The sequence below is a fragment of the Kushneria indalinina DSM 14324 genome, from assembly GCF_003385845.1.
GTDB classification, from domain to species: Bacteria; Pseudomonadota; Gammaproteobacteria; order Pseudomonadales; family Halomonadaceae; genus Kushneria; species Kushneria indalinina.
In genome coordinates this window covers 1-57,671 of record NZ_QRDJ01000007.1, presented here as the reverse complement: position 1 = coordinate 57,671, position 57,671 = coordinate 1, and the positions used below count along the sequence as shown (strand labels likewise).

The following is a 57,671-nucleotide window of genomic DNA, read 5'->3' as shown; positions in this document are numbered from 1 at the left end:
TGTAAAAGCCAGTGGCTGCCGCCGACCAGGCAGCATGCCCACAGGGAAGATCCCAGCGTGGTGTAGAGCAGATAGGGCAGCAGCGGCATGCGGTGAAAGCCCGCCGGGATCGATACCAGCGACCGCATGCCCGGTACCAGGCGTCCGAACAGTACGACTAGGTAGCCATAGCGTCCGAACTGCCTGCCCGAACGCTCGATATCGCTCGGCGTCAGCGCCAGCCAGTGGCCATGGCGGGCCAGAAAGCGCATGCACTGACGCTCGTCGAGCCACCGTCCCAGCAGATAGAGCGGCAGCGTGCCCAGCACCAGCCCCAGGGTGGCCGCCAAGACGGCCGGCGCCAGGGCCATGTTGGCAGAGGACATCATGTGTGCCAGAACGGGTAGCGTCGATTCGGCCGGCAGTGGCGGGAAGGCGTTGATGATGACTGTCAGCAGCGTGATGGCCGTATAGCCGTGCGTATCCAGAAGCTGCTGAAGCCATGCCTGCATGTGTTTCGAAATCCGTAAGTCAGGGGTTGGCGCCAGGCGGTGCCAATAATAGTTCCTTCAGTATTGTTAAATGTTGCCATGTTCGCCAACTCCACGCCGGTCCACTCCACGCAGGCAGGCCTGCATCCCGATCTTGCCCATCATGTCCAGCGCGCGCTCGACAGTCAGTGGCAGCGTCCGATTGCCGACCATACCTGCGCCGCCTTTGAGACGGCGCAGCAGTTCTATCAGGCGCACGGTGGTCCGCTGATTCTGGATGCCGGCTGTGGCACGGGGCGCTCGACCCGTCAGCTGGCTCGATATCATCCGGAGGCCTGTGTGCTGGGGATCGATCGCAGTGCCGATCGCCTCTCTCGGGATTATACCCGGGAACTGGGGGCTTTCCCCGACAATGCCCTGCTGGTGCGTGCCGATCTGGTCGATTTCTGGCGACTGGCGTACTCGGCCGGCTGGCAGCCGGTACGCCATTTTTTGCTCTATCCCAACCCCTACCCCAAGGCGTCCCAGCTCAAAAGGCGTTGGCATGCCCATCCCGTATTCCCGGTGGTGATGGCACTGGGCGGGGTGCTGACACTGCGCAGCAACTGGCAGGTCTACGTCGATGAGTTCGCCTGCGCCATCAATCTGGCCACGGGTCGACGGTCGCATGTGGAGGCGCTGTCGCTGACGCCGGAAAGCGATTTCATCAGCGCCTTCGAGCGCAAGTACTTCGACAGCGGACATACCCTGTGGCAGCTCGAGTGTGCGTTGACTTCCATCGATATCGACTACGCTTGATCCGCGCCGCGACCCACCATGGAAGGAAAACGTCATGCCCTGGCTGACCTATCTCTATTTGATACTGGCCATTTGTGCCGAAGTTATTGCCACCAACGCACTCAAGGCCTCCAACACCTTTACCCGACCGGGCCCCAGCCTGATCACGGTTGTAGGCTATGCGCTGGCGTTTTATCTGCTGTCGATGGTGCTCAAGAGTATGCCGGTGGGCGTGGCCTACGCCATCTGGGCCGGTCTTGGCATGGTACTAACGCTGCTGGTGGCCATGGTCGTCTTTGGCGAGCGACCCGATGCGCCGGCGCTTCTGGGCATCGCGCTCATCGTGGCGGGTGTGGTGGTTCTGCAGTTCTTTTCGAAGATGAACGCGCAATAAATATTTAAAGGCACCGTGGATGCTGATGTAGTGCATTGCCACGGCACAGGCATGCCCATTACTCTGAGGATTAAATAATCTGCCCGTTAAACAGGGAAATCCTTCATGCCTGTAAGGTCTACCGTCGTAGGCGATAAGCGCTTAACTGTATTACGTCTTTTGTCCTGTCTGTTGTGTTCTCCAGTGATATTGATGGTCGGACTGGCGCTGCCTGTCGAGGCGCGCGCCGACGGCTTTCCTGCCACGGCAGCGCTGGCGGACAAGGGGTTTGTGGTCGGTGCCCAGGCCCGGCTTCTGGATAGCGGTGAGTCACTGGGCAGCATCGCCCCCGATCAGCAGATGACGCCGGCATCGGTGTCAAAACTCTATACGGCAGCGGCGGCCTTGAAACAGTGGGGACCGCAAAAGCGGTTTACCACCGAGCTTCGCAGTGATGGTGTCATCGTGGACGGTGTCCTCAAGGGGGATCTGTTCCTGGATGGCGGTGGCGACCCGGGCATGACCAGCGAGGACTACTGGCTTTTGGTGCAGGGGCTGGCAAGCCGCGGCATCCGTCGTATCGATGGCCGAGTGTTGGCCAGCCAGTGGCGCTTTGGGCCGGTGAACTGTATTACCACGGATCGGTGCGATGCCCGCACACGTACCCGCCATGCCTTCGATGCTCAGCTCACCTCCACGGCGGTGGACTTTGCCACCTGGTGCATGCGCGTGATGCCGGGCGCTGCTGAAGGCGTGCCGGCCCGGATCAGCAGCTGCGCAGGGCCTGCGACGCTGACGCGGGTCGACAATCGCGTCACCACCGTATCGCAGGGCAGTACCGGCATCAGCGCCGAGCGCACCACCGTCAATGATGAAGACACCATGGTGCTCTCCGGTCAGATCCAGCTTGGCAGTGCGCCCACAAGTGTCTATCGCTCCAGCGCCGATCCGGCGGCACAGACGCTCAAGACACTCGAGTCGCTCATGAGTGATGCCGGCATTGCGGTCACGGGCGGTTTCGCCGCCACCTCGAGTCGTCCCGCCGAAACGACGCAGGTGCTCTCGGCGGTCGAGGGCAAGCCGCTGCAGGAGCAGCTGCTGCGGATGCTCAACTACTCCAACAATTTCATGGCCGATGTACTGGCACTGGATCTGGCAAGCGGTACCCCCTCCATGGCCAGTGCCGGTGCGGCGCTGGATGCCTTTGCCACCGGTATTCCTGGTCATGGTCCGGTCGATATGCGCTCGGGTAGCGGTCTGACGCCTGAAAGTCAGACCAGCGCCCGCGGTGTCACCGCGCTGCTTGATCACATGTACCATCAGCCCGCGCTCTTTCCGGTCTTCGTGGCGGGCATGCAGACCCCGGTCAACGGGCCGATGAACTTCATCCGTCGCGGAAGCCAGCGTTTTCAGCAAAGTGTCATGCTCAAGACCGGCACCCTCAACGAGCCGGTACCGGTACGCGCCGTGGCGGGCTATTTTCGAACGCAGTCCGGGCGCTGGGGGGCCTTTACGGTCATGGTTAATGGTCGGGCACCCACACCCTATATCAACTGGACGACCACCCTTGAGGCAGTCGCCAGTGATATCGATGTCATGATCGCCAGTCATTGATGCCATGCCCGACCGGTTTATCGGTCGGGCATGGCCTTTTCCTCGAAGTTGTTGAGCAGACAGCGCAGTCCGTCCCGCAGTGCCTCTCCCGACATGGCCTGACCATGACCGGTCATGGCCACCTGCGGCGCCAGTTCGGCCAGGGTCTGGACCGAGCGATGCGCCGCTTCCCAGTCCGGCGTGAAATAGCGCGGCGGCCCGCTGATCTCGCAGTGCTGAGTGAACACCTGATAGAGCGACTCCTGTTTGACGGTGACGAAGGCGTCGCCGGTCAGCAGGGCGCTGTCCTCATCGCGGAAAAGCGAGACATGCCCCGGCGTGTGGCCCGGCGTATGCAGCCATCGCCAGTCGGCAAGACAGGGAATGCTGCCGTCCTCAGGCAGTGGCCGAATGCGTTCACCAAGATCGACCGGCTCACGGGGGAAAACGCCGGCAAGAGAGGGGATGACGCCTCCGCCGGCATCCGTGTCGGGCGGGGCATAGCGGGCCTGACCGGTGAGGTAGGGCAGTTCAAGCGAATGCGCGTAAACCGGGACATCCCAGTGCTCGGCCAGCTCTACCACGGCGCCCACGTGATCAAAGTGACCGTGGGTCAGGATGATGGCGCGAGGGGGGACGTCCCTGCCAAAGCGTTCGGCGGCTTCCTTGATGATGTCGTCTTCACAGCGTGGCATGCCGGCATCAACGAGTACCCAGTTTCCCTGGTCCGGATGTCCCACAAGATACACATTCACGATCTGGACCGGATAACAGTACACATCCGGCAGGACTTCCTCCCCCTTGCCGCTGCTGACGGAGGTCAGCGGTAGATGCTTGTCATGCAGTGGGTTGTCGACCATGGTGGCGCCTCCCTTTGATGGGCTTGCCAACAGCCTGGCGGGTCAGGCGGGATGGATGCCATAACATTCGCCAGGTTTAACGGTATCTTTTGGTGTCCGGGCCGGTGCTGGTCGTGGCCCCCCGGCACACTGCTTTGGTAGGATGCTTCCTTCCCCTTAAAGATGGCAGGTTGCCTGCGACACCTGTGATCCATGGACAGGAACCCTCTGCATGAAGCCCGCGCATACCGGTATCAAGCGGCTATTTCATTCCACACGCTACTCCTGGAAGGGGCTGTCGGCGGCCTGGCACAATGAGGCAGCCTTTCGCCAGGAGCTGATTGTGACCGTGGTGCTTTTGCCGGCCACCTTCTGGCTGGGTCAGTCGCTGGTGGAGTGGCTCTTGCTGATGGGTAGTGCGGTGCTGGTCATGGCGGTGGAGCTGCTCAATTCCGCTGTCGAAACCGTGGTGGACCGCATTGGCGTCGAGCACCACGAACTCTCCGGGCGCGCCAAGGATCTGGGCTCGGCCGCCGTCTTTCTCTGCGTTTTATTTGCCTTTCTGGTCTGGGGCAGCCTGCTGGTGGTGCGACTGGTTTGACCTGTGGCTTTCCCGCTTTCCCTTTCAGAATGACGGCCCGAAGCAGTGCGCTTCGGGCCGTTTTTCATGAGCGGTTTCTGGTGGAAAAACGACCTGCCATGCACTCAGATCATGACCTTATGTTCATTTATCGATTGCAAGGCCTGTCCCAAAGGCTTTGGATAGAAAGGGTATTCCGGTGTGGCATGGCGATCATATCGCGTCAGCGATGACGCAAAATGCCTTCCGGAATATTTCGGTCATGCAGGACACATAACGATAAATTACGGGAAAACCGCGATGACACACTCCATTCGAACATGGGTTTTCTGGCCCGTATTTCTGGTGCTGCTGGCCGCCGTTGTCACCAGCTTCATTAATCTGGACGGCTTTGTCAGCGTTGCCGGCTCGCTCAACACGTTCGTGCTGAGTCACTTTTCATGGCTGTTCAGCCTGGGCAGTTTCTACCTGCTGGTGCTGGGTATCATCATCTATGCTTCCCCGCTGGGGCGTATCCGAATCGGCGGTGAAAGTGCCACGCCGCTGCTGTCAAGACTGCGCTGGTTTTCGATCACGCTGTGCACCACGATTGCCGTCGGCATTATCTTCTGGACAACCTCCGAGCCGCTGTATCACTTCCACGGTCCGGCACCGGGGCTTGGCATCGCACCCGAGTCCTCCGAGGCCGCGCGCTTTGCCATCTCCAGCATGTTTCTGCACTGGACGTTCACTCCGTATGCGATCTATGCCGTACCGGCACTGGTCTTTGCGCTGGTGTTTTATAACCGCCGCCAGCGCTTTTCGATCGCCAGCTTTTTCGAGCCGCTGTTTGGTCGTGCGAGGGTTCGCCGGGTCGGTGGACTGATCGATGCCGTAGCACTTTATGCACTGGTGGCCGGCATGGCCTCGTCGCTGGGCACCGGTACGTTGACCATCACCGGCGGACTCAACGGCTATGTCGGCGGAGAGACCAATCCCTGGAAGCTGGGCATTGTGACGGCACTGATCGTGACCACCTTCGTGATCTCGGCGGCCACCGGTCTGCAGCGCGGTATCGCCAGACTTTCCTCGCTTAATGCGTTCTTGTTGCTGGTGGTTGCCGTTTTTGTCCTGATCACGGGGCCAACGCTCTACATGCTGGGTCTGGGGGTCGAGTCGATCGGCACCTATCTTGACGACTTCTTCGTGAAAAGCCTCTATACCGGCACGGCGGCCGAGGACAGCTGGGCGCAGTCGTGGAGCATCTTTTACTGGGCGGTGTGGTTTGCCTGGGCGCCGGTGACCTCGCTGTTTCTGGGCCGCATCTCGCGCGGCTATACGGTGCGCGAATTTCTCAATATCAATCTGATCTTCCCGGCCCTGTGCTCGATGGTCTGGATCATCATCTTCTCGACCAGCGCGCTGCATCTGGACATGGCCGAAAACTCGAAGCTCTATGCCCTGCTCAACGACAGCGGTATCGAACAGGTGCTCTACAGCTTCTTTGGCGAGCTGCCGCTGGCCGTCATTACCGTGCCGCTTTTGCTGTTTATCGCCTTTATCTCCTATGTCACGGCGGCGGACTCCAATACCGATGCCATCGGCAATCTGTGTACCCGCGGACTGACGGCAGATTCCGACATGAGCAGTTCGCTGCTCATGAAGGTGGTGTGGGGCCTGATCATCGGCACGGTCTCCTGGGTGATGACCAGCTTTGTCGGCATTGAGGGGGTGAAAATGCTCTCCAATCTGGGCGGGCTGCCGGCGATGCTGATGATTCTGCTGGCCAGTGTCTCGGTCTGGCGCTGGATCGGTGATCCCTCCCGCATCAATGAGCCACCGCTTTTCGAGCAGACGGCCGACTATTTGTCGGAAAACGTTCTGTCGGAAAACGTGCTCTCGGATAACGGGCCGTCGGAAAATGCGTCGTCGGACAGCACGGAAGAGGAGACCACGGGGCGCCACGCCACGACGACTGAACCCACCTCCACGACCGAACGGGGCGCGAAACCATGAAGATCAGGGATGACTTCCCTCATCGCGTGCGTCATATCGACAACGCCTGGATCACGCTTTCTGACGGCACCCGGCTGGCCGCGCGCATCTGGCTGCCGGAAGACGCCGAGCAGCATCCGGTACCGGCGATCCTTGAGTATCTGCCCTATCGCAAGCGTGACGGCACGGCGGTACGCGATGAGCTGACCCATCCGTATCTGGCCGGGCACGGCTACGCCTGTGTGCGGGTCGATATGCGCGGCAACGGCGAATCCGATGGGCTGATGCATGACGAGTACGCCCCGCAGGAACAGGCTGACGGGCTTGAGGTGATCGACTGGATTGCCGCGCAGCCCTGGTGTACCGGCAAGCTCGGCATGATGGGCATCTCGTGGGGCGGCTTTAACGGTCTGCAGCTGGCCGCGCTGCGCCCCGAGCCGCTCAAGGCGATCATCACGCTGTGCGCCACCGATGACCGCTACGCCGATGATATCCACTACAAGGGCGGCAACATGCTGCTGGAAAATCTCGGCTGGGCGGCGACCATGCTGAGCTTTTCAGCCGCCGTACCGGACCCGCAGCTGGTAGGGGAGCGCTGGCGCGAGATGTGGCTCAACCGACTCGAGAACATGCCGCTGCTGGCGGAAACCTGGCTGTCTCACCAGCATCGTGATGACTACTGGCGACACGGCTCGGTGTGCGAAAACTACGGCGATATCGAGGCGGCGGTCTATGCCATCAGCGGCTGGGGCGATGCCTACATGAACGCGATCCCGCGCATGATGAAGCAGCTCACCTGCCCCAAAAAGGCGCTGGTGGGCCCGTGGATTCACAAGTACCCGCACTTTGCGATTCCCGACCCGGCCATCGGCTTTCTTCAGGAAGCGCTGCGCTGGTGGGACTACTGGTTGAAGGATATCGACACCGGAATCATGGCCGAGCCCGAGTGCACCTTTTATCTGCAGGACGGCCTGAAACCGGCGCCGAAATATGACGTGCGCCCGGGGCAGTGGGTGCGCACGCATGGCTGGCCGGCACCCGATGATGAGATCGAGACGACCACCCTGGTGCTGGGCGATCATGGGCTGATGGCGCACGGGGAACTGAGCGAATCACGGCGAATTACCTCGCCGCTGACGGCCGGGTCGCTGCAGGGCGAATACATCGGGCTCTGGTACGGCGCCGATTTCCCGCCCGACCAGCGCCGCGATGACGGCCTGGCGCTGACCTTTGACTCCGAGCCGTGGGCGGCGGGGCTTGAACTGCTGGGCCAACCGACCATTGAGGTGTCATTGGCCAGTGACACCGATGGCGGCCAGCTCAATGTGCGCCTTTGTGACGTCTCACCCGACGGCGAAAGCGCGCTGATCACCTATGGCACGCTCAACCTGAACCTGCGTAACGATCCGGGCGTGATCGAACCGCCCGTGCCGGGAGCGCCCCTGCAGATTCGCCTGGCGATGGATCTGATCGGCTATCGCCTGCCGAAAGGCCATCGACTGCGCGTGGCGCTATCGAGTGCCAGCTTTCCGCTGGTCTGGTCGCCGAAAAAACGCTCGGATCTGACCCTGCTGGCCGGTACGCCGCGTCTGGAACTGCCGGTCTCCAGGGCGGCCCATATCGACATGCCGTTTGAACCGCCCGAGGCGGCAACGCCGTGTCGGCTGGAGACGCTGCGCCCAGGGGCGCCAAAACGCACCATTAGCGAGGATGTGGGCAGCGGCGAAGTCACCGTGACCGTGGAAGATGACATGGGCGACGTGCGCTTTCTCGATCACGGATTGAGAGTCGATCAGCGCGCGCGTGAGGTCTATACCAGCCACCCCGAGGATGCCACGAAAACCCGCGCCGAGATCCAGTGGACCTACCGGGCGAGTCGCGACGAGGGGGACGGTCAGTTCTCGGTCGTGGTCGAAAGCGGCTATCGGCTTCGCTGCGACGAGGCGAACTTCTATCTCAGCGCCACGCAGGTGGCGCGTGAGGGGGATCGGATCGTCAGCGATCGTCAGTGGGCAAGCACCATCGCACGCCGGGCGATCTGAGGCGGTTCATCTGTCGACCGGGGCGGGCATGCTATGCTGGCCCGCCCCGGCCGGCAGGAGTGTTTTCATGTCTGCACGTCATGCGTTGCCGCCCCTGAACTGTCTGCGTGCCTTCGAGGCGGCGGCACGCCTTGCCAGTATCACCCGGGCCAGTCACGAGCTGGCCCTGACCCAGAGCGCCGTCAGCCGTCAGATCCAGCGGCTGGAAAGTGATCTGGGGAAGCCGTTGTTTGAGCGAGCGCTGACCGGACTGGTGCTGACCGAGGCCGGCGAGCGCTACTATCGAGTTGTCCAGCGCATCCTGCGGGAGCTGAGCGAGGCGAGCGCCGAGATTCGCCGCCGTCCGAACGAGCAGAGCCTGACCATCGCCTCGTCACCCACCATTGCCTCCTTCTGGCTGTCGCGTCAGCTGAGCGGCTTTCAGGCCCGCCATCCGGACATCAGCATCCGCATGCTGATCATCGAGGACCCCAATCGGCTGGAGCCGGGCGAGTGCGACCTGGGCATCTACTACCACCTGCCCGACGAAATCGACCCGCCCGGCATGACGGCGCAGGCGATTTTCGATCACGAGGCGGTCGCCGTGCTCTGCTCGCCGACCTATCTGGCCCGCGAGGGCCGACCTGACAGCGTCGAGGCGCTGCTGGCACGTCACGTGCTGATGGTGGTCGAGGATCACTACCATGACTGGCTGACCTGGCAGCGCTGGTGCGAGACGCTGGGGGAGATATGGCGGGAGCCTGCGCGCACGCTCTCTGCCAACAGCTACCAGCTTTTGATGAATGCAGCACTTGCCGGCCAGGGCGTGACGCTGGGCTGGACGCGGCTTCTGGAACACGAACTGCAGCGGGGGTTTCTGGTGGAGGCTCTCGATACCCGCATTGAAAGTCGCGGGCGATTGTCGCTGTTGAGGCCCGGACAGTCGCAGGAAACGCGCGCGGCCGGCCTGTTTAGACAATGGCTGATGTCACGGGGCGACGACACGCCCCCGGGCAGACACTGACCACGCCGAACTCATCGACGCGGCCTGAACCAAAAAGCGATTACCAGCTCTTGTAGGGCAAAAACTTGCCATTCATGGTGATCCTGACCCGATCACCCTTCGGGTCTTCCTCGCGTTCGACGTCCATCGAAAAGTCGATAGCGCTCATGATGCCATCCCCGAACTTTTCCTGAATGACGTCCTTGAGCGTCGGCCCGTAAACCCCGACCACCTCGTAAAGGCGATAGATCAGCGGATCCTGCGGGATGGCGCCATCCCAGGTCTTGGTCGGGTAGGCCTTCAGCGCTTCGATGAACGCGTCATCGTCAAGGCTCAGGGCGTCGGCGATTGCTTTGGCCATCTCGGGCGGGGCGCTGTTCATGCCGTAGCAGACAGACGCCACCCAGACCGGAGACCGGCCCACGGCCTCGCCCAGATCGTCCCAGCTCATCTTCTGACGCGCCCGGGCGGCCATCAGGGTGTGGTGCATTTCAATCTTGTCCATGACATGACCCTTTTGTCGATTGTTGGAAGTCACGTCACAGCTATAACACTGCATGCCGGTCAGGGCCAGCGGTGTGTCAGCGCGAGGTGGGCGCTTGCGGGTCGATCAAAAGCGCCAGCGCCGGCATGACCTGCAGCTCGATGGCCGGGTCGATCATGTTGTCGGGCGGCGGCGACAAAAGCGGCGCCCAGGCGCGCTCGAAGTCGACATCCGGATGCAGCCGGGCCTCGCCCAGCCGGGCCAGGTAGACTTCCAGCATGTCGAGCCGGCCATTTTCATCGGGGGCGGCGAAGCGCCCCAGCCAGGCGCTTTCCGGCATCGTTGAACCCTCGGCGAGCACGGCGGCCTGAAGCGCTGCCACGGCGTGTGTCAGGGTGTCGTCGTCCGCATCACGGTCGACGGTGCTTTCGGGCAGGCCGTAGCGGCTCTGAGGCGCCTGGCGTATCAGCAGCACCTCGTCGCGGACGCTGAGCAGGGCGAGTGCCACATGGCGCTGCGGCGCGCGGCGTTCGACGGTGTCAGAGGAGTCGATATCGCCCATGTCAGCCAAACCGTTTGCGCAGTGCCGGCAGAACGTCATCGCCGAGCAGGGGCGAAAGCGAGAGCGTGTCGTCATCGAGTGCCATCCAGTGCAGCGTCTCGATCTCGCCGCCCGGGGTTGCGTCGCCCTCGAAATCCTCGATCACAAAGACGTCGGCATCGGTCTGTGTGTCCCCCTCCTGGCTGCGAAAGCGCCCCAGCATGATGCATTTTTCATCCTCGAGCCCCTGTCCCAGGTAGGGTTTACAGCAGCGCGACAGGGTCGCCAGCGGTGTTTCGCCGTGCTGGGCGGAAGGCGCGCCACCGGGTAGCGTGAACAGGGACTGGTGAGTGGGTTTGACCACCAGCAGCCGCCGGGCGGTATCCAGCAGACAGCCGGCCACAATATGCGTTGAGGTCATGGAAAGGCTCCAGTATCGATGTAAGAGAGAGTGCTCGCGTTGGCCCTTTATGGCGGGCCATTTAGAGAATAGAGCACTCAGCCTGGATGACTGGACGGCTCACGGGCAAAGCGGGCAATAAAGCGTGCCATGGACGGGCCGATGAGCACCACGGTAAAGAGTCGCAGGGCCTGCAGGGCGGCCACGATCGCCACATCGGCATGAGTGTCGAGTGCGATGATGGTCATCGAGTCCAGCCCGCCGGGGCTGGTGGCCAGATAGAGCGTCAGAAAGTCGCTGTGCATCATCGGCACCAGCATCAGCGCCGACAGCGCACAGAAGGCAATCAGCATGATGGAGGCCAGCAGCATCCACTTGAAGGCATGCATGACGCTGCGCACGGCCTGGCGGTCAAAACGCAGCCCGACGTAAATGCCGATGCAGGCGTAGGCCGCCTCCAGCAGTGGCAGCGGCAGCTCGATATCGATGACGCCCGAGACCTGTACCACGGTGCCCAGCAGCATCGGCCCCAGCAGGGCGCCGGCCGGCAGCAGGCGATCACAGACGACGATGCCCACGGCAATCAGCGCGATCGAGACCGCAAGCGACAGCAGACCGTGAATATCCCACGTCATGGTGTGAGAGGGTGTGTGCTCGGCCTCCGACACGCCCAGAAAGTGACTGACCAGCGCGCCGGCCATGATCACGCACAGCACGCGCACATACTGCATGGTGGCAACGATTCTGGGGTCAGCGTTGGCCTGTTCCGACATCGCCACCATCGCCGCTGCCGCCCCCGGTGTGGTGCCCCAGGCCGCGGTGGTGCCGGGAAGGCCGCCGTAGCGCACCAGCAAAATGCCCACCACGGTGCTCAGCACCAGCGTGACCACAGTGGCCAGCACCATCGCCGGCCAGCTTTCGGCGATGGTGGAGAGGACCGTCAGCGTCATCGCCTGGGCAATCAATAGCCCGATGACCCCCTGACCCGACTTGAACAGCACCCGCGGCAGTTTTAGCCCGCCGACGGTGACGCCAAAGACCACCGAGACCGCCATGGGGCCGATCAGGGCGCCGGCCGGCATGTGCACCAGCTGCAGCAGAAAGCTTGCCAGGGCACAGGCGCTTAACAGCAGGATCCAGCGAAGCAGCAGGGAAGCAGGCAGGCGATCGGCGAGCAAGGTGGTCAGGCTCCAGCAGCGAACAAAGGGGTCATCAACGGTGTCGCAATGATACCGTATCAGGCCACGCTGTTGCTGCCGCGCGGTCGGTACAGGGCGACAGCATTGTCATGCAGGGCCAGCATGGCGTGGGTATCGCCCAGGGTGTTGTGTAAAAGCTCGATATCGCCTTCGCTGAAGGGGCGCGGCGCGCGCGTGCCCGGCAAATCGGTGCCAAACAGCAGCGCATGCGGGTTGATATCGGCAATGGCGGCAAGCGTTGCCGGCACGTCCAGCGAGACGCGTCCGAAGCCTGTGGCCTTGACGCGGGCGCCTGCCTCCACCAGTGCCAGCAGGGTCGGCAGGCCTTCCTGCGACAGCCCCAGATGGTCGATGACGATGGAAGGCAGCGTGCGCAACAGCGCCAGATGCGGTGTGAGATCACTGGCATCGGCGTAGATCTCGCAGTGCCAGCCGACCACATTGAAGACACGCTGTGCCTGACGGGCCATGGCGTCAATGTCCGTTTCAACGCCCCGCCTGAGGTTGAACCGGATGGCCCGCACGCCGGCCTCATCGAGCTCGAGCAGGCGCTCGTCACTCACCTCATCGGGCAGCTGGGTCACGCCGACGAAATCTCCGCCCAGCGTGTCCAGCGCCGCGAGCAGATAGTTCTGGTCCGCGCCCTGAAAGGAGCCGGAGACAATGGCACCGCCCCGGATATCCAGCCCGCGGGTGGCCTTGCGGTAATTCTCGACGGTGAAGGGTTCGGGGCGATAGCCCTGATTGTCGATCAGCGCAAAGCGGGGGTCGATGATATGCAGGTGCGCATCGAAGCAGCCGTGCGGCTCACGATGGTCGTGTCGGTAATGTCCGTTGAAGGGAATAACCTCAGCCATGGCAACTCCTTGATCATCCAGTGATCGCGAGACAGCGCGTTTCGTGTCCCGGACAGACCCGACAAGCATGCGGGGTGATGGCTCGGACTGCAATCTTCGTTATGCTGACAGACAACGGATCAAAGAGAGGCCCTTCCATGTCACTGCAAGCCGCCCTGACGGGCCTGCCCGAAGCACTGCAGTCCCAGGCACGTTGTATCCTCGAGACGTTTGATGAGGCGCTGCTGGCGCGTCTGGGCGAAGAGCGCCTGCGTGAACTGGTCACGACCGTTACCGCCAGCGATTTTGTCGCCCGGGCCCTTTCCCATGACGGCGTCATGCTTGATCGACTGCTCTCGCATGAAGAGCTGGTCGCCGCCCCGGGACGAGAGACGCTCGAGCACTGGCTCGACAGCGCGCTTGAAGGGGCGGCCACCGAGGCGGACATGCAGCAGGTGCTGCGCCGGTTTCGCCGTGAACGCATGGTGGCGATCATCTGGCGTGACCGTAACGATCACGCCGATGCCTGGGCGATCGCGGCGGCCGTGTCACGACTGGCCGAGGTCTGCATGGAGGCGGCCCTGCGCTGGCATGAAAAAGCGATGGCCGCGCGCTACGGTGCGCCGTCACCGGACAGCGAAGGACGCCCTCAGCGCATGGTGGTGCTGGGCATGGGCAAGCTGGGGGCTGGCGAGCTCAATCTCTCCTCCGACATCGATCTGATCTTCGCCTACTCCGAAAAGGGTCAGACCCAGGGCGGCGAGCGCACCCTGGAGCATCAGGAGTACTTCACCCGGCTGGGTCAGAAGGTCATCTCTGCTCTCGATGCCATCACGGCAGACGGCTTTGTCTTTCGCGTGGACATGCGCCTGCGACCCCTGGGGGATGGCGGGCCGCTGACCGGCAGCTTTGCCAGCCTTCTGTCCTATTACCAGAGCCAGGGGCGCGAGTGGGAGCGCTACGCCATGCTCAAGGCGCGTCCGGTGGCCGGTGATCTTGAGGCGGGCCAGCGTCTTCTGGGGGATCTCAGACCCTTCGTCTATCGCAAGTACATCGACTTTGGCGCGATCGAATCGCTGCGCGAGATGAAGGCGTTGATCAACCGTGAGGTCAGGCGTCGCGGGCGCGAGGACGATATCAAGCTGGGTGCCGGCGGCATCCGGGAAGTGGAGTTCGTGGTGCAGGCCTTTCAGCTGATTCGCGGCGGGCGCGTGACCGAGCTGCAAACGCCGTCGCTCAAGCGGGCGCTGGCCGAGCTTGAGCGCCTTGAGATCATGTCGCGCCATGACGTGCGTGCCCTGCAGGCCGACTATGTGTTTCTGCGCGACCTTGAGCATGCCCTGCAGGGGCTGGAAGATCGCCAGACCCAGTCGCTGCCCGAGGAGGATCTTCCTCGGGCCCGGATCGCCTTTGCCATGGGCCATGAGCACTGGGAAGGGCTGGTGGCGAATCTCGACGAGGTACGGCGCCGGGTGCGCGAGCGTTTCGATGAGGTCATCGCCCCGCCGGAAGAGGAAGATCATGAGTTGATCGAGGCCGGCGCGCTGGAGGAGTGGCGGGCGCTCTGGCAGGAGGCCTTTGATGACGAGGCCGCGATTGCCCTGCTGTCCGAGGCCGGCTTTCGTGACCCGCCCCGGGCCCGCGAGCGTCTGCTCAAGCTGCGCCACGGACGCGCCGTGACCGGCATGCAGCGCATCGGCTTCGAGCGTCTGGAGGCGCTGATGCCGGTGCTGTTGTCCAATGTGGCCACCACGGAGATGCCGGATATCACGCTGGAGCGTGTGCTGGCACTGGTGGAGGCCGTGCTGCGCCGCACGGCCTATCTGTCGCTGCTCAAGGAAAATCCCGACGCGCTGACGCAGTTCGTGCGTCTGTGCAGTGCCAGCGCCTGGATCAGTGAGCAGCTGGCGCGCTATCCGGTGCTGCTCGACGAGCTGCTCGACCCGCGCAATCTCTACACGCCCCCCGAGCGCAGCGAGCTGGAAGACGAGCTGCGCCAGACCCTGTCGCGTTTGCCGCCCGGTGACGAGGAGAGCCAGCTCGAGGCGCTGCGACTGTTTCGTCATGCCCGCGTGCTTAACGTGGCCGCGGCCGATATCGCCGGTGCGCGCCCGCTGATGGTGGTCAGCGATCATCTGACCATGATTGCCGAGGTGGTGCTGGAAGCTGTGGTCCATCTGGCCTGGCAGGGGCTGACGGCGCGCTATGGTTACCCTCGCCGGCGTGATGGCAGTCATGCCGGTGCCGAGGATGTCGATTTTCTGGTCGTGGGCTACGGCAAGCTCGGCGGTCTCGAGCTGGGCTATGGTTCCGATCTGGATCTGGTATTTCTGCACGACGCCGACCCGCGCGGCAGTACCAACGGGCCGCGCAGTCTCGACAACCCGGTCTTCTATGCGCGCATGGGCCAGCGCATCATTCACATGCTGACGACCACGACGCCGGCCGGCGTGCTGTATGAGGTGGACATGCGCCTGCGCCCGTCGGGCAATTCGGGGCTGCTGGTGTCGTCTCTTGAGGCCTTTGCCGACTATCAGCGTCGCGAGGCCTGGGTATGGGAGCATCAGGCGCTGGTGCGTGCCCGCGCGGTGGCCGGCAGCCCGGCACTGGCGAAGCGCTTTGGCGAGATTCGACGCGAGACGCTGTCACGGGAATCGGAGGTGACAACGCTCAAGCACGAAGTGGTGGCCATGCGCGAGAAGATGCGCCAGCACCTGGGCAGCAGTGCGCAGTCGCGTACCGCCGGCTGGTTTCATCTCAAGCAGGACCCGGGTGGCATGGTCGACATCGAGTTCATGAATCAGTTTGCGGTACTGGCCATGGGGCACCGGGAGAAAGCGCTGCTGACCTACACCGACAACATGCGCATTCTGGAAACACTGGAGTCGTCCGGCCATCTGCCGTTTGACGGTGCCGAACAGCTGCGCAAGGCCTGGCTTGCCTATCGGGATGCCAGCCATCGCGCCGCACTCACCCGTTCCGGGTCACTGGTGCCGGAAGCCGGGTTTGTGGAGCACCGTGAAGCCGTCAGAGCCCTCTGGCAGCGCTATCTTGAATCCGAGAATGAGGCATCCGAGGGGACGCAGGCTTCTGCCGATCAGTGAGCGACCGCGCTGGCTCAGTGTCTTTTGAGCCGCGGTAGCATCTGGTGTTTCCAGCCCCGGCGCACCATTGAAAGCCAGCGGGGCGCGGTTTTCAGGCGCTGCTCGGTAGGCGTCAGGCCACGCCCGGTCAGCTTTTGCTTGAACTTGAGGGTGCCGGCCATATCGGCACGGCGCAGCCGGTTCATGATGGGGCGTAGCGGGCTGCGTGGGGCCGCATGGAAGGCCGAGGCAAAATCGATCAGGACGAGGCGGCCTTCGGGAGTGACCAGAATATTGGTCCAGCGAAGATCGTTGTGCGTGACATGAAAGCGGTGCAGTTCGCCCACCATGCGCTGAATCTCGCTGTAGCGGACCGGCACGCTGCGTCGTCGGGCCTCGCCCAGATCCATCCCGTCAATACGCGACATGTAGAAGGCGTAGCGCCCGTCAGTCCCCTTGAACTCCGGCGTATGGGCCCAGCCGCTGAGACGCTGGAGCATGCGCGCTTCACGCTTCATCAGATAGCGCGCCAGTGGCGCCAGGGCCGTGCGCTGCCAGAGACGGTAATCCTTGCGTACGACCGTTTCTCCCTGATGCGTGGTCAGTGCCACGTCGGCCTTGAGAAGGCCGCCGGCCCTTTGCAGTGTGACCTCCCGACCGGCAGCATCAGACCGCGATGATCGCTCAGTGCAGCGCCAGGGATCGTTGGCGGCCGTGTCTGATGTCTCGATGGTCTGCTCGCTGGCAGGAGAGGGCGTGTGTACCTGATGGTCCGGCGTGGCGTCTTCGACAGGGAGCGTCTGTCGAGATGGGGAAGCGTAGTGAAATACCATGATGCATCCTGATACCGAATCTGCATTGCGCAGGGCAGTGTCGGGAAAGAAAAAGGCGGATACGGCAGGAAAATTAACCTGCTAACGTTTATTTTAATATTTTTTTAATGTCGGGTCGAGTTTGAGTTCGGGGGGCAGGGTTCGGGCCTGGTCTGTTGCGCTCATCGCGGCAGGTGGCGAAGGCCGTAACGAGGAGAGGCCGGACAGAGAGGGCGCGGCAGGGAGGGGCGTAGCTACGAGAAGGCGGGTCAGCATGGGCCGCCCGGAGTTGGGCGGCCTGAAAGCATCGATTGCGCGGGCGTCAGCCGTTCTGGCCGGTACGCGGGTCCCGTCCGATGGGATGGGCTTCCCCGCGCGCTTTCGCCAGTTCGATCTGACGCTGGCGTTCGCGGGCGCCGGCGCGGGTTTTCTCGGGCAGATTGTCCCAGCAGTGGGGGCAGCTGATGCCCGGCTCGTAGCAGGGGGAGCGCTGATCCTCGGCAGAGATGGGCCGCCGGCAGGCGTGACACTGATCAAAGTCGCCCTCGCTCAGGTCATGACGCACGGTCACCCGGTTATCAAAGACAAAGCAGTCGCCGCGCCAGCGGGACGCCTGCTCGGGCACCGTTTCCAGATATTTCAGAATGCCGCCCTTGAGGTGGTACACCTCCTCAAAGCCCTGCTCCAGCATGTAGCTGGACGCCTTCTCGCAGCGAATGCCGCCGGTGCAGAACATGGCGACCTTCTTGTGTTTTGCCGGGTCGTAATGCGCCTGTACGTATTCGGGAAACTCGCGAAACGAGCGGGTTTTCGGGTCCACGGCGCCTTCAAAGGTGCCGATCTCGACCTCATAGTCGTTGCGCGTGTCGATCAGCAGTACTTCCGGGTCGCTGATCAGGTCATTCCACTGCTCGGGTTCGACGTAGGTGCCGACGCGGCGGTTGGGGTCAACGCCATCTACCCCCAGGGTCACGATCTCGCGCTTGAGCTTGACCTTGGTGCGGTAAAACGGCTGCGCCTGCGCCCGGGATTCCTTGTGCTCGAGGTCTGCAAGACGCGGATCGCTCCTGAGCCAGCCCAGCAGGGCGTCAATGGCGTCGCGTGTGCCGGATACGGTGCCGTTGACGCCTTCCTCGGCCAGCAGCAGCGTGCCCTTGACGTCATGGCGGCGCATGGCGTCGAGCAGCGGTTCCCGCAGGGCCTCATAATCGGGCAGGGAGACGAACTTGTAGAGGGCGGCCACCACGATGGGGCCATCACCGGGGGTGTCATGAGGGGTCATGCTGTTCTCCAGGCAGTCGCCCTCGCAAGGGGCGGACCAGGGGTTGTTGCAGGCCCGGCCGGGCTGCGGCGCGTATTTTACGCATCCAGCCTGTCGGTTGCACCCGTTCGCCTCCATGAAGGTTATGGTCGGCACGACGGCGGAGGCTTCGTCTCATCGCGCAGCGCCCCGGCGGCACTGATATGATCAGACCACCGGGTCGTGGCCATGGCCTGAACACAATGCAACACCTGCGACCTCATGGCGCAGGACAACGTACAGCGGAAGGGCTCATGTCTCGAACAGTCTACGTCAACGGCCGGTATGTACCGGAAAGCGAAGCCAGCGTCTCGGTATTTGACCGCGGCTTTCTGTTTGCCGATGGCATCTATGAAGTGACTGCCGTGCTCAACGGCAGGCTGGTGGATTTCGAGGGGCACGTGGCGCGCCTGCATCGCTCGCTCAATGAGCTGAACATGCATCTCTCGCTCAACGATAACGCCCTGCGCGACATTCATCGCCAGCTCATCGATAAAAACGATCTGCAGGAGGGGCTGGTCTATCTGCAGGTGACCCGTGGCGTTGCCGATCGTGACTTTGCCTATCCCGATGCGCAAACACCGGTCACGCTGGTGGCGTTCACCCAGCAAAAGGCCATCATTGATAGCCCGCTGGCGGATCGGGGCCTGAAAGTCATCTCGCTGCCGGACATGCGCTGGGGGCGACGCGATATCAAGACCGTGCAGCTGCTTTATCCGTCCATGGCCAAAATGGAGGCCAAAAAGCGCGGCGCCGATGATGCCTGGCTGGTGGAGTCGGGGCTGGTGACCGAGGCGTCCTCCAGCAATGCCTGGATTGTGGATCATGACAACACGCTGATCACCCGCGAGCTTTCCCGCTCGCTTTTACATGGCATCACGCGTCGGACCATCATGCAGCTTGCTCAACAGCATGACATGAAGGTTGAAGAGCGTGGCTTCACCATCAAGGAGGCGCAAAACGCCCGGGAAGCCTTTGTCACCTCGGCGACGTCGCTGGTGTACCCGGTGGTATCGATCGATCAGCGCCCTGTAGGCGAGGGCTGGCCGGGGGAGATCTCCAGGGCCCTGCGCCGGCTTTATATCGACGCAAGTCTTCAATCGCTGGATGCCGGGCAGGGGCAGGCCTGAACGTGTCCTGAAAGTCTCGTGGCGGATTCAGTTACGTCCGGTTCGGTCGATAGAGACGCCACAGGGTGTGGGGTAACGATAACAGGGCGCCGGAGGGCTGAAGGCCGGGGGCGCTGCTCTGAAGGAGCGTTGACGTGCCGGATGGATACAGGCGTTGGAAACGGAGACAGGAAGAAAGGCGGCTGGCCGTACTGAAAGGACTTGGCGTGCTGGATACGCCACGTGAGGAGCGCTTTGACGCCATTACGCGACTTCTGGCGCGTGATTTTGACGTGCCGATTTCGATGATCTCACTGGTGGATGACACGCGAGTCTGGTTCAAATCGGAAGTCGGTCTGGAAGGCATCGAGGCGGTATCCCGCGAGGTGACCTTCTGCAGTCAGGCGATCAGGGCGTCACGCATCATGGTGGTCGAGGATGCCACCCGGGATGAGCGTTTTCGCGACAGCCCGCTGGTGACCGGCGAGATGGCGCTGCGGTTTTATGCCGGTGCCGTAATTCATTCGCCACAGCGAGAGCCGCTCGGTGCGGTCTGTATTATCGACCACACGCCGCGCAGAATGAGCTATCGCGACCGGGGTCAGCTGATCGACTTTGCCGCCCATGTGGGCCGTGAGATGGCAGGTGTCACAAAAGCGCCGTTGCAGGGGGCGCTTGAAAGAAACCGATGAGCACGCCCCGGCCATGGCCGGGGCGTGTGGCGCCCATCAGGGCGTGGGCGACCACACATGGGGCAGGAAACGATAGCCCTGCGTGTCTTCCACGATATGGCCGATGCCGGGGAAGTCCAGGTGATGGCCGGCCACCATGAGCTTCTCCCGGGCGACGCGCTCAAGAATCTCCCTGCGCGTGCTGACGGCCTGTTCGCCGTCAACATCAAACAGGACGCCGGCATCGGGTTCGGGCAGCTGGATCTGCGGCAGATGCACGATGTCGCCCCACAGCAGCAGTCGCTCACCGGCAGATTCGACCAGATAGCCGCTGTGGCCGGGCGTATGCCCCGGCAGCGCCACGCGGGTCAAGCCGTCCATCACCTGATCACTGTCGAGGCGCTCGATGCGGTCACGATTGATCTCGAGTACGCGGTGAGCGACATCAAACTGCTGGGCAAACATGTCGGAGGCCTCAGCCGGCGCCTGCTGCTGCCAGAAATCCAGCTCCTCGCCCGGCACCAGAATGCGCGCATTGGCAAACGCCGGTTGATCATCTGACGTTATCAGTCCGCCGATATGGTCCGGATGCAGATGCGTGACCAGTACGATATCGATGGCCTCAGGCAGTACGCCGATATCGGCCAGCCCCTGCGACAGACGGGCGCCTTCTTCATCGGCCAGGGCACCGAAGCCGGTATCCACCAGTACGCGCTGATCGCCGATGTGCAGCAGATAGGCGTTAAGCGTGATACGCGGCGGAGTGGGGCGCAGGCTCTGCGTCTGAAGGGCTTCGGCGCGCGAGGCGTCAATGTGCTGAATCAGCTCCAGTGATCCCTGCATGTACGCATCCATCAGCGTTGTGACGACGACCTCGCCGACACGCAGGTGATAAACATTGGCAGGCTGCTGATCGGGAAACAGGCTATCGCTCACGGGACCTCCAGTCATGAATGTCGATGGGGCCAGCATAGCGCCTCGCAGGGAGATCGCCAGCCCCCGGTGTCCAGGCGCTCGGCTGGAGCAGGCCGATATCCGGACATAAAAAAAGCGCCTGTCGGTGAAGACAGGCGCCTTGAATACTTGGTCGGAATAGCAGGATTCGAACCTACGACCTCTGCCTCCCGAAGGCAGCGCTCTACCAAGCTGAGCTATATTCCGAGTGTCACGAGTTCATCATGACGGTGCGCATTATACTGCGTGTTTCCGTGAATGCAAGCCCCTGTCAGGCATGACGATCCACGGCCTGGCGCACCAGCAGTTCCAGGCTTTCGCGATAGGGGGAGGGCGGCAGCAGCGTGAGCTGCTCAAGCGCGCGATCCACCATCTCATGGGCACGCGCTCGGGTATATTCCAGCGCGCCGGTATCGCGCACGATGGTCAGCACTTCGTCGAGATAGGAAAGACCGCCTTCGCCGATGGCCCGGCGCACCACGTTGGCCTGCGCCGGACTGCCCACGGCCATGGCACGAATCAGGGGCAGGGTCGGCTTGCCCTCGGCCAGATCATCGCCCACGTTCTTGCCCATTTCGGTGGCGTTGCCCTGATAGTCCAGCAGATCGTCGATAAGCTGAAAGGCAAGCCCCAGATAGCGCCCATAGAGCTTGAGCGCCTCGATCTGGGCCTCGCTGCCACCGGCCACCATGGCGCCGGTATGGGAGGCGGCCTCGAACAGCATGGCCGTCTTGCCCTGAATGGTATCGAAGTAGGCGGCTTCATCAATGTCGGCGTTGCCGATATTGGTCAACTGCAGGACTTCACCTTCGGCAATGATGGAGGTGGCATTGGACAAAACGGCCATGATCGGCATCGAGCCGACTTCGACCATCATTTCAAACGAGCGCGAGTAGAGAAAATCGCCCACCAGTACCGAGGGCGCGTTGCCCCAGGTATCGTTGGCCGTGGCACGGCCGCGTCGCAGGTGGGACTCGTCGACGACATCGTCATGCAAAAGCGTCGAGGTGTGCATGAACTCGATCAGCGCAGCCAGCGTAATGTGCTGATGACCTTCATAACCCAGTGCTCTGGCCGATAGAAGGGCCAGCAGCGGGCGAACGCGCTTGCCACCGCTTTCAATGATGTAGTTGCCGATCGTTTCGATCAGGGGAACGTGTGAGGCAAGCTGCGCGCGAATGGTGCGGTCAACAGCTGCAAAGTCTTCCATGACGGGTTCATGGGTCCTGGAGACGCTGGGTGAAACGACTTGGCTGTTCACAGTGAACCTCGGGCTTCTATTCCCTGCAGGCATGGGCCCGGGCCGGCAGGACAACAGGGGGCTTGGGTTTGCCGGGCAGTCTTCTCGAAGGCCCTTTGGGCGTCGAAGCGACATGGATGCCCGGTATGCTAGGTAACCCCTTCATGGGCGTCAAGATGCATCATGCCGGGCCTTGAGTTGCCTTGCGCACGCGGTTATAATTCGCGCCCTTAACTCATCGTGCTCCCTGTAAGATGGCTCGTACTCCTTGTTGAATGCGGGTTTTGGGCCACTTGCCACAGGTCGATGAAGCAGCCAACCGGATGAGTCAATTGGAGAATTCCATGTACGCAGTAATCAAGAGCGGCGGCAAGCAGTATCGCGTCCAGGAAGGCCAGCGCCTCAAGCTGGAAAAGCTGGATGTGGCCACTGGTGACAGCATTGATTTCGATCAGGTGCTACTGGTCGGCGGTGACGACGTCAAGATCGGTGCACCGCTGGTGTCGGGCGCTGTTGTCAAGGCAGAGGTCGTCTCTCACGGCCGCGGCGAGAAGGTTCATATCCTCAAGTTCCGTCGCCGCAAGCACAGCATGAAGCGTCAGGGCCACCGTCAGTGGTACACTGAAGTCAAAATCACCGGGATTACTGCGTAAGCATTTTTCCGCATTTTCAGGAGGTCATACTCATGGCTCACAAGAAGGCCGCAGGTAGTACCCGTAACGGTCGCGATTCCGAGTCAAAACGTCTCGGCGTCAAGCTCTTCGGTGGTCAGGAAGCCTCTGCCGGCAGCATCATCGTTCGCCAGCGTGGCACTCGTTTCCACGCCGGTGAAGGCGTCGGCGTTGGTCGTGACTTTACCCTGTTCGCGCTCCGCGAAGGTCAGGTGAAGTTCGAGACCAAGGGTCCCAAAAAGCGCAAGCACGTCAGCATCGTCTCTGCCTGAGATTGCTGACTGCTGAAAAAGCCCCGCTCAGGCGGGGCTTTTTTTTATCATGTGGGTCCGCAACAGGGCAGGCCCATGGGCTCTCGTGTTGTGCCGGGCGTAATATGCTCAGCCTCGGTACACATTCGAACGACAGTCCTTTATTTTTCGATAATCGGTTTTGTATACAGGGCGACGAGTCGCCGGGAGTAGTGGCATGCAGTTCGTCGATGAAGCCTCGATCACGGTGGCCGCCGGTAACGGGGGCAGTGGCTGCGTCAGCTTTCGCCGTGAAAAGTACGTACCGCGTGGCGGGCCGGACGGTGGTGATGGCGGTCACGGCGGCAGCGTCATTCTGGTCGGTGATGAGTCGCTCAATACGCTGATCGATTTCAAGTTTCAGCGTTTTCACAAGGCGCCCAACGGCCAGCCCGGCCGCGGCAGTCAGATGAACGGCCGCAAGGGCGAGGACCTGTTCGTGCAGGTGCCGGTGGGCACCACCGTGATCGATGTCGAAACCCTTGAGGTCATCGGGGACATCACGGCCGTGGGCCAGGAGCTCAAGGTGGCGCAGGGCGGGCGTCGTGGTCTGGGCAACGTGCATTTCAAGTCCTCGACCAACCGTACGCCGCGTCAGAGCGTGCCTTCGGGCGAGGGCGAGCGTCGTGAGCTGCGCCTTGAGCTCAAGCTGATGGCCGACGTCGGTCTGCTGGGTATGCCCAACGCCGGCAAATCGACACTGATCCGCTCCGTGTCGGCGGCGCGTCCCAAGGTGGCGGACTATCCGTTTACCACGCTGGTGCCCAATCTCGGTGTCGTGAAGCTGGGGCTGCACGAACACTTTGTCATGGCCGATGTGCCGGGGCTGATCGAGGGCGCCGCCGACGGTGCCGGGCTCGGGCTTCGCTTTCTCAAGCACCTGACCCGCACGCGCCTGTTGCTGCACGTCATCGATGTGGCGCCCTTTGATGAAAGCGATCCGGTCGATTCGGCCGAAAAGATCATCCACGAGCTTGAGCAGTATTCGCCGACGCTGGCCGAAAGCCCGCGCTGGCTGGTGCTCAACAAGTGTGATCTGGTCGATGATGAGACGCGCGAAGCCATGCTGGAGCGCATCGTCGAGCGCCTGAACTGGGATGGCCCGATCTTTCGTATCTCCGCCATTGCCGGGCAGGGTACGGATGAGCTGGTTCAGGCCGTGCATCGCTGGCTTGTCGAGCAGCGCCGACTTGAGCAGGAAGATGAAGATTTCGCCGCGCGCACGCGGGCCATTCGCGAGCGCATGGAAGCCGAGGCCGTGGCACGGACCGAGGCGCGCATGGCCTTCATGGCCGGTCGCAAGCGCCGCGATGTGGAAAGCAGTGATGACGACGACTTCGACGACGATGATTTCGATGTCGAAGTGGAATACAAGCCCTGAGTCCTGCCGGGCATGAGACCGGATCCGGAGAGCGCGATGATGGAGCAGGCGGTAGCGGGGAGTCGCAGTCAGGTTACACGGCTACGTCGTGTGGTGGTCAAGATCGGCAGTGCACTTCTGACCAACGACGGGCGCGGGCTGGATGAGGCGGCCATTGGCGCCTGGGTGGATCAGCTCGCCGAGCTGCATCGACGCGGCGTTGAAGTGGTGCTGGTCTCCTCCGGCGCCGTGGCCGAGGGCATGGTTCGACTGGGCTGGCAGGTGCGACCGAGTGCACTGCATGATCTGCAGGCCGCCGCGGCCGTGGGGCAGACCGGGCTGGTGCGCAGCTATGAGGATCATTTCGCCCGCTATGACATTCGTACCGCGCAGATCCTTTTGACGCACGATGATCTGTCCAACCGCAAGCGCTACCTTAATGCCCGCTCGGCCCTGCGCACCCTGATCGATCTAAACGTGGTGGCGATCGTCAATGAAAACGACACGGTCGTGACCGACGAGATTCGCTTTGGTGACAACGACACCCTGGGCGCGCTGGTGGTCAATCTGCTGGAGGCCGATGCCCTGATCATCCTGACCGATCAGGAAGGCCTTTATAATGCCGATCCTCGCAAGGATGCCGATGCGCAGCTGATCAGCGAGGGCAAGGCGGATGACCCGCGCTGGGTGGCCGTGGCCGGTGACGGCGGCAAGCTGGGTCGGGGCGGCATGGCGACCAAGATTCGCGCCGCCCGACTCGCTGCGCGTTCCGGGGCGCTGACGCTGATTGCCAGCGGCCGCCAGCCGCAGGTGCTGTCGCGTCTGCTTGATGGCGAGAACATCGGTACGCTGCTGGTGCCCGAGCATGCGCCGATGACGGCGCGCAAGCGCTGGCTGGCCGGGCAGCTGCAGGTGCGTGGCACGCTGACCCTGGATCAGGGCGCCGTGGCGCGCGTGTGCCAGCGCGGGTCGAGTCTGCTGCCGGTCGGCGTGACGGCCGTGGAGGGCAGCTTTCGCCGCGGCGATATGGTGCTGTGTGTGGATGGCGATGGCGAGCCAATTGCCAAGGGGCTGGCCAATTACGATGCTCAGGACACGGGGCGGATTCTGGGCGTGCCGACCCATGACATTGTCGCGCATCTGGGCTATATCGAGGCGCCCGAGCTGATTCATCGTGACAACATGGTGATTCTTCGCGACCCCTGATGCGGGACTGGTATTGCCTTATGGGCGCTGCTAGAATGCCGCCTCTCTTGTGAAGGTGCCCGCCCAAGAGGCGCTTTTATCAAAATTCATCAACGTCAACACTCCAGGGAGTAGACGATGGCCAATACCCGTCAGGCTCGCAAGCGCGCCGTCCAGGCCGAGCGCCGCCGCCAGAAAAATGCCAGCCAGCGTTCCATGGTGCGCACCCATATCAAGCGCGTCATCAAGGCGATCAACACTGGCGATCACAGTGCTGCCATGGCCGAGTTCAGGGTTGCCCAGCGTGTGATCGACCGCATCGCTGACAAGCACGCCTATGACAAGAACCGCGCAGCTCGTACCAAGAGCCGTCTGAACGCGCGTATCAAGGCGCTGGCTGCCTGATAACAGGGCAACGCCCTGTTGTAGACAGCAGTACCTGCAAAAAACCGGCTTCGGCCGGTTTTTTGCGTATCCGGGCAATGCCACGATGAAAGACAGGGATCATCATGTGACCCTTTTCAGGTTGGGAGATCATATCTCGTGAGTGCTGAAGTGAGCGGGACGAAGGGCGCCGGGCTACTGCGTTCGGGCATGGTCGTGGGTGTCATGACGATGTTGTCACGGGTGCTGGGGCTGGCGCGCGATGTGGTGGTGGCCACGTTCTTTGGTGCCGGCAGCGGGGCCGATGCCTTTTTCATCGCCTTTAGAATTCCCAACTTCCTGCGCCGCCTGTTCGCGGAGGGCGCCTTCAATCAGGCCTTTGTGCCGGTGCTGTCGGAGTACGCCTCCCAGCGCGAGCGCAAGGAGGTGAGGGAGCTTCTGGATGCCACGGCGGGCACGCTGGCCGTGGTGCTGCTGGGCATTACGGTTCTGGCGGTACTGTGTTCTCCTTGGCTGGTCTGGGTCTTCGCCCCCGGCTTCCATGATGACGGGCACGGCAAGCTGGCGCTGACCGCCGAGATGCTGCGCCTGACCTTCCCCTATCTGCTGCTGATTTCGCTGACGGCCTTCTCGGGCAGCGTGCTTAACAGTTACGGCCGCTTTGCCGTGCCGGCCTTTACGCCGGTGCTGTTGAACCTGTCGATGATCGGGGCGGCGCTGTGGCTGGCGCCGCTGCTGGAAGTCCCGGTCATGGCGCTGGCGTGGGGCGTGTTGATTGCCGGCGTTGCGCAGCTTTTGTTTCAGATTCCATTTTTGATGCGTCTGGGGCTGTTGCCGCGCCTGCGTCCCAACTTTCGCCACACCGGTGTGCTCCGCATTCTACGCCTGATGGGGCCGGCCATGTTCGGGGTGTCGGTGTCCCAGATCAATCTGCTGCTCGACACCGTGCTGGCCTCGATACTGGTCGGCGGCAGCGTCTCCTGGCTTTATTATTCCGATCGTCTGGTCGAACTGCCGCTCGGGGTGTTTGGCATTGCGATCGGCACCGTGATCCTGCCGGCCCTGTCGCGTCAGCATGCCAGCGATGATCCAAAGCATTTTGCCCGCATGATCGACTGGGGCATTCGTGCGGTGCTGCTGATCGGGCTACCGGCGGCGCTGGCGCTGATCGTGCTGGCCGAGCCGCTTCTGATCACACTCTTTCATTATGGGGCGATGACCGATCACGATATCGTGATGGCCTCCCAGAGCCTGCGGGCCTACGCCATTGGGCTGGTGGCCTTCATGCTGATCAAGGTGCTGGCGCCCGGCTACTACGCGCGTCAGGACACCAAAACGCCGGTGAAGATCGGCATCATCGCGATGGTGGCCAACATGGCCTTCAACCTGATGCTGATGTGGCCGCTGGCCCATGCAGGTCTTGCGCTGGCCACGGCGATGTCGGCCTGGCTCAATGCGCTGCTGTTGGGGCGCGGTCTCTTGAAACGTGACGTTTTGCATTTTCAGCCCGGCTGGGGCCGGCTCTCCCTGCAGCTTCTGGTGGGCTGTGTGTTGCTCGCCGGTGGGCTCTGGTGGTTTACCCCCGACTGGCATCAGTGGCTCTCATGGGGGATCGAGCAGCGCCTTGCCGTGCTGCTGGGCCTGATCATTGCGGCCATGGTGGTCTATTTCGCCTGGCTGGGACTTGCCGGGGTGCGCGTACGTCATTTCAAACTGCGCGGCTGATGCCTGTCCGTTGGCGGTGTACAGCGCTATAATCGAAGGTTTATCACGGCGGGCAGCAGTCGGCATGGAACTGATCAGAGGGTTACATAATCTACGCCCCCGGCATCGGGGCAGTGTTGTCACCATCGGCAACTTTGACGGGGTCCACCTTGGCCATCAGGCCATTCTGGATCAGTTGAAGACCCATGCCCGAGCGCACGATCTGCCGGCCGTGGTCGTGGTATTTGAGCCCCAGCCGCGCGAGTATTTCGCCGGCGATCAGGCCCCGCCCCGGCTGACGCGCCTCAGCGACAAGGTGCGCCTGCTGGGCCGCTATGGCGCTGATCGAGTGCTGTGCCTGCCGTTTAACCGCCGCCTGCGCGAGCTCTCGGCCCGCGAATTTATCGACCGCGTCCTGATTCAGGGACTGGGCGTTCGCCACCTGGTGGTGGGGGATGACTTTCGTTTCGGCTGCGATCGTGCCGGTGACTTTGATCTGCTCAAAACGGTAGGTGAAGAGGTCGGCTTTTCGGTCGAGCACACGCGCACCTTTCAGGTCGGGGGTGAGCGGGTTTCCAGTACCCGTGTGCGCACCCTGCTGGCGTCGGGCAACTTCGAGCAGTCCGAGCAGCTGCTGGGGCGCCCCTTCAGCCTGGAGGGGCGTGTGGTCAGGGATCGTCAGCTGGGGCGGACCATTGGCGTACCTACTGCCAATCTGCCGCTGGTGCCGGGCCCGCTGATATTGCGCGGCGTCCTGGCGGCGATCACCCGGCTCGAGGATGGTCGTGAAGTGCCCGGGGTGCTCAATGTCGGCTGGCGACCCACGGTCGGGGCGGATCGACCGGTTCTGGAAGTGCATCTTTTTGACCTTGATGAGTCCCTTTACGGACAGCGTCTGGTCGTCATGCCCTGCGCCAGGCTGCGAGGCGAAGAGACGTTTGCTTCCATCGATGAACTCAAGCGCCGCATTCATCTGGATATCGACCAGGCGCGCGACTATTTCCAGCAACACGCTTTCCAGCAGCACGCTTCTGACGCCGCGGGCGCCTTGCCCGACGCAGAAGGGGTGGATGCATCATTGCCTTCCTCCCGCTATCCCATGGCCTCGGCGCCACTGGCGGCGGAACGCAGCAAACATGAACAGTGACGGCTGACCATCAGGTTATGAGCGACTATAAGCATACGTTGAATCTGCCCCATACCGACTTCCCCATGCGCGGCATGCTGCCCAAGCAGGAGCCGGGCCGGGTTTCGCAATGGCAGGACATGAATCTGTACCAGCGCCTGCGCGAAGCACGCGCAGGTGCCCCTCTGTTCGTGCTGCATGATGGCCCTCCCTATGCCAACGGCAGCATCCACATCGGGCATGCGCTCAACAAGATTTTGAAGGACATCATCGTCAAGTCGAAGAATCTGGCCGGCTTTGATGCGCCCTATGTGCCAGGCTGGGACTGTCACGGTCTGCCCATCGAGCACCGCGTGGAAACCACACATGGCAAGCATCTGGAGCCTGAAAAGGCCCGTGCCCTGTGTCGCGAATATGCTGGCGCCCAGATCGAGACCCAGCTGGCCGATTTCGTACGGCTGGGTGTGATCGGCGACTGGGATCACCCTTATCGCACCATGGACTACGTCAATGAAGCCGGCGAGATTCGGGCACTGGCCGACATGGTCGAGGCAGGATTCGTCTTCAAGGGGCTCAAGCCGGTCAACTGGTGCTTTGACTGTGGTTCGGCGCTGGCTGAGGCCGAGGTGGAGTATCAGGACAAGCAGTCCGATGCCATCGATGTCGCCTTCCCGGTAGAGGACGCCGACAGGCTGGCCGAGGCCTTCGGTCTTAAGACGCTGGCAAAACCTGCTGCGGTGGTGATCTGGACCACCACGCCCTGGACCATTCCGGCCAACCAGGCGCTCAACGTCCATCCGGACTTCACCTATGCGCTGGTGGATATCGGCGAGCGCCTGCTGGTGCTGGCCGAAGAGCTGGTCGAGAGCTCTCTGGAACGCTTTGGCCTGAGCGGTGAGGTCATCGCCACCACTGCGGGCAGGGCGCTGGATCTGATCAACTTCCGTCATCCCTTTTATGACCGCCTGTCGCCGGTCTATTTGGCCGACTACGTCGAATCCGAAATCGGCAGTACCGGCATCGTGCACTCGGCGCCGTCCTATGGTGTGGACGACTTCAACACCTGCCGCGTCCATGGCATGAGCTTTGACGAGATGCTCAATCCGGTGCAGGGCAACGGGGTTTATACCGATGATCTGCCGCTGTTTGGCGGCCAGATGATCTGGAAGGCCAACCCGAACATCGTTGAAAAGCTCGCGGAAGCGGGCGCCCTGATGGCACACAAGCCCATCACCCACAGCTACATGCACTGCTGGCGCCACAAGTCTCCCGTGATCTATCGCGCCACGGCGCAGTGGTTTGTGGGCATGGACATTCAGGGCCATGATGGCAAAACGCTTCGCGAGCGGGCGCTCGACGGCGTTGAGGCCACGCAGTTCACACCGGCCTGGGGCAAGGCACGCCTGCACAGCATGATCGCCAACCGCCCGGACTGGTGCATCTCGCGTCAGCGTAACTGGGGCGTACCGATTCCGTTCTTTCTCCACAAGCAGACCGGCGAGCTGCATCCGCGTACCGTCGAGCTGCTGGAAGAAGTCGCCCAGCGCGTGGAAAAAGAGGGGATCGATGCCTGGTTCCGCCTCGACCCCGAAACACTTCTGGGGGCGGAAGCCGGTGACTATGACAAGGTGATGGATACCCTGGATGTCTGGTTTGACTCCGGCACCACCCACCGTCATGTGCTGCGCGGCTCGCATCCTCAGGGGCATGACAGCGGCCCGCTGGCCGATCTTTATCTGGAAGGGTCGGATCAGCACCGCGGCTGGTTTCACTCCTCGCTTCTGACCGGCTCGGCCATTGACGGCCACGCGCCGTATCGCCAGCTTCTGACCCACGGCTTCACGGTGGACGCCCACGGGCGCAAGCAGTCGAAGTCGCTGGGGAATGTGGTCGCCCCGCAGGAAGTCATGGACAAGCTGGGCGCCGATATTCTGCGCCTCTGGGTATCCTCGACCGACTATTCGGGCGAGATGGCAGTCTCTGACGAGATCCTCAAGCGCACTGCCGACGTCTATCGCCGCATTCGCAATACCTCGCGCTTTTTGCTGAGCAACCTGAACGGTTTTGATCCCGAGCGTGACATGGTGGCCCTTGAGGACATGATCGCGCTGGATCGCTGGGTCATCGATCGCGCCGCGCTGTTGCAGACGCGTATCCAGAAGGCCTTTGAGGAGTATCGTTTCCGCGACGTCTACCAGCAGGTGCATGACTTCTGCGCCCGCGATCTGGGCGGCTTTTACCTGGATATCATCAAGGATCGCCAGTACACCACCCAGGCCGACTCACTGGCACGACGCAGCTGTCAGAGCGCGCTCTATCACGTGATCGAGGCGCTGTCGCGCTGGATTGCACCGATTCTGTCGTTTACCGCCGAAGAGATCTTTGAGCATATCCCCGGCGAGCGCGGCGACAGCGTACTGCTGGAGACCTGGTATGAGGGCCTTGCCACACTGCCGGAAGACGCCACCATGGGGCGTGCGTTCTGGGATCGTGTGATCGAGGTCAAGCAGGCGGTCAACAAGCAGCTCGAGGATGCGCGCAATGAAGGCGTCATCAAGGGCGCACTGGACAGTGAAGTTACCCTGTATGTGGATGACGAGCTTCATGCACTGCTGGCACGCTTCGAGGATGAGCTGCGCTTTGTGCTGATCACCTCCGAGGCGACGCTGGCGCCGCTGGGTGAGGGCGGCGAGGCCCGAGCTACCGAGCTTGACGGTCTGAAAGTGGACATCCGCCTGAGTGAGTTTGACAAGGATGAGCGCAGCTGGGAGCGTCGCGCCGACGTGGGCGCCAATCCGGACTATCCGACGCTGTCGGCACGCTCGATTGCCAATCTGCCGGATGGGCCCGGTGAGGTACGCCGCTATGCCTAAGGGGCAATACGCGCACGCACGCTATACGCTGCGCTGGTGGTGGATGTCGCTGGCCGTCATCGTACTGGATCTGGGCACCAAGGCATGGGCCAGCATGGCGCTTGCCTATGCGCGCCCGGTCGAGGTGCTGCCGTTTTTCAACCTGACACTCCTGCACAATACCGGGGCGGCCTTCAGCTTTCTGTCCGAACACGCGGGCTGGCAGCGCTGGTTCTTTGCCCTGATCGCCGTGGGCGCCGTCATTGCGCTAAGCATCTGGCTGGCCCGGCTGCATCGCGATGACCGGCTCAATCAGGTGTCGATCACGCTGATCATCGGCGGGGCCATTGGCAATCTGTTTGACCGCCTGGTTCACGGCTATGTGGTGGATTTTCTATCCTTTCACTGGCAGGGCTGGTACTACCCGGCCTTTAACCTGGCCGATACGGCCATCACGCTGGGCGCGGTGGGTATCATCATCGCCTCGTTCAAGCGTGACAAAAGCGACATTTCACAGCCGGAGCGCCATCATGACGGATAAATCCTGCGATCAACACGGCAATGACGCAGGTCTTGCGGCCGACGATAATATGACGATCGCCATCCATTTTACCCTGCGGCTGGAAGATGGCACCGAGGTGGATACGACCCGTGACAAGCGTCAGGCCGAGTTCGTTTTCGGTGACGGCAATCTGCCACCCGGTTTTGAAAAGCCGATCAGAGGCATGCGGGTCGGCGAAACGCGCGTGAGCGACGTGGCACCGGAGCACGCTTTTGGCCCCTGGAACCCTCAGAACGTACAGATGCTCAAGCGTGCCGATTTTGAGGATCAGGAGGCGCTGGAGGCGGGCGTGGTCATGTCCTTTGCCGATCCGACCGGCGGCGGTGAGCTGCCCGGCGTCATCAAATCGGTGGATGAGCGTCAGGTGGAGGTTGACTTCAATCATCCGCTGGCCGGACGTACGCTGACCTTCGAGGTTGAGGTACTCAGCCTCACGCCTGCCACTACCCACTGACAGCATTTCACGATGGGGCCGGTCGGCCCCGTCGCCGTTCGCCCATCAGAGCCTGATGTGCGACACTGACACCATTATTCAACAGCGAGGTGGCCCATGCAGATCAGGCTGGCCAATCCACGTGGTTTTTGTGCAGGCGTTGATCGCGCCATTGATATCGTCAACCGGGCACTCGATGTCTTCGGTGCGCCAATCTATGTTCGCCATGAAGTGGTTCACAACCGCTACGTGGTGGAAACATTGCGCGAGCGCGGTGCCATCTTCGTCGAAGAACTCGACGAGATTCCTGACGACAACATCGTCATCTTCTCGGCGCATGGCGTCTCGCGCGCCGTGCAGCAGGAAGCCGAGCGCCGCGGGCTGCGCATCTTCGATGCGACCTGTCCGCTGGTGACCAAGGTCCATATGGAAGTGCTGCGCTATGCCAGGCGCGGGCGTGAGTGCATTCTGATCGGCCATGCCGGGCACCCGGAAGTCGAAGGGACCATGGGACGCTATGACGACAGTTACGGCGGCGCCATTTATCTCGTCGAAGACGAGGCGGATGCGCGGGCGCTGAAGGTCCGGGATCCCGAAAACCTCTCCTTTGTGACCCAGACCACGCTGTCGATGGATGACACTTCAAGGGTCATCGATGCTCTGCGCGAGACCTTTCCGGCCATTCAGGGGCCGCGCAAGGATGACATCTGCTACGCCACGCAAAATCGTCAGGACGCCGTGCGTGAACTGGCCGAGCAGTGCGATGTGCTGCTGGTGGTCGGAAGCGCCAACAGCTCGAACTCCAATCGCCTGGCAGAACTTGCCGAGCGGATGGGTACGCCGGCATGGCTGATTGATGACGCTCAGTCGATGCAGGGCGAGTGGTTTGAAGGCTGCGGGATTGTCGGCGTGACCGCCGGCGCCAGTGCCCCCGAGGTGTTGGTCAAGGGCGTGATTGATCGTCTCAAGGCGCTGGGGGGACACGAGCCGGAAGAGCTTGAAGGACGTGAGGAGACCATTACCTTCTCCATGCCGAAGGAGCTGCGCGAGAAGGTGATCGTCAGCGCCTAGCAACCATCGGGAGGCCTGTATGGGAGATCTGCTGCTCTGGGGGATGCTGTTTTTGCTGGCGTTTGCCGGCATGGAGTTCATGGCCTGGTTTACGCATCGTTATATCATGCACGGCTTCCTGTGGTGCTGGCATCGCTCACACCACAGTGAGCGGCATGGGCTTTTCGAGCTTAACGATCTGTTCGCTGTCTTCTTTGCGCTGCCCTCCGTTGTGTTGATCTATAGAGGACTCAACGGCCATCCTCTTGAACTGGCGGTGGGGCTGGGTATTGCCGCCTACGGTCTGGTCTATTTCATGTTTCATGATGGGCTGGTACATCGGCGCTTTCCGGTACCGTTCAACCGCCAGCAGCGCTTCTGGAAAAAGCGCATTCAGGCGCATCGCATGCACCACGCGGTGGAAACGAAGGAGGGCGCCGTCTCCTTTGGCTTTCTGGTCACCAGACCCATCAATCGTCTGAAGCGTGAACTGGCCGAGCGTCGACGCTCCTGATATCTCCACTTCGTCTGCTTCCCATCTCCTTCCCGTGATGCAGGCGCCTGCCTTCTCAAGTTATGACCCCATCATGCCGATAGGAGCGCTGTTCAGCGCCCGGATTCGACATGATGATTCATACGCGTATTCCCGCCCAGCGGGGCTTTACCCTGCTGGAAGTACTGGTCGCCATGGTGGTGTTGAGCCTTGGCGCCATGGGCGTCATGGGTCTGGTGCTGCACGCCCAGCAGGCTAACGAACAGGCCCTGCAACGCGGCCGCGCTACACTGCTGGTCAACGATATGCTGGAACGGCTACGCGCCAATACTACCCGCGAGGCGATGTCCGTCTACAACGTGGGGGAAAGCGCTCATGCCCCCATCGGGGGGCAACAGCAGCAACGTGGTGGTGATTGCCGGCAGGCGCTTTGCGACAGTCAGGCACTGGCCCGCTTTGATCTCGCCGACTGGGAACAACAGATCATGCAGGCGCAGGGCGAGCATCACCGCCTTGACGGCCTGCCACAGGCCCATGCCTGTATCACGGTCATGCCCCGGGCGCAGCGTTTTGATGTCACCGTTACCCTGGCCTGGCGAGGTACTGGACAGGGTGGCAGCTCGGAAAACACTCCCTGTGCCAGTGATGACATTACCAGCGCTCGTCAGAGCGTCCGTGCCAGCAGTCGCTATCACCCGGTTCGCGGTTGATGACTTTCATATCCTCCTCCGAGCAAGCCCAGCGAGGCGTCACCCTGCTGGAAATGATGATCGCCATGGCGCTGGGGCTAATGGTGCTCTCTGCCGTGATTGTGCTCTACACGCAGACCGCGCGTACCTTTCATCAGCAGCACGCCATGGCCGACCTTCAGGTCCGGGGGAGAATGGCCACGCAGCTGCTGGGCGAGGAGCTGCGTCGCACCGGTTTCTGGGGGGAAATCATGCCGCCGGCCCGTAGCGATAGCTGCAGCGACATGAGCAAAGCCATCAGGATCGAGTGTGCCCTGCCTGTCTGGGGCGGCACGGCAGAGCATGCCAAAACGCTTGGTCTTGTGCCAAAAAGTGCCTTGAAATCCGATGCTCCTGCTTCACGGCCGGCTGCCGTGGTGGCCGTGCGTTACGTCGACCACGGCAACGGCACCTGCCTGACACTCGATCAGGATCGAGCGCTCACTCTTGGCGAGTCATGTCAGGGCAACTGGCGCTACCGCGACGGAATCTATTACCTGCGTATGGTCGATGACGAGTACAGCGGAGAAAGTGTGCCGGCGCTTTATGTCAATCAGCGCAGTGCCTCGGGGAGCTATTCCAGCAGCGAAATCGTGCGCCATGTCGAGGCCTTTGAGGTGGAGTGGGGTCGCGACGAGACCGGAGATGGCAGCATCAATCGCTTTTACAACAGCGAAGCCGTGGCCCACTGGCAGATAGCGGACTGGGACCGTGTCATGGCAGCACGGCTCTACATCGTGATGCGTAGCGAGAAGATGGCGCTGCCGATGCCGGCCCGCGAGTTTCTGGTGGCCGGACGCACGCTTGCCTTCGAGGCCGATCACTATCAGCGACGCCTGTTCGTGACCACGGCGACGTTGCGCAACAGTCGTCTCGGGGGGGCCTATGGCCTCTAGCCACCGCCAGGGCGGCTTTACGCTGGTCATCGGATTGGTACTGCTGGCTGCCATGACACTGCTGGCCGTGTCGCTGGCCCAGCGTGGCCTGCTGGATACCCGGCTTGCCCACTATGCCGAAACCGGCGTCCAGCGCTTTCAGCAGCAGGATGGGGAGATCGAGACGCAGCTGGCGCAGCTCGACACACTCATGCCGGCCTATCTGGCGCAGCCGTGCAGCGAAAGCGTTGTGGCACCTGCTACCGGCACGCAACTGAGTGTGCAGCGGCTGTGCCTGAGTGATGAACAGGCGGGGCTTTCAAACGCTATACGTGAACAACTCGAGCGTCGCCATGCCACCAGCTTTGCCGCCGCCGGTAATCAGGCGCTGAAACATTATCGCTATTTCAATCTGCGCATCGTGCCTGAAGGTTTTGATGCTTCCCGGGATCAGAAGCAGGGGATTTATCAGGGTGTGGTCACGCTGGGCACGGGAGGCGGAGAATAATGGATATCTGCGCGTGCAAACGCTGGCAGCGGCGGCTGTCACTGGCCGTTCTGGCGGCGTGTCTGATGGTTTCAAGCGTGATTCGAGCCGACGACGTGGACATCTATCTGCCTGCCTATCAGGCCAGCGGCGGAGGCGGGCAGCCCCAGGTCATGCTGATCATTGATACCTCGGCCAGCATGAATACCACCCTGCCTGGATCCAACAAGACCCGCATAGGCATAACCCGGGAGGTGCTGAGTAGCCTTGTTCGCCAGCATCCGGGCATCAATTTTTCGATCGCAGTGTTCAACGACAACAACTGGGTCGGCCGCAAGGATGCCTACGATAATCTTGGTGAAAATGGGGGGCGTGTCATTCAGGGGTTTCCCTTCGAGCCGCGACAGAGCGGTGATGCCCGTAACGCTCTGCTGACGACCATTAACAGCAGGATAGCAGCCAATACCACGACGCCGCTTTGTGAAACCATGAGCGAGGTCTATCGGTACTTTACCGGGTCACAAGTGCTGTATGGCAAGGAAAATACCAGGGCCAGGCCGGTACGGGATACAGGGATCGAAACAGGTAATGGCACCTATCGGTCACCCATGCGTCCCTGCGAGCAGGTCTACGTCATCTATATGACGGATGGGCAGCCGCTGATGGATACCCAGGCCAACGACTTTATAGAAAAGCTGACCGGCAAGTCCTGCAGGTTCTATGACGCGGCCGTGCCCAATACCGATAACATGGAATCCGTCAAAAACTGCCTGCCGCAGCTGACACGCTTCATGGCAGAACACGATCTGGGAGATGGGCGGGACAAGCGTCCTGACCTGGCCGGCACCCAGCGCGCCTATACCTTTACCATCGGCTTTACCACGCAGCAGAGTCTTCTCGAAGATGCTGCCCAGCCCCCGCCAGGGATCTCGCAGGGCTACTATGAGGCCAACGATCGCGATGGACTGGACCTGGCCTTCAGTCGAATCCTGGGCAGCATCATTGAAAACGAGATCCAGACGCAACGTTTCAGTACGGCCACCAACATCGAGGGCACCGAGAACCTGGGGCAGGTGTATTCCCCCGGATTTCTGCCTCGTGGCTATGTGCCCTGGACCGGCAATCTGAAAAAGTTCGCCGTGGATAAAAGCCAGCCCAGCAACCCGATAAAACGGGATTTCTGGAGTCGGGGGATCACGGAGATTGCCGCACCGGATGCCGTCGAGCAGGGAGGCGCGGGGGCCCGGATTCGAGAGCAGGTCCGTACCGGCAGGCAGATTTATACCGATATCGGCAAGGGCGCCGTTTTTACCTCATTGGCTCGGCCCGGCGCTCGGCAGGATCTTGACACTGACGGCATCGATGGCCGCGCCCTGGGCGTGCTCGAGCAGACCCGCTATACCCCTCGCCAGTTGGCGGACTGGGTGTACGGGCTTGATGTTACCAACGACAGCGAGACCGACATCAGGCCCTGGGTAATGGGCGATATCGTGCATTCACAGCCGCTGGCCATCAATTATGGTTGTGCTGAGTCGCGATCAGACTGCCCGACAGGTGATCAGCGCATTCGCATCTTCGTGGGCACCAACGAGGGGCTGCTTCACGCCATTGATGATACCAGTGGTGCGGAGCGATGGGCCTTCTGGCCGCGCGAGACGGCGGGCATGGCCGTGTATCGCATGCTCAATACCCGTCCTGAATACCCCTGGCCCAAAAAGGAGGGCGGGCTGGAATATCTTTCCCAGTCCACCCATTACGGGGTGGATGGCTCCCCCGGGGCCTGGCTTGCCTACAACACGACGCTGGATGCCGCGGGTCAGCGTCGCGTAACGCTTGAAAATGCGGTGCTGGCGTTCGGGTTCGGTCGCGGTGGCCGTGGCTATTATGGATTGAATGTCATCAATCCCGACGAGCCGAAACCGGCCTGGCACGTCCTTGAATCGGAATGGGGACAGAGCTGGTCCACCCCGGTGGCGGTCACGCTGGCCGATGGCCGTCCCGCTTTTCTGGCAGGCATGGGCCATGACATTACGGCCGGCAGCGGGGCCAACCGGGGGCCGGCCCGCTTTGGAACAGGCATGGTGGTAATTGATGCCCAAAGAGGAACCATCATTGCCTCACTCAAGGGACCCGCTGACAGCGTGCCGGCCACCATCACACCGGTGGATCGAGACTTTGACGGGACGGTGGATGGCGCCTTTTTCGGGGATACCGGCGGCAATGTCTGGTTTGCCGATCTGCGTCTGGGCGATGACGGCAGGAATAAAAAAAGAACGCCGGCAGACTGGCAGCTTCATCAGGTGGCAGCGCTGGGGCGTCATGATCAGGAACGTATTGACCGTGCCTTTTTCAACCGCGCCAATCTGGTACGTACCTATCTGGATCAAAACCCCGTGGATCTTTTGATGCTGGGCAGCGGCGATCGTGCCAATCCGCTGATCAGCGACAGCCGGGACGCCTTTTATATTCTTGAGGTCAGCCGGTGGCTTGATGGGTCCCACAATGGCAAAACGCCCGCCATACTCAACAATAACGATCTTGTCGAGGCGCCAGTGCAGGCGTCGACCTACACGCTTGGCGCTCCGGTGGATCGTGAAGGCTATCTGGACATGCAGGCCTTTCGTGGATGGCGGTTGATGTTGCCTGCCGGCATGAAGGTGTTGTCTGATGCTTCCACCATCGCAGGCAATACGCTTTTCACGACCTATCACCCCGAAGTGCCCCTGGATATGTGCATGGCCGCGCGCGGTGCTTCACGTCTGTATGGCTTTTCCCTGCCGGTCTGGCGTGATAATGGCCACCGGCACGAGCAGCGGGCCGCCACGGTCAAGAGTGCCGACATGGGGCGCTATCTGCAGGAAACACCTGCCTTTTTGATAGAAGGATTGCGCACTCGTGTACTGGACAGCAATCGGGCAGACCTGGTGGCAGACGTGCTAAAGGATGACAGAAAAGAACCCAATGCGAACGATGACGATAGCTGCGGTCAGTATGACGTCGTCGACGGCGCCTTTCGCGAGTGCCTGGTGACCGCGCCGTTGTGGTGGTATCAGCAGTAATCGCTGCGCGCATTGTGCGTTACAGCAAGGGACCGTTGCGTAATAACATAATAATGGCCCAAAGGGCTGAGTGCAGGGGACGAATGCTGGGACTCTACGAGCAGATCTTTGGGAGCGGCGATCGACGCATGGCCCGCTGGCTGCGGTTGCTGCTGTTCATGCTGGCCTATCTGCTGCTGGCACTGGGTGCCATGCTGCTGTCACGGGTTGATGTGGCCGTGGTGCCGCCATGGCTTGCCGGCCCCATGGCCATCGGCGCACTGGTGCGGCTGTCACCGCGTGACTGGGGCATCCCGCTTCTGGGTATTGCGCTGGCCGATATGCTGGCGCACTACATTTGCCATGCGCCCCACGGTATTCCTCAATATACCATCATCAACACGATTGAAATCCTGGCCGGTGCCCTTTGGCTGCGCTGGCGTCATGGCGGCGCCCTGGGGATGGCCAGCGTCTCATCGTTTGTGAGCGTGCTGCTGGTCAGTGTCCTCGTGATACCGCTGATCGGCTCGCTGCTGCTGGCATTGACGCAGCTCTGGGAGGTTTCGGGATCTCTGCATCTATGGTGGGGCCGCTATGTCTCCGGCGCGCTGGGAATGCTTGTCATGCTGCCCGTGGCCCTCAACAGCTCTATCCGTCGCTGGCGTACCCTGTTGTCTCAGGGAGCCCTGACAAAATTCAACGCCATGCTGGCCCTGACGATGCTGGCCAACGCCGTCATCATACTGTTTTTCCCGGATGAAATTGTCTGGAGTATCGTGGCCCTGTTGCTGGGGGCGCTGCTGTTTGATTTCTTTCGGAGCACCCTGCTCAATGTGGTCAGCGTTATCTCGCTGGTGGTGCTGATTTATCTTTTCCAGCAGTGGGAAATGCTTCATTTCAGCCTTTTCCACTATATCTCCATCGCCCTGACGGTATTGCCGGCGCTGCTGCTGGGCATGGCGTTACAGAGCTTTCGCCGGGAACAGGCGCAGCTGTTACAAAGCGAGCAGCGCTGGAAGTCTGCGCTGGAAGGAAGTGGTCAGGGGGTCTGGGAGATCGATCTGGTGCGCCATCAGATCAGGGCGTCTCTGGAAACGCGCCGATTGCTGGGGGAGAGCGAACTTGCTGTCTGCTCGATGACGCACTGGCGTGAGCAAACGCATCCTGACGATGTGGCCTACGTGGAAAAAGCGCTTGAAGCGCATGTGACGGGTCAGGTGCCACTGTATGTGGCGGAGTACCGCGTACGTCAGAAAGACGGTAGCTATCGCTGGTATCAATCGCGCGGCAAGGTCATGCAGTTCGATGAGCGGGGCAGGCCGCTGCAGATGATCGGTACGCTGATCGATATCCATGCCGCCCGTCAGGCCGAGTTCGAACGTGAGCAGCTGGCCCGCGATCTGCAGGAGGAAAAGGAGCGGTTACAGGTCACGCTCAACTCGATTGGTGATGGGGTCATCGCCACGGATATGGGCGGCCATGTGGTGTTCATGAACCCCGTGGCAGAAGAGATTACGGGCTGGACGCTCTCGCGCGCCAGGACATGTGCACTTGCAGAGGTATTTCCTCTGCATGGTCCGGACATGACGCCGCAGTCGCTCGAGCTGATCGAGACCTGCCTGTCACGTAATGACGTCTGCATGAGCGGTGACGATTCGGTACTGATCAACAGGCATCAGGAGACTCGTGAGGTCAAGGCAACCGCGGCACCGGTGCGGGCGTTGGGTGGCAGGACCATGGGCGCCATTCTGGTCTTTCAGGATCTGTCCCGGTCGCGTGAACTTCAGCGTCGTCTGACCTTTACGGCCAGTCATGATGCGCTAACCGGCTTGTATAACCGCCATTTCTTCGAGCAGGAGGTCGACAATGCCATCAGTCACGGTGGCGAGACGCCGGCCATTCTGGTGGTTCTGAACCTGGATCATTTCAGGGTCATCAATGATTCGGCAGGCCATCTGGCCGGCGATGCCCTGCTGATCGAGATCGCACGTCTGATCGAGCAGCATCTCGGTAGTCGAGATGTGCTGGCCCGTCTGGGCGGCGATGAATTCGCCCTGCTGCTTCATGACCGTGATATCGAGACGTCAGCGGTATGGGTGGAAACCGTGATCGAGGCCATCGGCGCCCTGCGGTTTTCATGGGCCGGGCGGATCCATGAGGTAAGCGTCAGTGCCGGACTGATTCCGGTGGACAGTGATGCCGGAACCTTCAGTACCCTGATCAGTCGTGTCAATGTGGCCTGCTATGCCTCCAGACAGTATGGACGCAACCGGGTGACCATCTATCATCCGGGACAGGAGGATATCGAGCAGTACCATCGCGATATCTTCATGGCGGCCGGGCTGCGTGAAGCCATCGATAATGATCGCTTTGTCCTGTTTTGTCAGCGTATTGTGCCGCTGCAGGGCGAGGGCCGTGACTATCTGGAAATACTGGTCAGAATGCTGGGCCGGGAAGGCGAGATAGTGGCGCCCGGAGCCTTTATTCCGGTGGCCGAGCGCTATGGCATCATGGCTGCCGTGGACCGCTGGGTGATCGAGCATGCCCTTGTCCATGACGGCGAGCGATTGAAACAGGTACTCGATGGCTGTTCGCTGAGTATCAATCTCTCGGCCAACTCTCTCAATGATGCTGGATTTCTGCCCTGGCTTTTAGAAACCATGTCGGTGTCTCCTCTCTCGCCGCAGGCGTTGATATTTGAAATCACGGAAACGGCGCTCATGAACCAGCTCGCCCTGGCATGCGACGTCATCGATGCCCTGCGCGAGGCCGGGTGTCGTGTCGCTCTGGATGATTTTGGCAGCGGGTTGAGCTCTTTCAGCTATCTGCGCAATTTCGTGGTCGATATCATCAAGATTGATGGCGGCTTCATCCGTCACGTCAATGACAATGCACTCGATCAGGTAATCGTGGATGCCATCAATCAGATCGCCCATCGGCTGGGGGCACTGACCGTGGCCGAGTTCATCGAGGATGACGCCAGTGCGCAGAGGCTTGTCAGAATGGGGATCGATTACGCGCAGGGCTATTACCTGCACCGGCCGATGCCGCTTGAAAGGCTCTGGCTCGAGTGACCACGTGAATCAACAATCCCCTTCGGTCTCAGTGGTCTGAAAGCGCATGCGTCCCAGGCGGTTAACGATCAACTGCCGCGTTTTTTGAGCGTGGCAGATATGAAAGGTGCCGTTGAGCATGCTGCTCGAAAGATGTGGGTGGAAAACAAGCGCCGATGACAGCCCCTTCCAGCGCAGGGTCAGGGGGTCATGTCGTTTGGCGTGATAACGAACCTGTCCCTCGGCGTCCAGCACCAGTAGATGCCGCCATTGACCGTCGCAGCGCAGTCCATCATGACTGCCACACAGCGTCCAGGGCCTGCCATGGTCCAGACTGGCCATCTGTGCCTGCTGCATCAGCCCCTGTACATCACGCATCTGAGCATCCAGCAGACGGTTGGCATGCCACCGTTGCGTGAACGGAATGACCCAGCCAATCATGATCGTCATGATGACCAGCGCCACCATGGCATCCAGTAGAGTAATCCCCTGCTGAGAGCGCAAGACACTATCCTTTTCGAGGAACTCTTATCATTTAACGGCCTGAGGGATGCCTTTATTTATATTTTACTTATTTAATATGTGCGCAGGCTGATCAACACATGACACACACAGCAATGAGGGGGCATGTGAAAACGAGCGATGTGATCGTGGTAGGGGGCGGCATCAATGGCATGATGAGCGCCTTCAAACTGATACAAAAAGGCTTTCATGTCACGCTCCTTGAGCGTGGTCAGTGCGCGCGGGAGGCGTCCTGGGCCGGTGGAGGGATATTGATACCGCTGTATCCCTGGCGCTACGCTGACCCCATTGCCCGGCTTGATGCCCTGGCAGCACCCCAGTGGCTTGATCTTGCCGACAGGCTGGCGGCCACTACCGGCATCGATCCGCAGTATACGCCCCATGGCATCATGCATGTCCGGGTCGAGGATGCCCACAAGGCTCAAGCGTGGTCAGCGCGCCATCATGACATGCTCACGCCACTCTCCTCATCCCGGGCGCACGAGCTTCTGGGCCGGTCTGTCACTTCCTCACTGGCGCCTGCCTTCTGGATACCGGGTCGTGGCAGTATCAGAACGCCACGGTTGGGTCAGGCGCTGCGACAGTGGCTGGTGGATCATCCGCGCGCAACGCTTGTGGAGCACTTTGAAGTCACTGCCCTGCTGACCACGCAGGGGCGGGTCGAGGGGGTGGAGGGCCCACAGGGGAAATATCTGGCGCCACGTGTGGTCATGGCCGGTGGGCCCTGGACGCGCCAGCTCCTGGTCCGTCATGTTCAGCTGCCAATCTCCCCCGTTCGTGGACAGATGTTGCTGTTCAGGGCCGAGCGCGCACTGCTACAGGCGGTGATGCTGATGAACGGCTTTTATCTGATTCCCCGGCGCGATCATCACATCCTGGCCGGCAGTACCTTTGAAGATGCAGGCTTTGACCGCGCTACGACCGCGGAAGGTTACGAGCAGATTCATGCCCGGGCACTGGAGATGCTGCCGGCGCTCAAGGAGGTCGAGGTGACCCATCACTGGGCCGGGCTGCGGCCGGGTTCACCCGACAGTATTCCCTTTGTCGGCGCGGTGAAAGATCCTGAGGGGCTTTACGTCAATGCCGGGCATGGCGGCAATGGGGTGGTGCTGTCACCGGCGACAGCAGATCTTCTGTGTGCTCACATCGCCGGCACGCCACCGCCGGTGGAGCCGGCGCCTTACGCCGTGCCCCGCTCAGGATGATCGCCGTCGTGGTTGTGGGCCGTTGCTGATAAAGCGTGCCTGATGATCCTGACAGCAAAACCAGTGCCTTTCGCCCGGCAGGTGTCGCGAGACTTCATTGACGTGAGGATCTTCCAGCGCCTCATGACGTGGCACATGAACATGGCAGTAGGCGCAGCGCACCATCGCTTCTCCGGAAGCCGGGGTCGGCGGATGAGGCTTTCGCTGACGCTTCAGGCGTCGATAGAAAAGCCACCCCAGCCAGAACAGGGCGGCCAGAATGATCAGTCGGGCCATGGAATGATTCGGACTCCTGAAAAGCAGGCAGTGGGCCCTGTCCGGTGCAGGTGATGTGCCTGCGGGCAGGGCTTGCGACGTTACGCCATGGTAGCGGGACTACCAGGGCGCTGCAGTGTAAAAGAGTATCATGAGGGGGCCAACGTTGCGCCGGGCCCGACACCAAAGCGCCCCACCGAAGGGTAGGGCGCTTTTGGCATCGATATTCGCCGTGGCGAATCAGCTGTCTTCAAGGCGCAGCGAGCCGCGCAGATAGCGCGGATTGAAGGTCTCTCCATTCAGGCGCGCATTGTCCGGATCATTGTGAATCAGCTCGGCCAGTGCCTGACGGGCTTCCTTTTGCATGTCCAGACCCATGTAGCCTTCCACCATGACGGCCAGAGCGTCACGGGTGGCCGGGGTCTGCGGATAGTGCTCCAGTACCCAGCGGCCCCGGTTGACGGCAGCCAGGTAGGCCTGCTTGCGCAGGTAAAAGTCGCCGATATGAAGCTCGTGACGGGCCAGCACGTTGCGCAGGAAAACAATACGCTGACGGGCATCGGGGGCGTAGGCGCTGTCGGGGAAGCGGCGCACGACCTCGCCGAAGTCCACATAGGCATCCCGTGTGGCGCCCAGGTCACGCTTGGAGATATCGATCAGATCCAGGCTTTCCAGACTGAAACGCCCCGATTCCCAGGCGGCCATGCCACGCATGTAGTAGGCGTAGTCGACCTGCGGATGATCGGGGTGGAGCCGAATAAAGCGGCTGGCGGCAGCGCGGGAGGCTTCCCAGTTGCCGACCTGATAGTAGCCGTAGATCAGCTCGAGCTGCGCCTGCTGGGCGTATTCACCGAACGGAAAGCGGTTATCAAGCGTTTCAAGCTGAGTGACGGCAGCGGAGTAGCGGCCATTGTCGAGCGCCTGCTGAATGTTTTGATAGAGCTGCTGCTCGGTGAGCTCGTTATCCTGCTCCTGGCTCTGACTGCTGGCGCAACCGGCCAGCATGACGGCAGCCAGCGCAAGGGCGCTCAGGGAAATGGCGCGCATTGTCGTCCTCGTCTCAAACAAACCGTGGCGGCATGATAGAATCCGCCCAACAGCTACTGAATGAAGTGTGTGGGGCCTACTATACGGACCGGCAGCGCATTACGCGAATGACGCGCTGCCTGTACCCGGTACCAATGAGCCCGCACTATAAAGCATTGTAAAGCCGTGGCGAAATGCTCGGCCCATGCTCCTGCAGAGAATTGCATGTCACAGACCATCGAACAAACACGCATTGTCCCCGACGCCATGACCGGTCTGCGTCTGGATCAGGCGGCCGCAGAACTCTTTGACGAGTTTTCCCGCGAGCGCCTCAAGAGCTGGATCAAGGAGGGCGCCCTGACCGTGGACGGCCAGCAAATGCGCCCCCGCGCGCCGGTCATGTCGGGCGCCATGCTGGCACTCAATGCCGTGCTTGAGGAGAACCGGGTCTGGGAGGCCGAGCCGATCGCGCTGGACATCGTGCATGAAGATGACGACGTGCTGGTCATCAACAAGCCGGTGGGACTGGTAGTGCATCCGGCCGCGGGCAACCAGAGCGGCACGCTGCTCAACGCGCTGCTACATCACGCTCCCGAGCTTTCGACCCTGCCGCGCGCCGGCATTGTCCATCGTCTGGACAAGGACACCAGCGGACTGATGGTGGTGGCCAGGACGCTGGCCGCGCAGACTTCTCTGGTTGAGCAGCTGCAGGCGCGCCGGGTCAAGCGCGAATATGATGCCATTGTCGCCGGGGCCATGATTGCCGGCGGCAAGGTCGATGCGCCTATCGGCCGGCATCCGGTGGATCGCAAGCGTCAGGCGGTCGTGGCCCACGGCGGCAAGCCGGCGGTGACACACTACCGGGTGGTCGAGCGCTTTCGCGGACACACCCATATTCGCTGCCGGCTGGAAACCGGGCGTACCCATCAGATTCGCGTCCACATGGCGCATCAGCGGTTTCCGCTGGTAGGGGATCCGGTCTACGGTGGACGGCTCAAGCTGCCGGCCGGTGCCTCTGAAGATCTCAAGGAGACGCTGCGTCACTTTTCACGCCAGGCCCTGCACGCGCGCCGACTGGCGTTTATCCATCCCACGAGCCATGACACCGTTGAATTCGGCATGGAACTGCCGGATGACATGTTCATGCTGCTCGACATCCTGCGCGACGATCAGGCGGACACATGACTCAGGACAATCATGATCAACCCACGCTGATCGTGCCGGACTGGGTGGCACCGGGGTCGGTAGGCGCCTTTGTGACCACGCGCGAAACGGGGCCCAGCCAGGGCCCGTATGCCGCCTTCAATGCGGCCTCGCATGTGGGAGATGACCCTGAAACGGTCGCCTGGCTGCGTCAGCTGCTGGGGGCAAGAATCGGCGATCATCGCCCGCTGTTATGGCTTGATCAGGTTCACGGCGCCCGCGTACAGCAGTCCTTCCAGACGCCGCCGCCACAGGCCGATGCTGCCATCGCGTGCGATCAGCAGTATGCCTGCGTGGTCCAGACCGCCGACTGCCTGCCGGTGCTGTTCTGTGACCGGCGAGGTACCCGGGTGGCCGCAGCTCATGCCGGCTGGCGCGGTCTGGCCAGTGGGGTGCTGGAAGCCACCGTGGCGGCGTTTGGCTGTGCCCCGGAGGAGGTCATGGCCTGGCTGGGACCGGCGATTTCCAATATGCAGTATGAAATCGGGCGCGAAGTGCATGACGCCTTCGTCAATGTGCAGCCCGAAGCCTCGGCCGCCTTCGAGGCGAGCCCTTATCGGCTGGGTTACTTCATGTGTGATCTCTACCGTCTGGCGCGCCTGCGTCTGGAGGCACTGGGAGTGACCGACATCAGCGGCGGCCATTTCTGTACGGCCTCCGATGCACGCTTTTATTCCTATCGTCGCGACAATGGTGTGACCGGGCGCATGAGCAGCGTCATCTGGCTTCGCTAGGGCGCGGCCAGCGCTCTGGTTCGGGCTCTTTTATTTAACATAATATTTTTTCCTGTCTGCTTGAAACGATTGTCGGCGCCCCCATCTTTGTTGGCAAGATACCGATAAACGCGCCTTGAAATGCCGGTTCTGCCGCTGTGCGGCCATGGCCGGGCAGGGCGCCGGATAGAGAGGAACAGGGATGCGAATCGACAAACTCACCAGCAAGTTGCAGGCTGCCCTGGCCGATGCCCAGTCACTGGCGTCAGGGCGTGGCCACAATCAGCTTCAGCCGGGCCATGTATTGCTGTCACTGCTTGATAGCCGTGACTCCGGTTTCAAGGGGTTGATCCAGAAGGCCGGCGGCGAGCCGGGTCGTGTGCGCGATGCGCTGGTCAAACATGTGGATGACCTGCCCACGGTCAGCCAGTTTGATGGCAACGTCACCATGGGTCAGGAGCTGGGGCAGCTCTTTAATCTGGCCGATCGCGAAGCACAAAAGCGCGGTGATCAGTTCATCGCCACCGAGCTGGTGCTGCTGTCAGCACTGCAGACGAAATCGGCCATCAGCCGTGCCCTGAGCGGTACCGGTCTCACCGAGCAGAGCGTACGGCGCGCGATCGATGAGCTGCGCGGCGGTGACAACGTTAATGATGCCGAAGCCGAAGAGAAGCGCGAGGCGCTGGACAAGTACACCACCGATCTGACCGAGCGTGCCGCCAGCGGCAAGCTGGATCCGGTGATCGGCCGCGATGATGAAATTCGCCGCACCATTCAGGTGCTGCAGCGCCGGACCAAGAACAATCCGGTGCTGATCGGCGAGCCCGGCGTGGGCAAGACCGCCATTGTGGAAGGGCTGGCTCAGCGCATCGTCAACGGCGAGGTGCCCGAAAGCCTCAAGGACAAGCGGGTGCTGGCGCTGGATCTCGGGGCACTGCTGGCGGGCGCCAAGTATCGCGGCGACTTTGAAGAGCGGCTCAAGGGCGTGCTCAACGAGCTGGCAAAGGAAGAGGGGCGCGTCATTCTCTTCATTGACGAGCTGCATACCATGGTGGGCGCCGGCAAGACCGAAGGCTCGATGGATGCCGGCAACATGCTCAAGCCCGCCCTGGCCCGCGGCGAGCTGCACTGTGTGGGGGCGACAACGCTTGACGAGTATCGTCAGGATATCGAGAAGGATGCCGCCCTTGAGCGCCGCTTCCAGAAGGTGCTGGTCGATGAGCCTTCCGAGGAGGACACCATCGCCATCCTGCGCGGGCTCAAGGAGCGTTACGAAGTCCATCACGGGGTCGATATTACTGACCCGGCGATCATCGCCGCGGCGCGACTGTCCACCCGCTACATCACCGATCGTCAACTGCCGGACAAGGCGATTGATCTGATCGATGAGGCGGCCTCACGTATCCGTATGGAGATGGACTCCAAGCCCGAGGAGATGGACCGTCTCGAGCGGCGACTGATTCAGCTCAAGATCGAGCGCGAGGCCCTCAAGAAAGAGACGGACGAGGCGACCCGCAAGCGTCTCGAGCTGCTGGAAGGGCAGATCGAGACCATGTCGCGCGAATTTGCCGATCTCGAAGAGGTCTGGAAGGCCGAAAAGGCCAGCCTGCAGGGCGCGGCGCAGTACAAGGCCGAGCTCGAACAGGCGCGTACCGACCTGGAAGCCGCACGTCGGCAGGGCGATCTGGGATGCATGTCGGAAATCCAGTACGGTCTGATTCCGGATCTGGAGCGCAAGATCAGCGAGGCCGGCGAGGCTGAAAGCACGCCGCTCAAGCTGCTGCGCTCGATCGTGACCGAAGAGGAGATCGCCGAGGTGGTCTCGCGCTGGACCGGCATTCCGGTGTCAAAAATGCTCGAGGGTGAACGTGACAAGCTGCTGCGCATGGAAGAGGCGCTGCATGAGCGGGTGATCGGCCAGGATGAGGCCGTGACCGCCGTGTCCAACGCGGTACGTCGTTCACGGGCCGGCATCAGTGACCCCAACCGCCCCAACGGCTCCTTCCTGTTTCTGGGGCCGACCGGGGTGGGCAAGACCGAGCTGTGCAAGTCGCTGGCCGGGTTTTTGTTCGATACCCAGGAGGCGATGGTGCGCATCGACATGTCGGAGTTCATGGAGAAGCACTCCGTGGCCCGCCTGATCGGCGCGCCTCCGGGCTATGTCGGCTATGAGCAGGGTGGTTATCTGACCGAGGCCGTGCGGCGCAAGCCCTATTCGGTGCTGCTGCTGGACGAGGTGGAAAAGGCCCATCCGGATGTCTTCAACATTCTTTTGCAGGTACTGGAAGATGGTCGCCTGACCGACGGCCAGGGGCGTACGGTGGACTTTCGTAACACTGTGATCGTAATGACCTCGAATCTGGGCTCCAGCATTATCCAGAATTACGCCAGCGAACAGGATGAGGCGGGTTATGAACGCATGCGTGCGGCGGTCATGGATGAGGTCAGCAATCATTTCCGCCCCGAGCTGATCAATCGCATTGACGAGGTGGTGGTGTTCCACGCGCTGGGGCAGACGCAGATCCAGGCGATTGCCAATATCCAGCTCGATCAGCTGCGCCGGCGTCTGGCCGATCGTGATGTGTCGCTGGCCATCAGTGAGGCGGCCATGACACAGCTGGCCGAGGCGGGCTTCGATCCGGTCTATGGGGCGCGGCCGCTGCGTCGGGCCATCCAGAGCCGCATCGAAAACCCGCTGGCTCAGGCACTGCTGGCCGGTCGCTATGCGCCGGGCGATACGGTCCGTATCGATGCCCGCGACGGTGAGCTGGTTTTCGAGGCCCGGGAACAGGCCTGAACGTTATCGGTCTGAAATGATAAAAGGGCGGCTACCCTGGGTAGCCGCCCTTTTTATGGACAAGTGACGAAACCTGAATCGGGTGGATCAGAGCGCCGTGTTTTCCAGCGTGGCCTGCGGATAGAGGGCGAGCAGGGCGCGCAGAACGCCATTGGTCCATCCAAAGCCATCCTGAGCCGGATATTCACCGCCATCAGGGGCGCCGTCGAGATCCATGACGTTGTACTTTTCCAACAGCTTGTGATCCTTCTCGAAGCGGTAGAAGTTGTTGTACATCCAGCGCCTGGCAATGGTGTCCGCCAGTCGGTCATGGCCGTAACGCTTGAGGCCCTTGATGGCCATCCATTGAAGCGGCGCCCAGCCATTGGGGGCGTCCCACTGCTGAACGGTGTCGATGGTAGACGTCATCAGCCCGCCGGGCTGGAGGAGCTGATGTTCCAGTGTATTGGCCACATGAGTGGCCTGTTCCTCGGTCGCCACCCCAAAATAGAGGGTAAAGACGATGGAGGCGTTAATGCTGTCGGTCAGTTCATTTTCATGCCAGAGATAGTCTCCGAAACGCTTCTCTTCCTGCGACCAGAACAGACGGCGCAGCGCATCCAGCCGTGAGTTGGCCGCACTCTGGAAAAGGTCGGCGCGCTGATAGTGCCCGATCCTTCGATGCGTCGAGGCCAGAATGGACTCCATGTGATACAGCAGGCAATTGAGATCCAGCGGCAATATGTCCACGGTACGGATGGTGGACAGATCGTGGGGATCGGTCAGCCAGCGCGAGCTGAAATCCCAGCCGCTTTCTGCGCCGGCGCGGATGTTGCGCCATACCTCGATATGGTCGCGACTCGAGTGACAGGCCGTTTCCATGTCCTCACGGAAGGACTCCTCGCGCGGCGTATTCAGGTCGTCCCAGTGGCGATTGAGCAGCGCGCCTTCGGAGATCTTGACGCAGCGACGGTAGGCTTCGCAGTGGTGCAGTGCCTCGGCGCCATCCATCCAGTAGGTATATTCACGCTCCATCTGGGGCAGATAGTGCTCATAGACGCCTTCGCCGTCATGCTGGGCGAGCTGGCCTACCATGCCGCAGAAAAAGGGCGGCTGGGAGCGTGACAGATAGTAGGTACGATTGCCGTTGGGGACGTGACCATAGGCATTGATGAGAAAGGCAGCGTTATTGACCATGTCTCGCATCAGATCGATGCGGCCGCTTTCTCGCAGCCCCAGCATGGTGAAATAGCTGTCCCAGTAATAGATCTCGTTGAAGCGACCGCCGGGTACCACGTAGGCATGAGGCAGCGGCAGGCGCGAGGAGTTCGGGTTATAGCGTGGCCTCGGCTGTCGTGTCAGCACGTTCCAGAGGGCATCAATATGATCACGCGCGTTGCTCTGGCGCTCGGGCGGCTGAACGTTTGCCTGGGTTTCGATACGTTCGAAACGCTCTTCGACAAACATCCGCAGGGCGTCGTTGCTGACGCAGGGCGCAGCAGAACAGTTTGAATAGCGCTCGCAGAGCCGGGCATAGTCGGCCATGATCTCTTCGACCGACTTGGTCGGAATCATGTCAACAAAGGTCTTGCTGTCACTGAACAGACCGCGGCTCTGCACATCATGAAACAGCGTGCCCCAGAGGTGCTCGGGCAATGGCGGAAGTTCTGCAACTTCCGGCGTGTCCGGCATCGAAGGTGCCGAGGCGGCAGCGGTCATGGTCATGGCAAATTCCTGAAACAATAAAGTGCGTTTCTGCCCGATCGTGACTGGCAGGTGAGAATGGCATTGTCCTGGCAGTTTCGGGACGCCTGCGGTACGCAATGCGTCCTGTCATGATGACCGGTGTTAACGCAGGATAGTTCATCCAAACGTCTTTCCCCTGGTACACACAATAACGGCAGACACTAATCGAAACTGTTGTGCTCCCATGCACTGATATCGTGCAATATGTCACGCCTTTTCAAGGTCTGAGCGCTATAAATGCGCATGCATCAGTTGACACCGGAGCATCACTGATAGAGTCTTGAAGATTCCTGATCGCAGGCATGAATTCCCCGGGCGATCCCCGGGATCATGGAGGACAGTCGCGCGGCGGCTGCCTGCCTGCCCAAGGACCTGAACAGGCGGGCCAATCTCCTGCCTGATCAACGCCCCTATATGTCGACCCGACATGAGATTGAGCAGGTCCTCGCTGCAACCCATTATCAGTCTGCAGCATCAGGTGTCGCTGGCCCCGGGCCGCGGCAGGCGGCACAGCCGTCCTCGAACGCCGATGCGTATGGCATCGTGAACGCACTCGAGACCTTATAGGGGAACTCAAACGTGGAATTGCTTTCCGGAGCCGATATGATCGCCCGCTTCCTCAAGGATGAGGGCGTTGAATATATCTACGGCTACCCGGGCGGGGCAGCGCTACACATCTATGATGCGCTTTTCCGCCAGGATGATGTCAAACATATTCTTGTTCGCCACGAACAGGCGGCAACCCATATGGCCGATGGCTATGCTCGTGCGTCCGGCAAACCCGGCGTCGTGCTGGTCACCTCGGGTCCCGGCGCGACCAATGCGGTCACCGGTATCGCCACGGCCTATATGGATTCCATACCGATGGTCGTGCTGTGTGGTCAGGTCGCCAGCCACCTGATTGGTGAAGATGCCTTTCAGGAAACCGACATTGTCGGGGTCACGCGCCCGATCGTGAAGCACAGTTTTTCGATTCGCCATCCTTCCGATATACCCACCGTACTCAAGAAGGCCTTCTACATTGCGTCTTCCGGGCGTCCGGGGCCGGTCGTTATCGATATCCCCAAGGACATGACCGCACCGACCGAGCGCTATGAGTACGTCTATCCGCGCAAGGTGAAGCTGCGCTCGTACAACCCCGTGTCACGCGGCCATACCGGTCAGATTCGCAAGGCGGTCGATCTGATGATGAGTGCCCGGCGTCCCGTCATCTTTGCCGGTGGCGGTGTCATTACCGGTCGCGCCTCCGAGGCGCTGACGGCGCTGGCGCATCGACTCAATATCCCGGTGATTACCTCGCTGATGGGCCTTGGTGCCTTTCCGCAGAATGATCCGCAGTCGCTGGGCTGGCCGGGCATGCACGGCTCCTACGAGTCCAATATGGCCATGCACCACAGTGATCTGGTGCTGGGTGTGGGCGTACGCTTTGACGATCGCGTGACCAATAACGTCAATCGATTCTGCCCTGATGCCCGCATCGTGCACATTGACGTCGATCCCAGCTCCATCTCCAAGACCGTGCATGCCGATGTGCCCATCGTCGGGGCTGCCGATCACGTGCTCAATGAAATGCTCAACCAGATCGGTCAGCGTACAGAGGCGCAGGAGCCACTCGATGAGTGGTGGGAGACGATCAACGCCTGGCGTGACGAGCGTCGTGGCAAGCTCTATGAACCTGCCGCCGCCGGTGAGCCGCTCAAACCCCAGCAGGTGGTCGAGGCCGTCCATCGGGCCACCCATGGCGATGCCTATGTCGTGACCGATGTGGGTCAGCATCAGATGTTTGCCGCCCAGTATTACAAGTTCAATCAGCCCAACCGCTGGGTCTCTTCGAGCGGGCTGGGAACGATGGGCTACGGCCTGCCGGCGGCCATGGGCATCAAGCTCAATTATCCCGATGAGCATGTCGTGCTCTTCACGGGGGAGGGCAGCTTCCAGATGATGATGCAGGAGCTGTCGACCTGTAAGCAGTTCGGCATTCCGGTCAAGATCGTCAATCTCAACAATGCCTCGCTGGGCATGGTGCGCCAGTGGCAGGACCTGAATTACAAGTCCCGTCACGCCCACTCCTATATGGAGTCCCTGCCTGACTTTGAAAAGCTGATTGAAGCCTATGGTTTCAAGGCGATCACGGTAAGTACGGCCGAGCAGCTGGAGCCGGCACTGGAAGAGGCTTTCCGCTCGAAGGATGAGCTGGTGTTTCTCGATATTCATGTTGACCCGCGCGAGCACGTCTATCCGATGCAGGTTCCGCAGGGGGCCATGTGTGACATGCTGCTGTCGAAGACGGAGCGAACCTGATGCGCCATATCATATCGATGCTGCTTGAAAACGAGCCGGGCGCGCTGTCACGTGTGGTAGGGCTCTTTTCCCAGCGCAATTTCAATATCGAAACGCTCAATGTTGCCCCGACCGATGATCCGACGCTGTCGCGTCTGACGGTGACGACCCATGGTGATGAACGCATCATCGAGCAGATCACCAAGCACCTCAATCGTCTGATCGATGTGGTCAAGCTGGTGGATCTGACCGAAGGCGCACACATCGAACGCGAGCTGATGCTGGTCAAGGTCAAGGCGCAGGGGAGTGCTCGTGATGAGGTCAAGCGTACGGCGGATATCTTTCGTGCCCAGATCGTGGATGTCACGCCTAGCGTGTATACCGTGCAGATTACCGGCGACGCCACCAAGATGGATGCCTTCCTGCAGGCGGTAACGCCGCTGGGTGTGCTGGAAGTGGCGCGTACCGGTGTGTCCGGGATTGCACGTGGTGACAAGGTGCTGAGCCTCTGATACCCGGATTTATACAATGTTTATGTCAACCGATGGCGCTGCCGTCCATTAAAAGGTGAAGGTAATGCAGGTTTATTACGACAAGGATTGCGATCTCTCTCTCATCCAGGGCAAGAAGGTCACCATCCTGGGGTACGGGTCGCAGGGGCATGCGCACGCCAACAACCTCAATGAATCCGGCGTTGATGTCACGGTCGCGCTGCGCAAGGGCTCCGGCTCCTGGCAGAAGGCCGAGAGCTCGGGTCTGAAGGTCGCAGAAGTCGCCGATGCGGTCTCCGGCGCCGACATCGTCATGTTCTTGGCGCCCGATGAGCATCAAAAGCAGATCTATTACCGTGACGTCGAGCCCAATCTGAAGGAAGGCGCTGCACTGGCCTTTGCGCACGGCTTCAACGTGCATTACCAGCAGATCGAGCCGCGCGAGGATCTGGACGTCATCATGATCGCGCCCAAGGCGCCCGGTCATACCGTTCGCCAGACCTATACCCAGGGCGGCGGTGTGCCCAGCCTGATCGCGGTCTACCAGGACAAGTCCGGCAAGGCGCGTGAGCTGGCCCTGTCCTATGCCAGCGCCAACGGCGGCGGCCGTGCCGGCATCATCCACACGACCTTCCAGGAAGAGACCGAGACCGACCTGTTCGGTGAGCAGGCTGTTCTCTGTGGTGGTGCGACTGCGCTGGTGCAGGCTGGTTTCGAAACGCTGGTGGAAGCCGGTTACGCCCCCGAAATGGCGTACTTCGAGTGTCTGCACGAGCTCAAGCTGATTGTTGATCTGATGTATGAAGGTGGCATGGCCGACATGCGTTACTCGATCTCCAATACGGCCGAGTATGGTGATTACGTCACCGGCCCGAAGATTGTGAACGAAGAGACCAAAAACGCCATGCGCCAGGTCCTCAAGGACATCCAGGAAGGGACCTTTGCCAAGGACTTTATTCTGGACCACCAGGCCGGCTTCCCGACCCTCAAGGCCAAGCGTCGTCGCGGTGCCGAGCATCAGATCGAGGAAGTCGGTACCAAACTGCGTGGCATGATGCCCTGGATTGCTGCCAACAAGATGGTCGACAAGTCGAAGAACTGATCCACAGCGGCCTTCGAGGAAAACGGATGCGATGATTCGCATCCGTTTTTTTATGCCTTTCGTTCACGGCGTTTGAAAGAGCTGCCCCTGCATGGACTCGGTAGCCCGGGGAATTACCGTGACACTATCGCCACGCATAATGATGCCGCTTCGCACGATGCGGGCCGTCATGCCGCCATGGCCTCGCAGGGCATTGTAGCCGCCGGGTCCCAGCGTCTGTTCCATGCGGCTGCAGGGCGCGCAGGGCCCGGTAATCTCAATGATGGCATCGCAGCCAATGGCCAGCTGCTGTTGTCGACAGGCCAACAGATTAAGTCCCGACACCAGCAGGTTGCGTCTGAGCTGTTCGGGGGGAAGTTCCGTTATGCCGCAAAAGGCAGCAACGACGGGTAAATGCTCGGCCTGAAAAAGCGTGACTTCACGTTTACCGCCTCGGGCGCTGTAATGATCACCTTCAATGCCCTGACCCTCGATCAGGGTCAAGGCGTCCATGACATCGATGTCATGGTGACGTTGCGGGCGTCGGCTCAACCACTCAAGACGGCCGATATGGGGAAACTGTGTCATGAGGTTTCTTAAACTTTCCATTGTCTATCCGTGTTAACACCTGGTCGTCTTCTATGCTTTGATGGTCGTATCTTCCCAAAGGACATTATTGTCATGACGCAGACGCCCCCACCGAACAATCGACCGCCGCGCGATCCCTTCTCCGAATTCAAGGATGACACGGAAGTGGTGGAAGACATCGTGCAAAACGGTGAGCGTATACGCCGACGCGGCATCTATCTGCTCCCCAACCTCTTTACCACGGCGGCACTGTTTTCAGGGTTTTTCTCTGTCGTGGCAGCGCTCAACGGCAATTTCGGTTCTGCGGCCATCGCTATTTTTGTTTCCATGGTGCTTGATGGCTTTGATGGCCGGGTAGCCCGCATGACCAATACGCAAAGCGCGTTTGGTGAAGAATATGACAGCCTTGCCGACATGCTTTCCTTCGGCGTGGCGCCTGCCATCGTGGCCTTTGCCTGGATTCTTCAGGATGTTGGCAATCTTGGCTGGATAGCGGCCTTTGTCTATGTGGCCGGCGCCGCACTGCGTCTTGCGCGCTTCAATGTTCAGATTGGCAGCACCGACAAGAAGTGGTTTATAGGATTGCCCAGCCCATCGGCGGCTGCCGTGGTGGCCGGCTTTGTCTGGACCTTTCACAGCTTCGAGGCCACTGCTTTCGGCTTCAAGGTGTTGATGGCCATTATCGTGGCTGCGGTAGGCATCCTGATGGTCAGCAATATCCGTTACTACAGCTTCAAGGAAGTGGACCTGAAGAGTCCGGTGCCTTTCGTGGCACTGCTGGCCATCGTTCTGGCCTTCGTTCTTATTTCGCTGGAACCGGCCGTCATGCTTTTGCTGCTGTTCGGCAGCTATGCGGCTTCCGGTCCGATACTGGCCATCATGCGTCGTACCGGGTATGCCAAACCCATTCATAGTGGTATCGCAACGACCGAGGAAGAGATGGAGGCAGGTACTGCCGATGCTTCTGAAACATCAGTCGCTGCTGATGAGTCAGAGGTGACGGGATCTTCAGAAACATCCGAAAATCCCGATGAAAGAAAGTAGGAACTTTTCCGAAATAAGGGGTTGCACGACCCGGAGCTGATCTATAAAGTACGCATCCGCTGCCACGGAGCACACGGCGACGAGGCAGCGGGGAAGGCAAGCAGGTGATTGTTTTGACTAGGGTTTTGGTCGCTCAATCAGGATTTCAGATCCAGCCGCTGACTTCCGCATCGAAAAAAAGAGGTTGACTT

The 57,671-nt window shown here is 61.1% G+C and carries 51 protein-coding genes and 1 tRNA gene (1 of these 52 running past the window's edge); 35 read left to right on the top strand and 17 right to left on the bottom strand.

Features of this window, described 5'->3' with window-relative positions:
- Nucleotides 1-491, bottom strand: partial view of a DedA family protein gene (locus C8D72_RS06935; protein WP_115853702.1) — the 5' portion only. 109 nt of this gene lie to the left of the window's left edge; the window shows 491 of its 600 coding nt (coding positions 1-491); it begins with the start codon at nt 489-491; its stop codon lies beyond the left edge, outside the window.
- Between the two features lie 78 nt (nt 492-569).
- Between C8D72_RS06935 and trmB the strand changes: the two genes are divergently transcribed.
- The 3 genes from trmB (at nt 570) to dacB (ending at nt 3,234) form a co-directional block, all read left to right on the top strand.
- The gene (gene trmB / locus C8D72_RS06930) at nt 570-1,268 is read left to right on the top strand and encodes a tRNA (guanine(46)-N(7))-methyltransferase TrmB (RefSeq protein ID WP_115853701.1); all 699 of its coding nucleotides are present in this window, start codon (nt 570-572) and stop codon (nt 1,266-1,268) included.
- Between the two features lie 34 nt (nt 1,269-1,302).
- The gene (locus C8D72_RS06925; RefSeq protein WP_211308794.1) at nt 1,303-1,641 is read left to right on the top strand and encodes a DMT family transporter; all 339 of its coding nucleotides are present in this window, start codon (nt 1,303-1,305) and stop codon (nt 1,639-1,641) included.
- 192 nt (nt 1,642-1,833) lie between these two features.
- Nucleotides 1,834-3,234 (top strand): D-alanyl-D-alanine carboxypeptidase/D-alanyl-D-alanine endopeptidase, encoded by a 1,401-nt coding sequence (gene dacB, locus C8D72_RS06920; RefSeq protein WP_245955188.1) that lies wholly within the window; start codon nt 1,834-1,836, stop codon nt 3,232-3,234.
- Between the two features lie 17 nt (nt 3,235-3,251).
- Here the strand turns inward: dacB and C8D72_RS06915 are convergent, their stop codons facing one another.
- The gene (locus C8D72_RS06915; RefSeq protein WP_115853699.1) at nt 3,252-4,073 is read right to left on the bottom strand and encodes an MBL fold metallo-hydrolase; all 822 of its coding nucleotides are present in this window, start codon (nt 4,071-4,073) and stop codon (nt 3,252-3,254) included.
- Nucleotides 4,074-4,284: 211 nt separating this feature from the next.
- Here C8D72_RS06915 and C8D72_RS06910 point away from each other — a divergent pair, with 211 nt between their 5' ends.
- The 4 genes from C8D72_RS06910 (at nt 4,285) to C8D72_RS06895 (ending at nt 9,651) form a co-directional block, all read left to right on the top strand.
- Complete coding sequence (locus C8D72_RS06910; RefSeq protein ID WP_115853698.1) at nt 4,285-4,653, top strand: diacylglycerol kinase; 369 nt, start codon at nt 4,285-4,287, stop codon at nt 4,651-4,653.
- Nucleotides 4,654-4,932: 279 nt separating this feature from the next.
- Nucleotides 4,933-6,627, top strand: a complete 1,695-nt coding sequence (locus C8D72_RS06905) for a BCCT family transporter (protein ID WP_115853697.1) — start codon at nt 4,933-4,935, stop codon at nt 6,625-6,627.
- Nucleotides 6,624-8,648: a CocE/NonD family hydrolase gene (locus C8D72_RS06900; protein ID WP_115853696.1), complete on the top strand. Its 2,025-nt coding sequence runs from the start codon at nt 6,624-6,626 to the stop codon at nt 8,646-8,648. Before C8D72_RS06905 ends, C8D72_RS06900 begins: the two co-directional genes overlap by 4 nt.
- 67 nt (nt 8,649-8,715) lie before the next feature.
- Nucleotides 8,716-9,651 (top strand): LysR substrate-binding domain-containing protein, encoded by a 936-nt coding sequence (locus C8D72_RS06895; RefSeq protein ID WP_115853695.1) that lies wholly within the window; start codon nt 8,716-8,718, stop codon nt 9,649-9,651.
- A 40-nt stretch (nt 9,652-9,691) separates the two neighbouring features.
- Here the strand turns inward: C8D72_RS06895 and cynS are convergent, their stop codons facing one another.
- The 5 genes from cynS to C8D72_RS06870 all read right to left on the bottom strand — a co-directional run bounded on the left by cynS (nt 9,692) and on the right by C8D72_RS06870 (nt 13,111).
- Nucleotides 9,692-10,135, bottom strand: coding sequence for a cyanase (gene cynS / locus C8D72_RS06890; protein WP_115853694.1), 444 nt, complete (start codon nt 10,133-10,135; stop codon nt 9,692-9,694).
- Between the two features lie 76 nt (nt 10,136-10,211).
- Nucleotides 10,212-10,676: a hypothetical protein gene (locus tag C8D72_RS06885; protein ID WP_115853693.1), complete on the bottom strand. Its 465-nt coding sequence runs from the start codon at nt 10,674-10,676 to the stop codon at nt 10,212-10,214.
- 1 nt (nt 10,677) lies between these two features.
- Nucleotides 10,678-11,076 (bottom strand): NUDIX hydrolase, encoded by a 399-nt coding sequence (locus C8D72_RS06880; protein WP_115853692.1) that lies wholly within the window; start codon nt 11,074-11,076, stop codon nt 10,678-10,680.
- 77 nt (nt 11,077-11,153) lie between these two features.
- Nucleotides 11,154-12,233, bottom strand: coding sequence for an AbrB family transcriptional regulator (locus C8D72_RS06875; RefSeq protein WP_170140528.1), 1,080 nt, complete (start codon nt 12,231-12,233; stop codon nt 11,154-11,156).
- A 59-nt stretch (nt 12,234-12,292) separates the two neighbouring features.
- The gene (locus C8D72_RS06870; protein WP_115853691.1) at nt 12,293-13,111 is read right to left on the bottom strand and encodes an amidohydrolase family protein; all 819 of its coding nucleotides are present in this window, start codon (nt 13,109-13,111) and stop codon (nt 12,293-12,295) included.
- Nucleotides 13,112-13,248: 137 nt separating this feature from the next.
- Between C8D72_RS06870 and glnE the strand changes: the two genes are divergently transcribed.
- A complete protein-coding gene (gene glnE / locus C8D72_RS06865) occupies nt 13,249-16,194 on the top strand; it encodes a bifunctional [glutamate--ammonia ligase]-adenylyl-L-tyrosine phosphorylase/[glutamate--ammonia-ligase] adenylyltransferase (protein WP_115853690.1) in 2,946 nt (981 codons plus the stop codon).
- 14 nt (nt 16,195-16,208) lie between these two features.
- Here the strand turns inward: glnE and C8D72_RS06860 are convergent, their stop codons facing one another.
- Both C8D72_RS06860 and trhO read right to left on the bottom strand, forming a co-directional pair.
- Nucleotides 16,209-17,006, bottom strand: a complete 798-nt coding sequence (locus tag C8D72_RS06860) for a lipopolysaccharide kinase InaA family protein (protein WP_115853689.1) — start codon at nt 17,004-17,006, stop codon at nt 16,209-16,211.
- Between the two features lie 301 nt (nt 17,007-17,307).
- Nucleotides 17,308-18,267: an oxygen-dependent tRNA uridine(34) hydroxylase TrhO gene (trhO, locus tag C8D72_RS06855; protein WP_115853688.1), complete on the bottom strand. Its 960-nt coding sequence runs from the start codon at nt 18,265-18,267 to the stop codon at nt 17,308-17,310.
- 272 nt (nt 18,268-18,539) lie between these two features.
- On the opposite strand from trhO, the gene C8D72_RS06845 reads away from it, so the two are divergent.
- Nucleotides 18,540-19,415, top strand: coding sequence for a D-amino-acid transaminase (locus C8D72_RS06845; protein WP_115853686.1), 876 nt, complete (start codon nt 18,540-18,542; stop codon nt 19,413-19,415).
- A 206-nt stretch (nt 19,416-19,621) separates the two neighbouring features.
- Nucleotides 19,622-20,086 (top strand): GAF domain-containing protein, encoded by a 465-nt coding sequence (locus tag C8D72_RS06840; protein ID WP_170140527.1) that lies wholly within the window; start codon nt 19,622-19,624, stop codon nt 20,084-20,086.
- Between the two features lie 36 nt (nt 20,087-20,122).
- On the opposite strand, the gene C8D72_RS06835 is transcribed toward C8D72_RS06840, so the two are convergent.
- The 3 genes from C8D72_RS06835 to C8D72_RS06825 form a co-directional block, all read right to left on the bottom strand.
- Complete coding sequence (locus tag C8D72_RS06835; RefSeq protein WP_170140526.1) at nt 20,123-21,001, bottom strand: MBL fold metallo-hydrolase; 879 nt, start codon at nt 20,999-21,001, stop codon at nt 20,123-20,125.
- A gap of 148 nt (nt 21,002-21,149) precedes the next feature.
- Nucleotides 21,150-21,226: transfer RNA gene (locus C8D72_RS06830), tRNA-Pro, on the bottom strand.
- 64 nt (nt 21,227-21,290) lie between these two features.
- Nucleotides 21,291-22,229 carry a polyprenyl synthetase family protein gene (locus tag C8D72_RS06825; protein WP_245955187.1) on the bottom strand — a complete coding sequence of 313 codons (939 nt, stop codon included), beginning with the start codon at nt 22,227-22,229 and terminating at the stop codon, nt 21,291-21,293.
- A 374-nt stretch (nt 22,230-22,603) separates the two neighbouring features.
- Here C8D72_RS06825 and rplU point away from each other — a divergent pair, with 374 nt between their 5' ends.
- From rplU to C8D72_RS06740, 17 genes are all read left to right on the top strand, one after another.
- Nucleotides 22,604-22,912 carry a 50S ribosomal protein L21 gene (gene rplU / locus C8D72_RS06820; RefSeq protein WP_115853682.1) on the top strand — a complete coding sequence of 103 codons (309 nt, stop codon included), beginning with the start codon at nt 22,604-22,606 and terminating at the stop codon, nt 22,910-22,912.
- Between the two features lie 32 nt (nt 22,913-22,944).
- On the top strand, nt 22,945-23,202 hold the full coding sequence (gene rpmA / locus C8D72_RS06815; protein ID WP_115853681.1) for a 50S ribosomal protein L27: 258 nt from the start codon (nt 22,945-22,947) through the stop codon (nt 23,200-23,202).
- A gap of 196 nt (nt 23,203-23,398) precedes the next feature.
- Nucleotides 23,399-24,601, top strand: a complete 1,203-nt coding sequence (cgtA, locus tag C8D72_RS06810; RefSeq protein WP_115853680.1) for an Obg family GTPase CgtA — start codon at nt 23,399-23,401, stop codon at nt 24,599-24,601.
- 39 nt (nt 24,602-24,640) lie between these two features.
- Nucleotides 24,641-25,786, top strand: coding sequence for a glutamate 5-kinase (gene proB, locus C8D72_RS06805; RefSeq protein WP_115854437.1), 1,146 nt, complete (start codon nt 24,641-24,643; stop codon nt 25,784-25,786).
- 117 nt (nt 25,787-25,903) lie between these two features.
- Complete coding sequence (gene rpsT, locus C8D72_RS06800) at nt 25,904-26,170, top strand: 30S ribosomal protein S20 (protein WP_115853679.1); 267 nt, start codon at nt 25,904-25,906, stop codon at nt 26,168-26,170.
- A gap of 189 nt (nt 26,171-26,359) precedes the next feature.
- On the top strand, nt 26,360-27,874 hold the full coding sequence (gene murJ / locus C8D72_RS06795; protein ID WP_115853678.1) for a murein biosynthesis integral membrane protein MurJ: 1,515 nt from the start codon (nt 26,360-26,362) through the stop codon (nt 27,872-27,874).
- A gap of 64 nt (nt 27,875-27,938) precedes the next feature.
- Nucleotides 27,939-29,000, top strand: a complete 1,062-nt coding sequence (ribF, locus tag C8D72_RS06790; protein WP_115853677.1) for a bifunctional riboflavin kinase/FAD synthetase — start codon at nt 27,939-27,941, stop codon at nt 28,998-29,000.
- A 17-nt stretch (nt 29,001-29,017) separates the two neighbouring features.
- Nucleotides 29,018-31,852, top strand: a complete 2,835-nt coding sequence (gene ileS / locus C8D72_RS06785) for an isoleucine--tRNA ligase (protein WP_115853676.1) — start codon at nt 29,018-29,020, stop codon at nt 31,850-31,852.
- Entirely contained in the window at nt 31,845-32,372 is a 528-nt protein-coding gene (gene lspA / locus C8D72_RS06780) for a signal peptidase II (RefSeq protein WP_115853675.1), read from the top strand. The genes ileS and lspA overlap by 8 nt, the downstream gene beginning before the upstream one ends.
- Nucleotides 32,362-32,847, top strand: coding sequence for an FKBP-type peptidyl-prolyl cis-trans isomerase (locus C8D72_RS06775; RefSeq protein ID WP_115853674.1), 486 nt, complete (start codon nt 32,362-32,364; stop codon nt 32,845-32,847). Before lspA ends, C8D72_RS06775 begins: the two co-directional genes overlap by 11 nt.
- Nucleotides 32,848-32,943: 96 nt before the next feature.
- Entirely contained in the window at nt 32,944-33,897 is a 954-nt protein-coding gene (ispH, locus tag C8D72_RS06770; RefSeq protein ID WP_115853673.1) for a 4-hydroxy-3-methylbut-2-enyl diphosphate reductase, read from the top strand.
- A 19-nt stretch (nt 33,898-33,916) separates the two neighbouring features.
- Nucleotides 33,917-34,390, top strand: a complete 474-nt coding sequence (locus C8D72_RS06765; protein ID WP_115853672.1) for a sterol desaturase family protein — start codon at nt 33,917-33,919, stop codon at nt 34,388-34,390.
- A gap of 110 nt (nt 34,391-34,500) precedes the next feature.
- The gene (gene pilV / locus C8D72_RS06760) at nt 34,501-35,079 is read left to right on the top strand and encodes a type IV pilus modification protein PilV (protein ID WP_115853671.1); all 579 of its coding nucleotides are present in this window, start codon (nt 34,501-34,503) and stop codon (nt 35,077-35,079) included.
- Nucleotides 35,079-35,993, top strand: a complete 915-nt coding sequence (locus tag C8D72_RS06755; protein WP_115853670.1) for a PilW family protein — start codon at nt 35,079-35,081, stop codon at nt 35,991-35,993. Before pilV ends, C8D72_RS06755 begins: the two co-directional genes overlap by 1 nt.
- A complete protein-coding gene (locus C8D72_RS06750; protein ID WP_115853669.1) occupies nt 35,983-36,480 on the top strand; it encodes a pilus assembly PilX family protein in 498 nt (165 codons plus the stop codon). The genes C8D72_RS06755 and C8D72_RS06750 overlap by 11 nt, the downstream gene beginning before the upstream one ends.
- Nucleotides 36,480-39,518 (top strand): PilC/PilY family type IV pilus protein, encoded by a 3,039-nt coding sequence (locus C8D72_RS06745; RefSeq protein WP_115853668.1) that lies wholly within the window; start codon nt 36,480-36,482, stop codon nt 39,516-39,518. The genes C8D72_RS06750 and C8D72_RS06745 overlap by 1 nt, the downstream gene beginning before the upstream one ends.
- Before the next feature lie 83 nt (nt 39,519-39,601).
- Nucleotides 39,602-42,571 (top strand): EAL domain-containing protein, encoded by a 2,970-nt coding sequence (locus C8D72_RS06740; protein ID WP_170140525.1) that lies wholly within the window; start codon nt 39,602-39,604, stop codon nt 42,569-42,571.
- 9 nt (nt 42,572-42,580) lie between these two features.
- Here C8D72_RS06740 and C8D72_RS06735 read toward each other — a convergent pair whose 3' ends face one another.
- The gene (locus C8D72_RS06735) at nt 42,581-43,054 is read right to left on the bottom strand and encodes a GspH/FimT family pseudopilin (RefSeq protein WP_115853666.1); all 474 of its coding nucleotides are present in this window, start codon (nt 43,052-43,054) and stop codon (nt 42,581-42,583) included.
- A gap of 125 nt (nt 43,055-43,179) precedes the next feature.
- Here C8D72_RS06735 and thiO point away from each other — a divergent pair, with 125 nt between their 5' ends.
- On the top strand, nt 43,180-44,277 hold the full coding sequence (thiO, locus tag C8D72_RS06730) for a glycine oxidase ThiO (RefSeq protein ID WP_170140524.1): 1,098 nt from the start codon (nt 43,180-43,182) through the stop codon (nt 44,275-44,277).
- Here thiO and C8D72_RS06725 read toward each other — a convergent pair.
- Nucleotides 44,269-44,553: a PP0621 family protein gene (locus C8D72_RS06725; protein ID WP_115853664.1), complete on the bottom strand. Its 285-nt coding sequence runs from the start codon at nt 44,551-44,553 to the stop codon at nt 44,269-44,271. The two genes, thiO and C8D72_RS06725, sit on opposite strands and share 9 nt — an antisense overlap.
- 219 nt (nt 44,554-44,772) lie before the next feature.
- A complete protein-coding gene (locus C8D72_RS06720; protein ID WP_115853663.1) occupies nt 44,773-45,579 on the bottom strand; it encodes an outer membrane protein assembly factor BamD in 807 nt (268 codons plus the stop codon).
- A gap of 204 nt (nt 45,580-45,783) precedes the next feature.
- On the opposite strand from C8D72_RS06720, the gene rluD reads away from it, so the two are divergent.
- From rluD to clpB, 3 genes are all read left to right on the top strand, one after another.
- A complete protein-coding gene (gene rluD / locus C8D72_RS06715) occupies nt 45,784-46,743 on the top strand; it encodes a 23S rRNA pseudouridine(1911/1915/1917) synthase RluD (protein ID WP_115853662.1) in 960 nt (319 codons plus the stop codon).
- Complete coding sequence (gene pgeF, locus C8D72_RS06710) at nt 46,740-47,495, top strand: peptidoglycan editing factor PgeF (RefSeq protein ID WP_115853661.1); 756 nt, start codon at nt 46,740-46,742, stop codon at nt 47,493-47,495. Before rluD ends, pgeF begins: the two co-directional genes overlap by 4 nt.
- A 181-nt stretch (nt 47,496-47,676) precedes the next feature.
- A complete protein-coding gene (gene clpB / locus C8D72_RS06705; RefSeq protein ID WP_115853660.1) occupies nt 47,677-50,271 on the top strand; it encodes an ATP-dependent chaperone ClpB in 2,595 nt (864 codons plus the stop codon).
- An 87-nt stretch (nt 50,272-50,358) separates the two neighbouring features.
- On the opposite strand, the gene treF is transcribed toward clpB, so the two are convergent.
- Entirely contained in the window at nt 50,359-51,975 is a 1,617-nt protein-coding gene (gene treF, locus C8D72_RS06700) for an alpha,alpha-trehalase TreF (RefSeq protein WP_245955186.1), read from the bottom strand.
- Between the two features lie 600 nt (nt 51,976-52,575).
- Here treF and C8D72_RS06690 point away from each other — a divergent pair.
- From C8D72_RS06690 to ilvC, 3 genes are all read left to right on the top strand, one after another.
- Nucleotides 52,576-54,297 carry an acetolactate synthase 3 large subunit gene (locus C8D72_RS06690; protein ID WP_115853658.1) on the top strand — a complete coding sequence of 574 codons (1,722 nt, stop codon included), beginning with the start codon at nt 52,576-52,578 and terminating at the stop codon, nt 54,295-54,297.
- Nucleotides 54,297-54,788 (top strand): acetolactate synthase small subunit, encoded by a 492-nt coding sequence (gene ilvN, locus C8D72_RS06685; protein ID WP_115853657.1) that lies wholly within the window; start codon nt 54,297-54,299, stop codon nt 54,786-54,788. The genes C8D72_RS06690 and ilvN overlap by 1 nt, the downstream gene beginning before the upstream one ends.
- 64 nt (nt 54,789-54,852) lie before the next feature.
- Entirely contained in the window at nt 54,853-55,869 is a 1,017-nt protein-coding gene (ilvC, locus tag C8D72_RS06680; protein WP_115853656.1) for a ketol-acid reductoisomerase, read from the top strand.
- A gap of 63 nt (nt 55,870-55,932) precedes the next feature.
- Here ilvC and C8D72_RS06675 read toward each other — a convergent pair whose 3' ends face one another.
- Nucleotides 55,933-56,436 carry an MOSC domain-containing protein gene (locus C8D72_RS06675; protein ID WP_211308793.1) on the bottom strand — a complete coding sequence of 168 codons (504 nt, stop codon included), beginning with the start codon at nt 56,434-56,436 and terminating at the stop codon, nt 55,933-55,935.
- A gap of 93 nt (nt 56,437-56,529) precedes the next feature.
- Between C8D72_RS06675 and pssA the strand changes: the two genes are divergently transcribed.
- Nucleotides 56,530-57,480, top strand: a complete 951-nt coding sequence (pssA, locus tag C8D72_RS06670) for a CDP-diacylglycerol--serine O-phosphatidyltransferase (protein ID WP_115853654.1) — start codon at nt 56,530-56,532, stop codon at nt 57,478-57,480.
- Nucleotides 57,481-57,671 lie beyond the last annotated feature (191 nt).

Excerpts from the sequence above, each read along its gene's own strand:
- dacB (WP_245955188.1), top strand. The coding sequence starts at position 1,834 with ATGGTCGGACTGGCGCTGCCTGTCGAGGCGCGCGCCGACGGCTTTCCT.
- cgtA (WP_115853680.1), top strand. The coding sequence starts at position 23,399 with ATGCAGTTCGTCGATGAAGCCTCGATCACGGTGGCCGCCGGTAACGGG.
- murJ (WP_115853678.1), top strand. The coding sequence starts at position 26,360 with ATGGTCGTGGGTGTCATGACGATGTTGTCACGGGTGCTGGGGCTGGCG.
- C8D72_RS06870 (WP_115853691.1), bottom strand. The coding sequence starts at position 13,111 with ATGGCTGAGGTTATTCCCTTCAACGGACATTACCGACACGACCATCGT.
- pilV (WP_115853671.1), top strand. The coding sequence starts at position 34,501 with ATGATGATTCATACGCGTATTCCCGCCCAGCGGGGCTTTACCCTGCTG.
- C8D72_RS06750 (WP_115853669.1), top strand. The coding sequence starts at position 35,983 with ATGGCCTCTAGCCACCGCCAGGGCGGCTTTACGCTGGTCATCGGATTG.
- C8D72_RS06845 (WP_115853686.1), top strand. The coding sequence starts at position 18,540 with ATGTCTCGAACAGTCTACGTCAACGGCCGGTATGTACCGGAAAGCGAA.
- clpB (WP_115853660.1), top strand. The coding sequence starts at position 47,677 with ATGCGAATCGACAAACTCACCAGCAAGTTGCAGGCTGCCCTGGCCGAT.
- cynS (WP_115853694.1), bottom strand. The coding sequence starts at position 10,135 with ATGGACAAGATTGAAATGCACCACACCCTGATGGCCGCCCGGGCGCGT.
- C8D72_RS06905 (WP_115853697.1), top strand. The coding sequence starts at position 4,933 with ATGACACACTCCATTCGAACATGGGTTTTCTGGCCCGTATTTCTGGTG.
- C8D72_RS06895 (WP_115853695.1), top strand. The coding sequence starts at position 8,716 with ATGTCTGCACGTCATGCGTTGCCGCCCCTGAACTGTCTGCGTGCCTTC.
- ispH (WP_115853673.1), top strand. The coding sequence starts at position 32,944 with ATGCAGATCAGGCTGGCCAATCCACGTGGTTTTTGTGCAGGCGTTGAT.
- ilvC (WP_115853656.1), top strand. The coding sequence starts at position 54,853 with ATGCAGGTTTATTACGACAAGGATTGCGATCTCTCTCTCATCCAGGGC.
- pgeF (WP_115853661.1), top strand. The coding sequence starts at position 46,740 with ATGACTCAGGACAATCATGATCAACCCACGCTGATCGTGCCGGACTGG.
- C8D72_RS06740 (WP_170140525.1), top strand. The coding sequence starts at position 39,602 with ATGCTGGGACTCTACGAGCAGATCTTTGGGAGCGGCGATCGACGCATG.
- glnE (WP_115853690.1), top strand. The coding sequence starts at position 13,249 with ATGTCACTGCAAGCCGCCCTGACGGGCCTGCCCGAAGCACTGCAGTCC.
- ileS (WP_115853676.1), top strand. The coding sequence starts at position 29,018 with ATGAGCGACTATAAGCATACGTTGAATCTGCCCCATACCGACTTCCCC.
- C8D72_RS06675 (WP_211308793.1), bottom strand. The coding sequence starts at position 56,436 with ATGACACAGTTTCCCCATATCGGCCGTCTTGAGTGGTTGAGCCGACGC.
- C8D72_RS06755 (WP_115853670.1), top strand. The coding sequence starts at position 35,079 with ATGACTTTCATATCCTCCTCCGAGCAAGCCCAGCGAGGCGTCACCCTG.
- C8D72_RS06915 (WP_115853699.1), bottom strand. The coding sequence starts at position 4,073 with ATGGTCGACAACCCACTGCATGACAAGCATCTACCGCTGACCTCCGTC.
- ribF (WP_115853677.1), top strand. The coding sequence starts at position 27,939 with ATGGAACTGATCAGAGGGTTACATAATCTACGCCCCCGGCATCGGGGC.
- rplU (WP_115853682.1), top strand. The coding sequence starts at position 22,604 with ATGTACGCAGTAATCAAGAGCGGCGGCAAGCAGTATCGCGTCCAGGAA.
- proB (WP_115854437.1), top strand. The coding sequence starts at position 24,641 with ATGGAGCAGGCGGTAGCGGGGAGTCGCAGTCAGGTTACACGGCTACGT.
- C8D72_RS06765 (WP_115853672.1), top strand. The coding sequence starts at position 33,917 with ATGGGAGATCTGCTGCTCTGGGGGATGCTGTTTTTGCTGGCGTTTGCC.
- C8D72_RS06725 (WP_115853664.1), bottom strand. The coding sequence starts at position 44,553 with ATGGCCCGACTGATCATTCTGGCCGCCCTGTTCTGGCTGGGGTGGCTT.
- trmB (WP_115853701.1), top strand. The coding sequence starts at position 570 with ATGTTCGCCAACTCCACGCCGGTCCACTCCACGCAGGCAGGCCTGCAT.
- C8D72_RS06720 (WP_115853663.1), bottom strand. The coding sequence starts at position 45,579 with ATGCGCGCCATTTCCCTGAGCGCCCTTGCGCTGGCTGCCGTCATGCTG.
- rpsT (WP_115853679.1), top strand. The coding sequence starts at position 25,904 with ATGGCCAATACCCGTCAGGCTCGCAAGCGCGCCGTCCAGGCCGAGCGC.
- C8D72_RS06825 (WP_245955187.1), bottom strand. The coding sequence starts at position 22,229 with ATGGAAGACTTTGCAGCTGTTGACCGCACCATTCGCGCGCAGCTTGCC.
- C8D72_RS06925 (WP_211308794.1), top strand. The coding sequence starts at position 1,303 with ATGCCCTGGCTGACCTATCTCTATTTGATACTGGCCATTTGTGCCGAA.
- C8D72_RS06860 (WP_115853689.1), bottom strand. The coding sequence starts at position 17,006 with ATGGTATTTCACTACGCTTCCCCATCTCGACAGACGCTCCCTGTCGAA.
- treF (WP_245955186.1), bottom strand. The coding sequence starts at position 51,975 with ATGACCATGACCGCTGCCGCCTCGGCACCTTCGATGCCGGACACGCCG.
- C8D72_RS06775 (WP_115853674.1), top strand. The coding sequence starts at position 32,362 with ATGACGGATAAATCCTGCGATCAACACGGCAATGACGCAGGTCTTGCG.
- lspA (WP_115853675.1), top strand. The coding sequence starts at position 31,845 with ATGCCTAAGGGGCAATACGCGCACGCACGCTATACGCTGCGCTGGTGG.
- pssA (WP_115853654.1), top strand. The coding sequence starts at position 56,530 with ATGACGCAGACGCCCCCACCGAACAATCGACCGCCGCGCGATCCCTTC.
- C8D72_RS06885 (WP_115853693.1), bottom strand. The coding sequence starts at position 10,676 with ATGGGCGATATCGACTCCTCTGACACCGTCGAACGCCGCGCGCCGCAG.
- C8D72_RS06900 (WP_115853696.1), top strand. The coding sequence starts at position 6,624 with ATGAAGATCAGGGATGACTTCCCTCATCGCGTGCGTCATATCGACAAC.
- C8D72_RS06880 (WP_115853692.1), bottom strand. The coding sequence starts at position 11,076 with ATGACCTCAACGCATATTGTGGCCGGCTGTCTGCTGGATACCGCCCGG.
- trhO (WP_115853688.1), bottom strand. The coding sequence starts at position 18,267 with ATGACCCCTCATGACACCCCCGGTGATGGCCCCATCGTGGTGGCCGCC.
- C8D72_RS06745 (WP_115853668.1), top strand. The coding sequence starts at position 36,480 with ATGGATATCTGCGCGTGCAAACGCTGGCAGCGGCGGCTGTCACTGGCC.
- ilvN (WP_115853657.1), top strand. The coding sequence starts at position 54,297 with ATGCGCCATATCATATCGATGCTGCTTGAAAACGAGCCGGGCGCGCTG.
- rpmA (WP_115853681.1), top strand. The coding sequence starts at position 22,945 with ATGGCTCACAAGAAGGCCGCAGGTAGTACCCGTAACGGTCGCGATTCC.
- C8D72_RS06910 (WP_115853698.1), top strand. The coding sequence starts at position 4,285 with ATGAAGCCCGCGCATACCGGTATCAAGCGGCTATTTCATTCCACACGC.
- rluD (WP_115853662.1), top strand. The coding sequence starts at position 45,784 with ATGTCACAGACCATCGAACAAACACGCATTGTCCCCGACGCCATGACC.